Source organism: Corynebacterium sp. LaCa_70, from assembly GCF_058182015.1.
In genome coordinates this window covers 1,208,829-1,266,499 of the sequence record NZ_CP190914.1, presented here as the reverse complement: position 1 = coordinate 1,266,499, position 57,671 = coordinate 1,208,829, and the positions used below count along the sequence as shown (strand labels likewise).

Annotated in this window: 52 protein-coding genes, 1 tRNA gene and 2 pseudogenes (2 of these 55 cut by a window edge); 32 read left to right on the top strand and 23 right to left on the bottom strand. The window is 55.1% G+C overall.

Annotation, left to right across the window (positions count from 1 at the left end):
* The 15 genes from ACP8MI_RS05740 to secG all read left to right on the top strand — a co-directional run.
* Positions 1–891, top strand: the 3' portion of a protein-coding gene (locus ACP8MI_RS05740; RefSeq protein ID WP_425654125.1) for an RsmB/NOP family class I SAM-dependent RNA methyltransferase. 729 nt of this gene lie to the left of the window's left edge; 891 of the gene's 1,620 nt are visible here — the last part of the coding sequence; its start codon lies off the left edge, out of view; its stop codon occupies positions 889–891.
* 16 nt (positions 892–907) lie between these two features.
* Entirely contained in the window at positions 908–1,657 is a 750-nt protein-coding gene (gene rpe / locus ACP8MI_RS05735; RefSeq protein ID WP_018119608.1) for a ribulose-phosphate 3-epimerase, read from the top strand.
* A gap of 12 nt (positions 1,658–1,669) precedes the next feature.
* Positions 1,670–2,737 carry a bifunctional diaminohydroxyphosphoribosylaminopyrimidine deaminase/5-amino-6-(5-phosphoribosylamino)uracil reductase RibD gene (ribD, locus tag ACP8MI_RS05730; protein WP_026167706.1) on the top strand — a complete coding sequence of 356 codons (1,068 nt, stop codon included), beginning with the start codon at positions 1,670–1,672 and terminating at the stop codon, positions 2,735–2,737.
* 13 nt (positions 2,738–2,750) lie between these two features.
* Positions 2,751–3,464, top strand: a complete 714-nt coding sequence (locus tag ACP8MI_RS05725; protein ID WP_018119606.1) for a riboflavin synthase — start codon at positions 2,751–2,753, stop codon at positions 3,462–3,464.
* 11 nt (positions 3,465–3,475) lie between these two features.
* Positions 3,476–4,837, top strand: coding sequence for a bifunctional 3,4-dihydroxy-2-butanone-4-phosphate synthase/GTP cyclohydrolase II (locus ACP8MI_RS05720; RefSeq protein ID WP_018119605.1), 1,362 nt, complete (start codon positions 3,476–3,478; stop codon positions 4,835–4,837).
* A 1-nt stretch (position 4,838) separates the two neighbouring features.
* On the top strand, positions 4,839–5,345 hold the full coding sequence (gene ribH / locus ACP8MI_RS05715) for a 6,7-dimethyl-8-ribityllumazine synthase (protein ID WP_018119604.1): 507 nt from the start codon (positions 4,839–4,841) through the stop codon (positions 5,343–5,345).
* Complete coding sequence (locus ACP8MI_RS05710) at positions 5,342–5,884, top strand: PH domain-containing protein (protein WP_018119603.1); 543 nt, start codon at positions 5,342–5,344, stop codon at positions 5,882–5,884. The genes ribH and ACP8MI_RS05710 overlap by 4 nt, the downstream gene beginning before the upstream one ends.
* Positions 5,885–5,944: 60 nt before the next feature.
* On the top strand, positions 5,945–7,978 hold the full coding sequence (gene uvrC, locus ACP8MI_RS05705) for an excinuclease ABC subunit UvrC (RefSeq protein ID WP_049148308.1): 2,034 nt from the start codon (positions 5,945–5,947) through the stop codon (positions 7,976–7,978).
* Between the two features lie 58 nt (positions 7,979–8,036).
* Positions 8,037–8,909, top strand: coding sequence for an RNase adapter RapZ (gene rapZ, locus ACP8MI_RS05700; protein ID WP_018119601.1), 873 nt, complete (start codon positions 8,037–8,039; stop codon positions 8,907–8,909).
* A 180-nt stretch (positions 8,910–9,089) separates the two neighbouring features.
* Positions 9,090–10,139, top strand: a complete 1,050-nt coding sequence (locus tag ACP8MI_RS05695) for a gluconeogenesis factor YvcK family protein (protein ID WP_018119600.1) — start codon at positions 9,090–9,092, stop codon at positions 10,137–10,139.
* A gap of 88 nt (positions 10,140–10,227) precedes the next feature.
* Complete coding sequence (gene whiA / locus ACP8MI_RS05690) at positions 10,228–11,265, top strand: DNA-binding protein WhiA (RefSeq protein WP_018119599.1); 1,038 nt, start codon at positions 10,228–10,230, stop codon at positions 11,263–11,265.
* A gap of 54 nt (positions 11,266–11,319) precedes the next feature.
* Positions 11,320–12,333, top strand: a complete 1,014-nt coding sequence (gap, locus tag ACP8MI_RS05685; protein WP_018119598.1) for a type I glyceraldehyde-3-phosphate dehydrogenase — start codon at positions 11,320–11,322, stop codon at positions 12,331–12,333.
* Between the two features lie 110 nt (positions 12,334–12,443).
* A complete protein-coding gene (locus ACP8MI_RS05680; RefSeq protein WP_018119597.1) occupies positions 12,444–13,658 on the top strand; it encodes a phosphoglycerate kinase in 1,215 nt (404 codons plus the stop codon).
* A 49-nt stretch (positions 13,659–13,707) separates the two neighbouring features.
* A complete protein-coding gene (gene tpiA / locus ACP8MI_RS05675) occupies positions 13,708–14,487 on the top strand; it encodes a triose-phosphate isomerase (RefSeq protein ID WP_284589499.1) in 780 nt (259 codons plus the stop codon).
* An 85-nt stretch (positions 14,488–14,572) separates the two neighbouring features.
* Positions 14,573–14,809, top strand: a complete 237-nt coding sequence (secG, locus tag ACP8MI_RS05670; RefSeq protein WP_018119595.1) for a preprotein translocase subunit SecG — start codon at positions 14,573–14,575, stop codon at positions 14,807–14,809.
* 140 nt (positions 14,810–14,949) lie between these two features.
* Here the strand turns inward: secG and pgl are convergent, their stop codons facing one another.
* The 5 genes and pseudogenes from pgl to tkt form a co-directional block, all read right to left on the bottom strand.
* Positions 14,950–15,672, bottom strand: coding sequence for a 6-phosphogluconolactonase (gene pgl / locus ACP8MI_RS05665; RefSeq protein WP_018119594.1), 723 nt, complete (start codon positions 15,670–15,672; stop codon positions 14,950–14,952).
* Positions 15,672–16,577 (bottom strand): glucose-6-phosphate dehydrogenase assembly protein OpcA, encoded by a 906-nt coding sequence (locus ACP8MI_RS05660; RefSeq protein ID WP_018119593.1) that lies wholly within the window; start codon positions 16,575–16,577, stop codon positions 15,672–15,674. Before ACP8MI_RS05660 ends, pgl begins: the two co-directional genes overlap by 1 nt.
* 42 nt (positions 16,578–16,619) lie before the next feature.
* Entirely contained in the window at positions 16,620–18,146 is a 1,527-nt protein-coding gene (gene zwf, locus ACP8MI_RS05655) for a glucose-6-phosphate dehydrogenase (RefSeq protein WP_026167704.1), read from the bottom strand.
* An 81-nt stretch (positions 18,147–18,227) separates the two neighbouring features.
* Positions 18,228–19,292 (bottom strand): annotated as a pseudogene (gene tal / locus ACP8MI_RS05650) (transaldolase); the annotation flags it as partial.
* A gap of 114 nt (positions 19,293–19,406) precedes the next feature.
* Positions 19,407–21,500 (bottom strand): annotated as a pseudogene (tkt, locus tag ACP8MI_RS05645) (transketolase); the annotation flags it as partial.
* Positions 21,501–21,788: 288 nt separating this feature from the next.
* Between tkt and ACP8MI_RS05640 the strand changes: the two are divergent.
* Positions 21,789–22,724, top strand: a complete 936-nt coding sequence (locus tag ACP8MI_RS05640) for a heme o synthase (RefSeq protein WP_018119590.1) — start codon at positions 21,789–21,791, stop codon at positions 22,722–22,724.
* A gap of 25 nt (positions 22,725–22,749) precedes the next feature.
* Here ACP8MI_RS05640 and ACP8MI_RS05635 read toward each other — a convergent pair whose 3' ends face one another.
* The 5 genes from ACP8MI_RS05635 to mptB all read right to left on the bottom strand — a co-directional run bounded on the left by ACP8MI_RS05635 (position 22,750) and on the right by mptB (position 28,179).
* The gene (locus ACP8MI_RS05635) at positions 22,750–23,727 is read right to left on the bottom strand and encodes a quinone oxidoreductase family protein (RefSeq protein ID WP_018119589.1); all 978 of its coding nucleotides are present in this window, start codon (positions 23,725–23,727) and stop codon (positions 22,750–22,752) included.
* A gap of 36 nt (positions 23,728–23,763) precedes the next feature.
* On the bottom strand, positions 23,764–24,726 hold the full coding sequence (locus ACP8MI_RS05630; RefSeq protein ID WP_051067287.1) for a COX15/CtaA family protein: 963 nt from the start codon (positions 24,724–24,726) through the stop codon (positions 23,764–23,766).
* A 78-nt stretch (positions 24,727–24,804) separates the two neighbouring features.
* On the bottom strand, positions 24,805–25,566 hold the full coding sequence (locus ACP8MI_RS05625; protein WP_026167703.1) for an ABC transporter permease: 762 nt from the start codon (positions 25,564–25,566) through the stop codon (positions 24,805–24,807).
* On the bottom strand, positions 25,559–26,521 hold the full coding sequence (locus ACP8MI_RS05620; protein ID WP_018119586.1) for an ABC transporter ATP-binding protein: 963 nt from the start codon (positions 26,519–26,521) through the stop codon (positions 25,559–25,561). Before ACP8MI_RS05620 ends, ACP8MI_RS05625 begins: the two co-directional genes overlap by 8 nt.
* On the bottom strand, positions 26,518–28,179 hold the full coding sequence (gene mptB, locus ACP8MI_RS05615; protein WP_018119585.1) for a polyprenol phosphomannose-dependent alpha 1,6 mannosyltransferase MptB: 1,662 nt from the start codon (positions 28,177–28,179) through the stop codon (positions 26,518–26,520). Before mptB ends, ACP8MI_RS05620 begins: the two co-directional genes overlap by 4 nt.
* Positions 28,180–28,372: 193 nt before the next feature.
* Between mptB and ACP8MI_RS05610 the strand changes: the two genes are divergently transcribed.
* The 7 genes from ACP8MI_RS05610 to ACP8MI_RS05580 all read left to right on the top strand — a co-directional run bounded on the left by ACP8MI_RS05610 (position 28,373) and on the right by ACP8MI_RS05580 (position 34,787).
* A complete protein-coding gene (locus ACP8MI_RS05610; protein ID WP_081604885.1) occupies positions 28,373–29,158 on the top strand; it encodes a helix-turn-helix transcriptional regulator in 786 nt (261 codons plus the stop codon).
* Complete coding sequence (sufB, locus tag ACP8MI_RS05605) at positions 29,139–30,581, top strand: Fe-S cluster assembly protein SufB (RefSeq protein WP_018119583.1); 1,443 nt, start codon at positions 29,139–29,141, stop codon at positions 30,579–30,581. Before ACP8MI_RS05610 ends, sufB begins: the two co-directional genes overlap by 20 nt.
* A gap of 1 nt (position 30,582) precedes the next feature.
* Positions 30,583–31,749 carry a Fe-S cluster assembly protein SufD gene (sufD, locus tag ACP8MI_RS05600; protein ID WP_018119582.1) on the top strand — a complete coding sequence of 389 codons (1,167 nt, stop codon included), beginning with the start codon at positions 30,583–30,585 and terminating at the stop codon, positions 31,747–31,749.
* A 77-nt stretch (positions 31,750–31,826) separates the two neighbouring features.
* On the top strand, positions 31,827–32,582 hold the full coding sequence (gene sufC, locus ACP8MI_RS05595; RefSeq protein WP_018119581.1) for a Fe-S cluster assembly ATPase SufC: 756 nt from the start codon (positions 31,827–31,829) through the stop codon (positions 32,580–32,582).
* Between the two features lie 71 nt (positions 32,583–32,653).
* Entirely contained in the window at positions 32,654–33,895 is a 1,242-nt protein-coding gene (locus tag ACP8MI_RS05590) for a cysteine desulfurase (protein WP_018119580.1), read from the top strand.
* A 5-nt stretch (positions 33,896–33,900) separates the two neighbouring features.
* Complete coding sequence (gene sufU, locus ACP8MI_RS05585) at positions 33,901–34,353, top strand: Fe-S cluster assembly sulfur transfer protein SufU (protein WP_018119579.1); 453 nt, start codon at positions 33,901–33,903, stop codon at positions 34,351–34,353.
* A complete protein-coding gene (locus ACP8MI_RS05580; protein WP_018119578.1) occupies positions 34,353–34,787 on the top strand; it encodes a metal-sulfur cluster assembly factor in 435 nt (144 codons plus the stop codon). Before sufU ends, ACP8MI_RS05580 begins: the two co-directional genes overlap by 1 nt.
* Positions 34,788–34,907: 120 nt before the next feature.
* Here ACP8MI_RS05580 and ACP8MI_RS05575 read toward each other — a convergent pair whose 3' ends face one another.
* The 5 genes from ACP8MI_RS05575 to ACP8MI_RS05555 form a co-directional block, all read right to left on the bottom strand.
* Complete coding sequence (locus ACP8MI_RS05575; protein ID WP_018119577.1) at positions 34,908–35,516, bottom strand: response regulator transcription factor; 609 nt, start codon at positions 35,514–35,516, stop codon at positions 34,908–34,910.
* A complete protein-coding gene (locus tag ACP8MI_RS05570) occupies positions 35,513–36,640 on the bottom strand; it encodes a sensor histidine kinase (protein ID WP_018119576.1) in 1,128 nt (375 codons plus the stop codon). Before ACP8MI_RS05570 ends, ACP8MI_RS05575 begins: the two co-directional genes overlap by 4 nt.
* Entirely contained in the window at positions 36,641–37,402 is a 762-nt protein-coding gene (locus ACP8MI_RS05565) for a hypothetical protein (RefSeq protein ID WP_018119575.1), read from the bottom strand.
* A 4-nt stretch (positions 37,403–37,406) separates the two neighbouring features.
* Positions 37,407–38,324 (bottom strand): ABC transporter ATP-binding protein, encoded by a 918-nt coding sequence (locus ACP8MI_RS05560; protein ID WP_026167702.1) that lies wholly within the window; start codon positions 38,322–38,324, stop codon positions 37,407–37,409.
* Positions 38,325–38,617: 293 nt separating this feature from the next.
* A tRNA-Pro gene (locus tag ACP8MI_RS05555) sits at positions 38,618–38,691 on the bottom strand.
* A gap of 130 nt (positions 38,692–38,821) precedes the next feature.
* Between ACP8MI_RS05555 and ACP8MI_RS05550 the strand changes: the two genes are divergently transcribed.
* Positions 38,822–40,453, top strand: a complete 1,632-nt coding sequence (locus ACP8MI_RS05550; protein WP_018119566.1) for an ABC-F family ATP-binding cassette domain-containing protein — start codon at positions 38,822–38,824, stop codon at positions 40,451–40,453.
* 101 nt (positions 40,454–40,554) lie between these two features.
* Positions 40,555–41,289 (top strand): DUF7168 domain-containing protein, encoded by a 735-nt coding sequence (locus tag ACP8MI_RS05545; protein WP_284589501.1) that lies wholly within the window; start codon positions 40,555–40,557, stop codon positions 41,287–41,289.
* Between the two features lie 60 nt (positions 41,290–41,349).
* Here the strand turns inward: ACP8MI_RS05545 and ACP8MI_RS05540 are convergent, their stop codons facing one another.
* Both ACP8MI_RS05540 and ACP8MI_RS05535 read right to left on the bottom strand, forming a co-directional pair.
* Positions 41,350–42,714 carry a PFL family protein gene (locus ACP8MI_RS05540; protein ID WP_018119564.1) on the bottom strand — a complete coding sequence of 455 codons (1,365 nt, stop codon included), beginning with the start codon at positions 42,712–42,714 and terminating at the stop codon, positions 41,350–41,352.
* 28 nt (positions 42,715–42,742) lie between these two features.
* Positions 42,743–43,012 (bottom strand): ACT domain-containing protein, encoded by a 270-nt coding sequence (locus tag ACP8MI_RS05535; protein WP_018119563.1) that lies wholly within the window; start codon positions 43,010–43,012, stop codon positions 42,743–42,745.
* Between the two features lie 78 nt (positions 43,013–43,090).
* On the opposite strand from ACP8MI_RS05535, the gene ACP8MI_RS05530 reads away from it, so the two are divergent.
* Positions 43,091–43,795, top strand: coding sequence for an NAD(P)-dependent oxidoreductase (locus ACP8MI_RS05530; protein WP_018119562.1), 705 nt, complete (start codon positions 43,091–43,093; stop codon positions 43,793–43,795).
* Here ACP8MI_RS05530 and ACP8MI_RS05525 read toward each other — a convergent pair.
* The 3 genes from ACP8MI_RS05525 to can form a co-directional block, all read right to left on the bottom strand.
* Entirely contained in the window at positions 43,792–44,535 is a 744-nt protein-coding gene (locus ACP8MI_RS05525) for a glutamine amidotransferase-related protein (protein ID WP_018119561.1), read from the bottom strand. The genes ACP8MI_RS05530 and ACP8MI_RS05525 overlap by 4 nt on opposite strands.
* Before the next feature lie 25 nt (positions 44,536–44,560).
* Positions 44,561–45,130 (bottom strand): TetR/AcrR family transcriptional regulator, encoded by a 570-nt coding sequence (locus ACP8MI_RS05520; protein WP_018119560.1) that lies wholly within the window; start codon positions 45,128–45,130, stop codon positions 44,561–44,563.
* 123 nt (positions 45,131–45,253) lie between these two features.
* Positions 45,254–48,073 (bottom strand): aconitate hydratase, encoded by a 2,820-nt coding sequence (gene can / locus ACP8MI_RS05515; RefSeq protein ID WP_018119559.1) that lies wholly within the window; start codon positions 48,071–48,073, stop codon positions 45,254–45,256.
* Positions 48,074–48,319: 246 nt separating this feature from the next.
* Here can and ACP8MI_RS05510 point away from each other — a divergent pair, with 246 nt between their 5' ends.
* The 3 genes from ACP8MI_RS05510 to ACP8MI_RS05500 all read left to right on the top strand — a co-directional run bounded on the left by ACP8MI_RS05510 (position 48,320) and on the right by ACP8MI_RS05500 (position 52,193).
* Positions 48,320–48,820 (top strand): Rv1476 family membrane protein, encoded by a 501-nt coding sequence (locus ACP8MI_RS05510; protein ID WP_018119558.1) that lies wholly within the window; start codon positions 48,320–48,322, stop codon positions 48,818–48,820.
* Between the two features lie 476 nt (positions 48,821–49,296).
* Complete coding sequence (locus ACP8MI_RS05505) at positions 49,297–51,075, top strand: DIP1281 family NlpC/P60 protein (protein WP_049148290.1); 1,779 nt, start codon at positions 49,297–49,299, stop codon at positions 51,073–51,075.
* 47 nt (positions 51,076–51,122) lie between these two features.
* Positions 51,123–52,193, top strand: coding sequence for a ferrochelatase (locus tag ACP8MI_RS05500; RefSeq protein WP_018119556.1), 1,071 nt, complete (start codon positions 51,123–51,125; stop codon positions 52,191–52,193).
* A 1-nt stretch (position 52,194) separates the two neighbouring features.
* Here the strand turns inward: ACP8MI_RS05500 and ACP8MI_RS05495 are convergent, their stop codons facing one another.
* Positions 52,195–52,959, bottom strand: a complete 765-nt coding sequence (locus tag ACP8MI_RS05495; RefSeq protein ID WP_018119555.1) for an Rv1486c family protein — start codon at positions 52,957–52,959, stop codon at positions 52,195–52,197.
* Between the two features lie 33 nt (positions 52,960–52,992).
* On the opposite strand from ACP8MI_RS05495, the gene ACP8MI_RS05490 reads away from it, so the two are divergent.
* Positions 52,993–53,841 carry a DUF3097 domain-containing protein gene (locus tag ACP8MI_RS05490; RefSeq protein WP_018119554.1) on the top strand — a complete coding sequence of 283 codons (849 nt, stop codon included), beginning with the start codon at positions 52,993–52,995 and terminating at the stop codon, positions 53,839–53,841.
* Here the strand turns inward: ACP8MI_RS05490 and ACP8MI_RS05485 are convergent.
* Both ACP8MI_RS05485 and ACP8MI_RS05480 read right to left on the bottom strand, forming a co-directional pair.
* Positions 53,807–54,379: a sigma-70 RNA polymerase sigma factor region 4 domain-containing protein gene (locus ACP8MI_RS05485; protein ID WP_049167605.1), complete on the bottom strand. Its 573-nt coding sequence runs from the start codon at positions 54,377–54,379 to the stop codon at positions 53,807–53,809. The genes ACP8MI_RS05490 and ACP8MI_RS05485 overlap by 35 nt on opposite strands.
* A gap of 37 nt (positions 54,380–54,416) precedes the next feature.
* Positions 54,417–55,124 (bottom strand): TVP38/TMEM64 family protein, encoded by a 708-nt coding sequence (locus ACP8MI_RS05480; protein ID WP_249606529.1) that lies wholly within the window; start codon positions 55,122–55,124, stop codon positions 54,417–54,419.
* A 259-nt stretch (positions 55,125–55,383) separates the two neighbouring features.
* Here ACP8MI_RS05480 and ACP8MI_RS05475 point away from each other — a divergent pair, with 259 nt between their 5' ends.
* Complete coding sequence (locus ACP8MI_RS05475) at positions 55,384–56,586, top strand: ABC transporter substrate-binding protein (protein WP_249606528.1); 1,203 nt, start codon at positions 55,384–55,386, stop codon at positions 56,584–56,586.
* Between the two features lie 2 nt (positions 56,587–56,588).
* A protein-coding gene (locus ACP8MI_RS05470; protein WP_375544291.1) for a FecCD family ABC transporter permease crosses the window boundary here: on the top strand, positions 56,589–57,671 show its 5' portion. It continues 18 nt past the right edge of the window; 1,083 of the gene's 1,101 nt are visible here — the first part of the coding sequence; the start codon lies at positions 56,589–56,591; its stop codon lies off the right edge, out of view.

The following is a 57,671-nucleotide window of genomic DNA, read 5'->3' as shown; positions in this document are numbered from 1 at the left end:
GCGGATGCTGTGGATTCTGCGGCAGCGACACGGATCCATCCGGAACTCGGTGAGCTGCTCGCTGCCGATTCTGAACGCCCCGTGGTGCATTTGGTTGCACGTCCTGGCGAGATCAGCGCAGAGGAACTCGCGTTGATGATCGGAGGGGAGACGGCTCGGTACAGCCCTTATGCGGTTTATTTAGAGTCCGGCGGAAATCCGGGTGCTTTGGAGCCGGTACAGCAGTCATTGGGGGCGGTCCAGGATGAAGGTTCGCAGTTGATTGCCCGCGCAGTGGCGCAAGCCGAGGTTAGTGGAAACGATTCCGGCAGGTGGCTGGATTTGTGCGCGGGGCCTGGTGGCAAGGCGGCGTTGCTTGGCGCATTAGCGGGCATCGATGGTGCTACGGTCGATGCGGTGGAAATTTCTCCGCACCGCGCAGAGCTTATTCGCTCCACGGTTGGGGATCTGCCCGTCACGGTATATCAAGCGGATGGCCGGGATCCGGGCCTAAAGCCTGGCTATGATCGGGTGCTTGTCGACGCCCCCTGTTCCGGATTGGGCGCTTTACGACGCCGCCCTGAAGCACGGTGGAAAAAGGACGACGCTGATATCGAAGAGCTGAATGTTGTGCAGGTGGAATTGTTGCGTTCGGCACTGCGGTTGGTCCGCCCGGGCGGTGTGGTGGTTTATTCCACGTGTTCACCGGACTTGCGGGAAACCCGGGAAATCGTTGATGCGGTTATGTCCGACGCCGATAGTCCGGATCTCGAAGAGTTGTCGGCGGCTTCGGTGCTGCCGCCGATGCCAGGTATTGGAGGAGACGGCGCATTCCGCTCTGCACAGATGTGGCCGCATCGACATGGTACTGATGCCATGTTTTTCGCGGTGCTGCGCCGTAAGCCGGAGTAGTCGTAGAATGGGCGGTATGTCTGTTCGCGATTCCGCCCACCTCGAAAATGATACCCACGCAGCGGGAAACCGCGCCCGCCAGGACGGCCTAAACGTCAAGCAAAGAGCCTTGATTAATCCGTCAATCTTGGCGGCCGATTTTTCACAGCTGGGTGATCAAGTACGTGCCGTTGACAATGCTGACTGGATTCACGTGGACATCATGGATGGTCACTTTGTTCCGAACCTGTCTTTCGGCCCAGACATCACGGCGACCGTTGACAAAATCACCGAACAGCAGCTCGACGTGCATCTCATGATTGAAAAGCCTGAGGAGTGGGTAGACGCCTATGTCGCGGCGGGGGCTGATTGCATAATCTTCCATGTCGAAGCCACCGAGGATCACATCGGGTTGGCGAAAAAGATTCGTGAGAAAGGTGTGCGCGCAGGATTTTCCTTGAAACCTGGGACACCGATTGAGCCGTATCTCGATGATTTGGAACACTTCGACTTAGCATTGGTAATGAGCGTGGAACCCGGATTCGGCGGGCAATCGTTCATGCCGGACCAATTAGATAAAGTCCGTGCATTGCGCCAAAGGATCGATGAGAAGCACCTGGATTGTGTTATCGAAATTGATGGTGGAATCTCTGAGAACACCATTGAGAAATCCGCGGAAGCAGGCTGTGACGCATTCGTGGCAGGTTCTGCCGTATTCAAAAAGGATAACCCCGCCGCGGCGGTCGATAACCTCCGCGAACTCGCTGTTGGAGCGACGCACCACTAAATGGCACCGGCAATGGACGAGAGCCCCCTTGCGGCTCACATACTTAACGCGGCGCTAGCTGCCGCACACAAAGCTGGCGATACGGTTCGCGGCAGCACCAGTCCCAACCCGCCGGTAGGGGCAGTGCTGGTAACCGCCACCGGCGAGATTTGCGGAATAGGTGCAACAGAACCTCCAGGTGGGCGGCATGCGGAAATCGTTGCCTTAGAGCACGCCGGTGCGGCTGCGCGTGGAGCGCATGCGGTAGTCACACTTGAGCCTTGTAATCATTTCGGCAGGACTGGCCCGTGTGCGCAGGCACTTATTGATGCAGGTGTAGCCTCGGTGCATTACGTGCATGCGGATCCCAACGCGATTGCTGCCGGTGGGGCCGAAAAACTGCGTGCCGCAGGAATTCCCGTTTTTCACCTCGAAGCTGCAGGCCCTGACGAGGGCGAGATGCACAATGATGAGCTTCGTCCATGGCTGCACGCAACAGCCATGGGCCGAGTGCATGTCACGCTGAAGTTTGCACAGTCTGTCGATGGCTTCAGCGCCGCAATCGATGGGTCGAGCCAGTGGATTACAGGTACCGCAGCCCGCGAGCGGGTGCACCTGGATCGTAGTAAGCGTGATGCGATCATTATCGGTACTGGTACCGCATTGGCGGATAATCCGTCGCTGACTGCTCGTTATACTACCGAAGCAGGAGAAACTGCCTGGTACCAGCAGCAACCACAGCGTGTGGTCATTGGTGCTTCGGATCTGACAGAATGCAGCAACTTGCAACGGTTGGGTTACGCACAATATCCGGATATTCCGACTGCATTGACTGCTTTATGGGAGCAGGGCTGCCGTGACGTGCTGGTGGAAGGCGGTCCAAAGCTGTTGAGTGCATTCGTTGCTCAGGGCTATGTGGACGCAGTGCAAGCATATATCGCCCCTTTGCTGTTAGGACAGGGCCGTAGTGTGCTCGAATCTGCTGTTGGGCAGAGTTTGGCGGAAGGGATGCGCCTGCAGATAAGCGACGTGGAAATACTCGGCGGCGATGTGTTGTTGACAATGGTGCCAGGGCGCACGCCCGAAAACCGGCAGCAGTGAAAGGTGGCGAATAATGTTTAGTGGATTGGTGGAAACTACAGGGGAAGTTACGGCGGTGGACAACGTCGGTGACGCGGTCCGGATAAGCATTTCCGGTCGGCACATCCTTACGGATGCGCGTCTTGGTGATTCCATTGCAGTCAATGGTGTCTGCTTGACTGTTTCTGAATTAGACGTTGCTTCCGGTGTCTTTGTTGCGGATGTCATGCAGGAATCGCTTAACCGTTCGTCGTTAGGAGACCTCCGGCCCGGCAGTGCTGTGAATTTGGAGCGCGCATTACGGGCGGATTCCAGGCTTGGTGGCCATATTATGCAAGGCCACGTCGACGGTACGGCTACTTTAGTCTCGCGTACTGCTTCCGAGCACTGGGACGTATTACGGTTCCAGCTACCAGAGCCCCTGGTGAAATACGTCGTGGAAAAGGGCTCAATCGCCGTCAGCGGGGTTTCTTTGACGGTGTCTGCGATTTCTGACGCAGCAGTTTCTGACACAGCTACTGCGGACGCCACGAATTCACAAGATACAGCGAGTTCAACTGCCCAGCATCAGGCTGAGCACTGGTTTGAAGTTTCCTTGATTCCCACGACTTTGGCCGTAACCACCTTGGGGCAATTGGCGGTGGGCGAAACGGTGAACCTGGAGGTCGATATCATCGGCAAATACGTCGAAAAGCTGTTGGCTGCAGGTACGCCGACCAGTTATAATTTTCCGTCGGACACGCACTAAGGTGGAGGCATATGAGCACCGAGGTCACCCAGGATGGCAGTGAGATTAAACTTGATAGCGTCGAGCGTGCGATAGCCGATATTCGCGCAGGCAAGGCGGTCGTTGTTGTTGACGACGAAGATCGGGAGAACGAAGGCGATCTCATCTTTGCCGCCGAAAAAGCCACCCCGGAACTGGTGGCGTTCATGGTTCGCTATACCTCCGGCTATATTTGCGCGCCGATGTTGCCGCATGACCTCAACCGTCTGGGTCTGCCACCCATGACCGCTATTAATGAGGACGTGCGCGGAACTGCTTATACGGTCACGGTAGATTTCAATGATGGGACGACCGGCATCTCTGCGACGACCCGCGCGAAAACTTTGCGTGCATTAGCAGCTGATGATGCTGATCGCGAACAATTTACCCGGCCTGGACATGTCGTGCCGCTGAGCGCGCGTCCAAACGGAGTATTGGAGCGCAACGGGCATACTGAAGCATCGGTTGATCTCGCTCGATTAGCGGGTCTGCGCCCAGCTGGTGCTATTTGTGAGATCGTCTCCGAAAAAGATCCGACTGACATGGCGCGTTTGCCGGAGCTGCGTGAATTCGCCGATGAGCACGGGCTGGCATTGATCTCGATTGAGCAAATGATCCAGTGGCGCCGTCGTAATGAAATGCAAGTAATTCGGGAAGTCGAAACCAGCTTGCCGACGGATGCTGGTCCGATGACCGCGTTGGGTTATCGCCACCAGGTGGATGGCACAGAACATGTGGCGTTGATTGCGGGGTCAGTAGAGGATTTACGTGATGCCACCGATGTTCCGGTGCGCGTGCATTCGGAATGCCTGACCGGAGATGTATTTCATTCGCGACGCTGCGATTGCGGACAACAGCTCGATCAAGCGATTGACTATATTCAAGAAGCTGGTCGCGGGGTAGTGATTTATATCCGTGGCCATGAAGGCCGTGGGATCGGATTGCTGGCCAAGCTCAAGGCCTATCGCTTGCAGGAAAACGGTTCCGATACTGTCGATGCGAATCTAGAGCAAGGACTGCCAGCGGATGCTCGCGAGTTTTCTGTGGCTGGCCAAATCCTTGCTGATCTTGGTATCGCCACGGCGAATTTGTTGACTAATAATCCCTTTAAAGCAGAAGGGCTCGAGGGCTTTGGGGTGGAAGTCTCTCAGCGCACCGCGCTGGTGACGGAAGCTAACGAGGACAATATTTCTTATCTGCGCACCAAGCGTGATCGCATGGGGCATGATTTGCCGACGGTCGCGGAATGGGATGCGCGGCATGCAGAAGCTAAACCCAACGAAACCACTGGCGATAGGCCAGGTGCAACAACACCGGCACCAACAACACCGACACCAACAGGAGCGAGGAACTGACATGGCACACGGAGGAGCACCAGCGAGCAATATCAGCAGCGGTAGTGCTGCAGGCGCTCGCGTGTGCGTAGTGACAACCCGCTGGAATGAGGAAGTGTGTGAACAGATGCGTTCGCGCGCGGTCGCGGTAGCAACCGAAGCAGGGGCAGAAGTTGTCGAAGCCCACGTCATGGGCGCTATCGAATTGCCCGTAGTGGTGCAACAGGCAGCCCGGCAGTTCGACGCTGTCGTTGCACTGGGATGCGTGATTCGCGGTGGCACCCCACATTTTGACTATGTCTGTGATTCAGTGACCCAAGGGCTCACTAGGGTCAGCCTGGATGAAGCTACCCCGGTCGCGAACGGGGTGCTGACGGTCAATTCCCAGGAACAAGCGCTTGCTCGGGCAGGATTTCCTGATTCCATTGAAGACAAAGGCGGCGAAGCCATGACCGCAGCGCTCGATACTTTGGCGACACTGCGTATTTTGCGCGAACAGCAGCTATCTAATGAGCAGGAGCAAGCATGACATCCCAGTCGCATGAGGGGAGTTCCCGCAAGCAGCTCGATGAGAAAAAGTTAGCGGCGTATACCGCACTAGACCCGTTTTCTGTGACCAGCGATAAGCCTTGGCAACTGACTATCACTTCCCGACGCCTGCGGGTTTATGCCGGGATCTTGATCCCGATCATCTTGGCCGTGCACATTTTCATGGCGTGGCAATTAAGCCTGGAATTTACGGGCGCTGCAGTTACCGGGATTGACTTCATCGCGTTTCCCGGCGTCGGGCTGATTATCTCCGTGTTGGTCTGGCTTGCGTTGTCTCGTCCGCGTGTGCGCGTGAACAGTGATGGCGTGGAAGTCCGCAATATTATTGGCACCAGATTTTATTATTGGCAGCTGATCTACGGTTTGTCTTTCCCAGAAGGCGCGCGGATGGCACGCTTAGAGCTGCCAGAGTTTGAATATATGCCGCTGTGGGCGATCCAAGCCTCGGATGGCAAAGATACGATTGAAGCAGTCCGGAAATTCCGTGCACTTGAAGCACAGTACATGCCAGAAGAATAACCAGCTCTACAGAGCGTCCTAACACCTTTAGCGATCTAGCACCCTAAGTGATCCAGTAGAATGAGCGACCCAGCAACCTACCGCCCGGCGCCGGGGACGATTCCCACGGAACCGGGAGTGTACAAATTTCGCGACGAAAACCGGCGCGTCGTCTACGTCGGCAAGGCGAAAAACCTCCGGGCGCGTCTGTCGAACTACTTTCAAGACATCACACAACTGCACCCACGAACCAGGCAAATGGTGCAGACGGCCAGCTCGGTGGAATGGACAGTGGTTGCCAGTGAGGTCGAAGCACTGCAGCTCGAGTACACCTGGATTAAAAAGTTCGATCCACGGTTTAACGTCATGTACCGCGACGATAAGACTTATCCAATGCTCGCGGTCTCAGTGGGTGAACAAGTCCCGCGCGTGTTTTTTTACCGCGGGCCGCGTAAGCGTGGGGTTCGGTATTTCGGCCCGTACTCGCATGCCTGGGCGGTGCGCGAAACCATGGATTTGTTGCTGCGCGTATTTCCGATGCGCAGTTGCTCTGCTGGGGTGTATCGACGGCATGAACGCTTGGGTAGGCCTTGTCTACTGGGATATATTGGCAAATGCGATGCTCCGTGCATCGGGCGGGTCAGCGTCGCCGAGCACCGGGACACGGTCGATGGTTTGGTGTCGTTCATGCGTGGACGGACAAATGATGTTGTCAAGCGTCTGACCGCAGAGATGGAGCAAGCTTCCGAAGAGCTTGAATTTGAACGCGCGGCCCGCTTGCGGGATGACCTCGGGGCGATTGACAAGTTGATGGAACAACAGACAGTAGTTTTGGGGGACGGGACCGCTGCAGATCTCATAGCTTTTGCCGACGACGAGCTGGAAGCCGCAGTGCAAATTTTCCACGTGCGTGATGGTCGTATTCGGGGCCAGCGTGGTTGGGTCGTCGAAAAGCTCACGGAGCTTCCTGAGCTCATTGAGAATTTCTTGGTGCAGTTTTATTCCGATGCCGCCGAACGCGAAGAACTAGAAGCTGCTGAAGACGCGAAGCTCATTGATCGACGCGGGGTCGATCAACAATCACGCGCAGATAGCCGAGAGCATGTCGGGGCTACGGGACAGACCACCCGGGCTGTTATTCCGCGCCAGATCATGGTGCACACCGAACCCCAGGACAGCAAGCAAGTCTCCACGGTGCTTTCTGATTTACGCGGCGGGCCGGTAGAGCTACGCGTACCGCAGCGCGGCGACAAAAAGGCGCTGATGGACACCGTCTACCGCAACGCCAAGGATGCACTGAAACAACACAAACTCAAACGCGTCGGGGATCTAACCGCACGATCGGCCGCGCTCCAGGATCTGCAATCGGCGTTGTTCTTGGACACCGCCCCGTTGCGCATCGAGTGCATCGATATCTCGCATATTCAAGGTACTGATGTCGTGGCATCATTGGTGGTTTTTGAGGATGGCCTGCCGCGCAAATCCAGCTATCGGCGGTACCGCATCAAAGAAGCAGCAGGCGAGGGACATTCGGACGACGTCGCGTCCATCGCGGAGGTCACCAGAAGGCGGTTCAAACGGCACCAAGACGATAAATTGCACGTCCCAGATGAGGAACTGGAAGCAACGACGTTTTCCGATGAAGACGTCACCGAGGAATCCGCTGATGGCAAGAAATTTGCGTACCCGCCGCAGTTATTCGTCGTCGATGGCGGATTGCCGCAGGTGAATGCCGCGCAAAAAGTCTTCGATGAGCTCGGCGTAGTGGATGTGGCGTTGATTGGTTTGGCAAAACGCCTCGAAGAGATTTGGGTTCCGGGTGATGACGAACCGATAATTCTCCCGCGTGGTAGTGAAGCACTGTACTTGTTGCAGCATATCCGTGATGAAGCACACCGTTTTGCCATCAGTTACCACCGGCAGCAACGCTCAAAACGTCTGCGCAGTTCGGCATTGGATGCGGTGCCTGGGCTGGGCCCGGCCCGGCGCGCAGATTTGGTGAAGCATTTTGGATCCGTGAAAAAGCTGAAGCAGGCGAGTGTTGAGGAGATCACTGAGGTCAAGGGGTTCGGTCCGGCATTAGCGGAAAATATTTATACTGCGCTCCACAAGTAGGTTTACCGGCGTTTTCGGTAAATCGCACCGATGTGATGCACCGACTATGCTGTAAGCCATGACCACATTCGCCACGTCGCCAATTTTACTCACCGGAATGTCCGGTGCCGGGCTGTCTTCGGCTGCTCGCGTGCTGGAAGACAAAGGCTTTTATGTTGCGCATAATCTGCCACCGGAATTGATGGTGCAGCTGTTAGATTTGTGCGCGGATGAGAATTCACCGGTTGACAAAGTTGCCGTCGTGGCGGATGTGCGTTCTCGCATGTTTGGGGGGTCGATTCTGTCCGCCAAAGATGAATTAGAACGCCGCGATATGCCAGTCACGGTGTTGTTTATGGATGCTCGTGACGACGTTTTGATTCGCCGGTTTGATTCCGTGCGCCGGACGCACCCGCTGCAGGAGGACGATACCCTTCAGGTGGGTATTCAGCGGGAGCGGGAAGCGATTTCTGCGTTGAAGGCACGCGCTGATGTGATTATCGATTCCTCAAATCTCTCTGTGCATGATCTGCGTCGTGCGATGGAGGCGAGTTTTGGTTCGATGGGCCTTGATAAGCAACATGTGGTCATTGAATCGTTCGGGTTTAAGCATGGTGCTCCGCGCGATGCGGATCTGATGTTGGACGTGCGTTTTCTGCCTAACCCGTATTGGATCCCGGAGCTGCGGGAATATCGCGGTACCGATGGGCCGGTGGCTGATTATGTACTGGAAAGCCCCGCGGCAGAGAACTTTATCGGAAACTTCGAGAAGATGTTTGATTCGATGCTTTCTGGGTATCGGCATGAAGGAAAAAACTTCATCACCGTCGCTATCGGGTGTACTGGCGGGCATCATCGCTCGGTAGCAATTTCTGAAGAAGTAGCGCGCAGGCTGCGCCAACGCGAGGACCTGGAAATTAACGTTATGCACCGCGATTTCGACAGGTCTTAGGGACCACGATCTAAGCGCCTTTGTGGTTTCCAGGACTCAGTGACTAACAGCGACTAGCAGTGACTAACAACTACTAGCAGTGACCAACAGTCCGAGGTCATAAATCTGCGTATACCCGTAACCGGGCTCGGTTACTCATAATTCACTCATCGATTTACGAGAAGGAATACTAGCTGCAACATGGTTTCGACACCGCCACCTGTACCCGAGACGCCTGCCAATGAACAATTCCACTCTGATAGGCAGCTGCCAGAGCGCATCGCTTCGCTTGGCGGTGGCCACGGTTTGTTCCAAACCCTCAAGGCGGCCCGACGGTTAGGGGCTGAGCACATTTCAGCGATTGTCACGGTGGCGGATGACGGCGGTAGTTCCGGACGGTTGCGTAAAGAATTTGACATGATCCCGCCAGGTGATTTACGCATGGCTCTGGTTGCGTTGTCGGTCAGCGACAGCGAGGAAGCTAAATTCTGGGAACAAACTCTCCAGCACCGATTTGGCGGCAGCGGTGCGTTGGCTGGTCATGCCCTTGGCAATCTGTTGATCACTGCATTAAAAGAGATTCTGGGGCAAGAACAGGCGGCGCTGGATGCGGTGACGCGCTTAACCGGGGCGCAAGGTCGGGTATTGCCGGTGTGTACAGAACCATTAGATATCCAGGCCGATGTTTCAGGTTTGGACGAGGACCCACGCGTGATGCGTTCAGTGCGTGGACAGGTTGCGGTGGCTTCCACGCCTGGCCAAGTACGACGAGTCAGTGTGATTCCTAGTAATCCGCAGATTAATCCTGCGGCGCTTAAAGCAATCGCTGATGCGGAACTTGTGACGATCGGGCCAGGTTCCTGGTTTTCTAGTGTGATACCGCACTTAGTCTTGCCCGAAATCGTGCGCGCGATTAACGAGTGTTCGGGTCTGCGTGTACTGGTGTTGAATTTGAATGGAGAACCCGGGGAGACACAGGGTTTTTCATATGAGCGGCACATCCACGTTCTTGCTCAGCATGCGCCAGGGTTACACGTAGATGTGGTGATTTGTGACTCTGCATCAGTAACCTCGGAAGCAGAACGAGAATATTTGCGCAAAGCCGCGCGAATATTGCAAGCTGAGATGGTTTTTGCCGATGTTCGTGAAATAGACGAAGCAGGCAGGGAAAGTTCCCGGCACGAGGAAGCGAAACTCGCGGATACTTTGCGCGAAGTTTATGCCAAGTTCCTGGTAAACCGGGCAACGTAATATTGGGCTGTGCATTTCCGCGGTTCCGGGAAAATTTAACACCCGGCTAGAAACTATCGACTCATCAGACGAAAGGCAGAGTGCTGCTGTGGGGCTCACAGACCAAGTCAAAGAGGAACTCACTCGGGTGGTTCCTGCTAAGCAATCCGCTCGGAGTGCAGAAGTCGCCGCAATTTTGCGATTAGCGGGAACGATGGAAATCGTCGGCGATATTTTGACGATCGAGGTGGAACTAAGTTCACTATCGGTGGCGCAGCGATTGGCAAACGACTTGGAAGAATTGTTTAATATCACGATTCGTCCCACCGCAGCTGGTCCTGCCAGTGCGCAAAAGAATCCGCGCTACCAACTGAGTATCACCCGGAATGCGAAGATGATTGCCCGTCGGCTTGGGCTGGTGACGAAATCTGGGCATGCGGTAGTGGGCCTTCCCCCGCAGGTAATTTCTGGAACGATTGCTGACAATGAGGCCGCCTGGAGGGGAGCGTTTTTAGCCCAGGGAGTTCTCACGGAGCCGGGTCGTTCCTCGTCGTTGGAAGTTTCTTGCCCGTGTCAAGAAGCAGCTCTTGCCTTGGTGGGCTGTGCGCGCAGGCTGGGAATCGCGGCGAAAACCAAAGAATCCCGCGGCACGGACCGAGTGGTCATACGCGATGGGGAAGCGATTGGTGCGTTACTGAGTCGTATGGGAGCGCAGGTTACGCGCCTGGAATGGGACGAGAAACGCTTGCGGCGAGAAGCCCGGGCTTCGCAGAATCGCTTGGCCAATTTCGATGATGCGAACTTACGTCGATCAGCACGTGCTGCGGTGACAGCCGCTGCCCGGGTGCACCGGGCGATGGAAATTCTTGGCGACGAGGTACCGGAGCATCTAGCGGATGCGGGCAATCTCCGCGTGAAATACCGTCAGGCGTCGTTGGAGGAACTGGGTAAGCTCGGTGATCCGCAGATGACCAAAGACGCGGTTGCTGGACGTATCCGCAGACTGTTATCGATGGCGGATAAGCGTGCGGAAGAACTCGGCATTCCGGATACCTCCGAGGGCATCGACGAGGACCTTTTCGACGACGATTTTGCGGCTACTGAGCACAACAATCACTCCAATGACTCCGAGAGTGCAGAAAACTAAGGGGAAACTCAGAAACGAACAGCGGTTGCTGCCGTCACGCGGTAATATGGCGCTATGACTCGTGTAGCAATTAACGGCTTCGGCCGAATTGGGCGCAGCTTTTTGCGCGCCGTCCTGGAATCGCCGGGAGATATTGAGATTGTTGCCATTAACGACGTGGCGCCGCCGGAAACTTTGGCACATCTGTTGAAGTTCGACACCGTGTCAGGTCCGCTCGCGGCCACCGTTTCTGTCGAATCTGGTGAGGCAAATTCCCTGGTTGTCGATGGGCAGCGTATTGCGTTAACCAGCATCAACGAACCGTCGCAATTGCTGTGGGAAACCCACGACGTCGATATCGTGGTTGAAGCTACCGGCAAATTCCGCTCCAGCGAGCAAGCCCACCCACACTTGGAATCGGGCGCAAAAAAGGTGATTTTGTCGGCACCTGGCAAGGATGTCGATGCGACTTTTGTGTATGGAATCAATTCGGATTCTTACGATTCAACCCAACACGACGTCATTTCCGCAGCCTCGTGCACCACAAACTGCCTGGCGCCAATCGCGTCGATCCTGCATCAGGAATTCGGGATCGCTAGCGGGTTGATGACGACCGTGCATGCCTATACCGGTGACCAGCAGCTTGTCGACGGCCCGCACAAGGACCTTCGGCGGGCGCGTGCGGCTGCACAAAACATTGTTCCGACCTCGACGGGGGCAGCCAAAGCGGTGGGCATTGTGATTCCGGAGCTTGCTGGCAAGCTCGATGGTTATGCATTACGGGTTCCTACACTCACTGGTTCGGCAATGGAGCTGACGTTCCAGGCCGAGCGCGGCGTTACCGTCGACGAGGTTAACTCAGCCATCCAGAAAGCGGCGGAGGGCCATTTGGCAGGAATTGTGCAGTATTCCGAAGACCCATTGGTCTCTAGCGACATTGTTGGCAACGGCCACGGCGCAATTTTTGATGCACCGTTGACGAAGGTTATCGGCGACTCCTTGGTCAAAGTAGTGGCCTGGTACGACAACGAATGGGGCTACAGTAGCCAGTTGCTGCGACTATGCAAACACGTAGGGGCGCAGCTGTAACCTCGGACTGATTGAAGCGTGCCAGAGCTTGTCCGTCGCAAGTAATTGTTCGCTGCAAAATTGTTCGCTGTAGAATCGCACACGAATCTGATCGCGTAAAGGAAGAGACATTGGCATTTCGCAAGCTAGCGCAGTTGTTGGAGCAAGACCTGGATTCCCGCCACGTATTGGTGCGGGCGGATCTCAATGTTCCGCTTACCGACGATGGTGCCATCGCTGATCCCGGCCGTATTACGGCGGCGTTGCCAACTATTCAGGCGCTTGTCGACGCCGGTGCCAAGGTGATTATCGCTTCTCACCTGGGCCGCCCGAAAGGCGAGTTCAACGAGAAGTATTCTTTGGCGCCGGTTGCGGAAGCTTTGTCTGATGCTTTGGGCCAGTGGGTTGCTTTGGCGCAGGATGTGACGGGGGAAGATGCCCATGAACGTGCTAATGGGCTTAACGACGGTGACGTCATGTTGCTGGAAAACGTGCGTTTCGATGCTCGGGAAACGTCGAAGGACGCAGCCGAGCGGGAAGAGTTCGCAGCGGAACTGGCCGCGTTAGCTGCTGATGACGGAGTGTTTGTCTCGGATGGGTTTGGCGTGGTTCATCGCGCGCAGGCTTCGGTCTTCGAGGTTGCTGGCAAATTGGATGCCTATGCCGGGTACCTGGTTGAGGCAGAGCTAGAAAAGCTTTCGGCGGTTGCGGATGATCCGCAGCAGGATTACACCGTGGTGTTGGGCGGTTCAAAAGTCTCCGATAAATTGGGCGTTATTGAAGCGCTGGCAGGCAAGGCGCGCAACATCATCATCGGTGGCGGTATGTGCTACACATTCCTTGCTGCCCAGGGCTATAACGTGCAGAATTCGCTGCTGCAGGAAGACATGATTCCGACGTGCCAACAGTTGCTGGAACGTTTCGGCGACAAGATTTGTCTGCCGGTTGATCTGCTAGCCGCCGATGAATTTTCCGCCGACGCGAATACTCAGGTTGTCGGGCTCGCAGACATCCCAGAAGGCTGGCTGTCCCCGGATATCGGACCGAAATCAGTGGAGAAGTTCGCAGAACTCATTACCGGCTCAAAGACGGTGTTTTGGAATGGTCCCATGGGCGTATTCGAGAAGCAGCCATTTGCACGGGGTACCGAAGGCGTCGCCAAGGCCATTATTGCGGCCACAGATAATGGAGCATTCACCGTTGTCGGTGGAGGGGACTCTGCCTCTGCGGTGCGCGCACTAGGCCTGGATGAAGCTGGATTTAGCCATATTTCCACTGGTGGCGGAGCCTCCTTGGAATTCCTGGAAGGAAAAGAACTTCCAGGCGTCGCTGTCCTGACCCGCTAGAAACTGCCTGAAAAACCCGAACGTTTAGCACCATCACAAGGAGAACCACATGGCACGAACTCCGCTCATTGCCGGTAACTGGAAGATGAACCTCGACCACCTCGAGGCCATCAAGAATATCCAGAAGCTGACGTTTGCTTTGCCGAAAGAGTACTACGAACAGGTCGATATTGCGGTGCTGGCACCATTTACTGATCTACGTTCGATTCAAACCGTGGTCAGTGGCGAGAAAATGAAGATCAGCTACGGCGCACAGAATCTGGCTTCCCAAGAAAAGGGAGCGTATACCGGCGATGTTTCAGCACCAATGCTTGCCAAATTGGGCTGCGAGTGGGTCATTGTCGGCCATTCGGAGCGGCGCCACTATCATCACGAGACCTCTGATCTGGTCTCACAGAAAGCCCAGGTGGCGCATCGACATGGTATCAAGCCGATCGTGTGTGTCGGTGAGTCGCTAGACATCCGGGAATCGGGTAGCTACCTCGACTATATTGTGGAGCAGGCCCGCAATTCCTTGGACGGTTTGGATCCTCAGCAGCTGAAGAGCACCGTCGTGGCCTATGAGCCAATCTGGGCAATCGGCACAGGCAAAGCAGCGTCACCAAAGGATGCGCAAGAGGTGTGCAAGGCACTCCGCGGCTTGATCGCTAGGCTTGCAGACGAGGAAACAGCAGAAGCAATACGCATTTTGTATGGAGGTTCAGTGCGCACGGATTCCATCGGGGATATCGTTGCGCAGCCAGACGTCGACGGCGGCCTGGTGGGCGGCGCGTCACTGGATGGCGAAGAATTTGCTAAGTTAGCAGCAGCATCCGTCTCGCAGGTTTAGCAAATCACCCATTCGCTGCCCATTAAGGGTATACTCGACCGTCGGTATACCTATAAACTCGCACTCATTGTGAAGGAACACCTGAATGCAACTAGCGCTGCAGATCATCCTGCTGGTTACAGCAGTATTGATGACTATTTTCATCTTGCTCCATAAGGGCAAAGGTGGCGGTTTGTCGAGCCTGTTCGGTGGTGGCGTGCAGTCTAATTTGTCTGGTTCTACCGTGGTGGAAAAGAACCTGACCCGCTACACAATCGTCCTGGCGTTGATTTGGATTGCAGCGATCGTCGCGTTGAACTTGCTACAGGCTTATAACTTGTAGTTCGCTTAACTTGCACATCGTCATCGCACTAACGACGAACCCACCGGTTGGAATCATTTCCAGCCGGTGGGTTTTTCGCGTGTCGGTGCTTTCCCAGGATTCTAGTGCTTGTGCAGCGATGGGTAGTGCACAAGCATAAATTAGTGCGCGGGGATCACGTCACTAAACAAGAGAGTTTCGATACGTCCATGCACGAGTGTGGCTGGACATGACTTGTCCGGTTCCGCGGTGGAGAGCACCTGCGCGACTGCATCGGATTTATTTTCTCCCGCAGCCAGAAACCAAATCCGGTCAGAATGCGTCACCGCGCGAATACCCAAACTCAGCCGCTCTGCTGGGGGCTTAGGTGAGTCCGTCACCGCTATGACGGTTGCTTCGTTGTCGAGCCCCGCGTGGTGGGGAAACAACGAATTGATATGCCCATCGTCACCGATGCCTACGAGGTGGAGGTCAAAACCCGCGGGCGCAAAATCCGCTAGCACCGCGGCGTAGTCTCGGGCACGATCTGTAAGGTCATCGTTGCCAGCCAGGCCATAACCGTGAATATTGTCTTCGGGAATATTCAGCTGGTCAAGCAAGACACGGCGTGCCAGCCCTTCGTTGGATTCTGGATCGTCGACGGCCAGGTTGCGTTCATCCCCGAAAAAGATCCTGATACGGGACCAATCCAGCTCCGTACCTTTGCTAGCTAGAGCTTCGAGCACCGCGGCTCCTGAAGAGCCACCGGTCAACACCACGCGCACAGTGCCGTCGTCGTGTGCCCCACCTCCGGTTGCGTGAATTTCGGTGACTAAATCAACGAATCGCTGTGCCACCTTGTGCGCCATGTCCTGTTTGTCGGTTGCAGGAAAGACTGTGGTCATTATTGTCCTTTCACGTCGTTGGCTGCACGAAGGGCACGTGCGTATGTATCGTCTGGTTCCAGATGCCGCAATTCTTCAGATAGTCGTTCTGCCCAGCTACGGACGTTGAGCGCGACGAGGCTACGCGCAGCCCCTGGGACGTGGACGCTGACAGTGTGGTTATCAGCGCGGGAGATGCTCAGAGTTTCACCATCATCCATCGTTAAGTGCAGTGCATCGATAGCATGCGGTGAATCCTCATGGCTCACGGCCGTACGGGTTACAGGGATTCCTAAAGCGTCGGCAAGCCAGCCTGCTGCAATGGCGTGCTCGGGACCTTGATTCCCGATGATGGTCACTGAGTGCACGTCGTGGTGTGGGTAACGATCCAGAGCTGAGGCAACGATGCCACGCCACGCGGTGATCGCCGACCACGCGGTATCCGAGTCACCGGGCGCATAGTTGCGGGCTAGTTGCGAAAAGTCCTGGGCGCTTGTGATGCGACGTTGCGCGATCTTTCCTATTGGGTCCGCAGCTGGGTTATCAGGATGCACATTAGGCCACCACGCGACGATAGGTGTATCCGGCAGCAACAACGGGGTGACGATCGACGACGGGTGGTGTGCCATCGCGCCGTTGAGCGTCATGACGACGATCTCAGATGCCCCGGCTTCACCACCAACGCGCAGCTCAGCATCGAGGTAGGTGTCATCGTTAGAGTCAGCCGTCAACAAAATCAGTACCCGGGCCGGGTGCTCGTGCGATGCATCGCGGTTGGCGCGCAAGATGGCCTCAACGTCGTCACTCGCTGAAGCGATGATGATGAGCGTCAACACTCGGCCAGTGGTCAGCGTGTAATGCTCTTGCGCCAGATTAAGCTCGCGGGCAATATCGGTGGTGGTCGTATCCGTGAGGAAATGAATCATGGTTGCTAATTACTCCTTGTGCAGGTCAGTCACGGACACGGTCTACGGGCGCCGCCAGGCATGGCCGCGTCGTGCCAACATCGCATCAGCGCTGGCAGGCCCCCAGCTACCCGCGGGATAGCTTTCTGGTTGGTCTGCATGCTGCCAGTATTCCAGCATCGGGTCTAAAATCGCCCAGCTTAGTTCCACTTCTTTGTTCGTCGGGAACAAACTTGACTCGTCTAGCAGCGCATCGAGGATCAGGCGCTCGTAGGCGGCGGGGGATTCCTCGGTAAATGCCTCTGCGTAGGAGAAATCCATATTCACGTCGCGAACTTCCATACCAGAGCCGGGAACCTTGGATCCGAAGCGCATCAGCACGCCTTCATCCGGCTGCACACGGATAACCACGGTATTTTGTCCATGCTGGGCACCGTTTTTCGCAAAGGGTTGGTGGGGAGCGTGCTTGAAAACCAGCGCGATCTCGGTCACGCGGCGCCCCAAGCGTTTGCCAGTGCGCAGGTAGAACGGCACCCCAGCCCATCGACGTGAATTAATTTCCAGCGTGCAGGCTGCATAGGTTTCGGTGGTCGATTCGGGATCGAAGCCTTCTTCTTCACGCAGGCCTTGGACTTGTTGAGAGCCCTGCCAGCCCGCGGAATATTGCCCACGCGCGGTAGTATGCTCCAGCGGGGTGGCCAGCGAGGTTGCTTGCAGAATTTTCACCTTCTCAGCGCGCAGCGCATCGGGGGTGAACGAAATGGGTTCTTCCATCGCGACCAACGCCAAAAGCTGCAAGAGGTGGTTTTGCATGACATCGCGTGCAGCCCCAATACCATCGTAGTACCCGGCGCGCCCTCCGAGCCCGATGTCTTCGGCCATGGTGATTTGGACGTGGTCGATGTGGCGGGCATTCCAGATCGGCTCAAAAATCGAGTTGGCAAAACGCAGCGCCAGGATGTTTTGAACGGTCTCTTTGCCAAGGTAATGATCAATGCGATAGACCGAATCCTCAGGGAATACCTGGTTGACGATCTCGTTGAGCTCGCGAGCTGAGCTTTCGTCGTGGCCAAACGGTTTCTCAATGATCACCCGACGCCAAGCACCGGGCTCGGTGCTGACCATATTGGTGCGCTCGAGCTGGTGGCATACTTCGGAGAAAAAGCTGGGGGGAATGGACAGATAGTAAGCCCAGTTGCCAGCGGTACCGCGGTGTTGATCTACCTCAGCGATTCGTGCGGCGAGCTGGTCGAAACCGTCGTTATCAAAGCCCCCGGTGACAAATTCCATGCCGGCAGCCAGCTGGCGCCAGACATTTTCCCGGAACGGAGTGCGCGCTCCGTCTTGTACGGCGGCTTTGACGTAATCCACGAAATCGTCGTTGGACCACTCCCTGCGGCCAAAGCCAACCAGAACGAATGCTGAGGATAACAGGCCGCGGTTGGCCAAATCATAAATAGCTGGCAGGAGCTTCTTATAGGCCAAATCACCTGTGACTCCGAAAATCACCATGCCCGAAGGGCCGGCGATCCTCGGCAGTCGGGAATCGTGCGGATTGCGCAGGGGATTATGCCAAGGATTCGACGTCACAGGCGAATGGTCCTTTCTCAGCCCATAACCATGGGCGGTGTCATGCTATGGAAAGTTAGATGGGGAACTGGCAGGGGTACTTTAGCGCAAACGCTGCGACATAGATTCCAGCAGTTCTTCCCATGCCTTAACAAACTTGTCAATGCCTTCAAGCTCGAGTTTGGCATAGACCTCGGCGAAATCGATGCCTACGGATTCCAGCTGACTAAAGATTGCGCCAGCTTTGTCACCAGCACCAGTCAACGTGTCACCCTTGATAATACCGCTTTCGAGTACGGCCTCCAGCGTTGCTTCCGGCATAGTGTTTACGGTGTCCGGACCAGCCAGTTCCGTTACGTACATGTCGGCAGGATAGTGTGGGTTTTTGACACCAGTCGACGCCCACAGCGGCCGCTGTTTGTTGGCGCCTGGAATGTCAAAGTCCTGGAACTCATCAATAAACAGAGCGTATGCACGTCGAGCGTTAGCGATACCAGCCTGTCCGCGCAGGCTGCGTGCTTCATCCGTGCCAATCTCGTCGAGACGGTTATCGACTTCGGTATCGATCCGGGAAACGAAGAAAGACGCAACCGAGTGAATCTTGGACAGGTCATGGCCGTTGTCGCGGGCTTGTTTGATGCCTTCCTTATAGGCTTGGATGACCTCGCGGTAGCGCTCTACGGAGAAAATCAAGGTGACGTTGACAGAGATTCCTTCTGCTAGGGTCGCGGTGATCGCCGACAAGCCTTCTGGGGTGGCCGGAATCTTGATCATTGCGTTTTCGCGGCCGACTTTCTGCCACAGGCTGCGAGCTTGCTCCAAGGTCTTGTCAGTATCGGCAGAAATTCGCGGGTCAACCTCGATGGAGACGCGACCGTCGGCACCACCAGTGCGTTCATACACCGACGACAAAACGTCGCACGCATCTTGCACGTCGGCAATTGCTAATTCATAGACTGCTTCGTCGGCAGCTGGGTTCTTCTGTGCTAGCTCCGCGATATCAGCGTCGTAAGAATCACCTTTACTCATCGCAGCAGAAAAAATTGATGGGTTCGTGGTCACACCCAAAACCGATTTGGTTTCAATGAGTTCCTTGAGGTTGCCGGAAGTAATGCGCTCGCGGGAGAGATCATCCAGCCAAGTAGCGGTGCCGACCGCGGCTAGTTCCGCGAGTGCAGAATCGGCGTCTGCAGAATCCACGGCATGTGCTGGGGCCAGCGATTCAGAAGCGGTGCCGGAGGTGGTTTTTTCACCCCACCCAGAAACCTTCGAGGCGGCCGGTGCTTGATCCAGAGCCTTCTTCGCCTCAGCGACCACATTGTCGACGCTAAAGCCGAATTTTTCGAAGAGTTCTTCCGCCGGGGCAGAAGCTCCGTAGTGCTCCAAAGAAACTTGGCGTCCATAAGGTGCGGTGTATTTGTGCCATGGCATCGCCAGACCAGCTTCGATGGAGACGCGTGCAGGAACTTCGCGTGGCAATACCGATTCCCGGTAAGCCTCATCCTGTTGCTCAAACCATTCCAGACACGGAGCCGATACCACTCGCGTTGGGGTTCCTTCGGCTTCCAAGCGCTGTGCTGCAGCTACTGCCAGGTGCACCTCGGAGCCGGTCGCAATCAGGATCAATTCTGGCGAGGCGGAGGCTTCCACCAAGACATAAGCGCCCTTGGCGACGCCCTCTGCGGCTTTTTCGGCGGTGCCGTCCAATACTGGAACATTCTGTCGGGTTAACGCCAGCCCCTTGGGGCCTTTCTCCTTCCGCATTGCGGCAACCCACGCTTGGGTAGTTTCGTTGGCATCGGCAGGGCGGATTACCGACAAGTTCGGGATCGCACGCAACGCAGCCAGGGTTTCCACGGGTTGGTGGGTTGGGCCATCTTCGCCCAGGCCGATGGAGTCGTGTGTCCATACGTAATAGGTGTCAGTGCCCATCAACGCGCCCAGACGTACAGCTGGGTACATGTATTCCGAGAAAATCAAGAACGTGCCGCCGTACACGCGAGTGTGTCCGTGCAACGCGATGCCGTTCATGATTGCGGCCATTCCGTGTTCACGGATACCGAAGTGCAAGTTACGTCCCTGCAAGGGATCGGCCTGCCACATATCCGTCGAAATCGACTGTGGACCGAACGACGGTGCGCCCTTGATTACCGTGTTGTTAGAGCCGGCAAGGTCTGCCGATCCGCCCCATAGTTCCGGCAGCTGGGCAGCTAATACCTGGATGGCTTCCGCCGACGCCTTTCGGGTGGCAATGCCTTTGGCATCAGGTTCCCAGACTGGCATATTCTCGCCGAAGTTCTCCGGTAGCTCGTAGGCCGTCATGCGGTCGAATAGCTGTTTGCGCTCAGGGTTTTTTTCTGCCCACGCATCGAAACGCCTCTGCCATGCCTGTTGTGCTTCGGTGCCGCGGTTGACCAGCTCACGCGTGTGTGACAACACCTTGTCATCGACATGGAAATGTTGATCCGGATCAAAACCGAGGAACTTCTTTGTCGCACGGATTTCTTCTTCTCCGAGTGCGGCACCGTGCGATGCGCCCGTGTTCATAGCGTTGGGTGCGGGGTAAGCGATAACAGTTTGTACGCGAATAAAGGTCGGCCGTGACGTGTCTTGTTTCGCAAGCTTGATTGCTTGTTCCAAGGCGGCGACGTCTTCGCCGGAACCTACTTCGAGAACTTGCCAACCGTAAGCTTCGTAGCGCTTAGCGACGGACTCCGAGAATGCAATATCGGTGTCATCTTCAATGGAGATGTTGTTGTCGTCCCAGAAGACAATCAAGTTTCCGAGCTGTTGCGTACCCGCCAGTGAGCACGCTTCGGCGGTTACACCCTCCTGTACGTCGCCATCCGAGCAAATGGTGTAGACGTAATGATCGAATGGGGATTCACCGGCAGGTGCGTCCGGGTCAAATAGACCACGTTCTTTGCGGGCAGCCATAGCCATGCCCACCGATGACGCCAAGCCTTGTCCCAATGGGCCAGTCGTGATTTCGACGCCAGCAGTGTGGCCGTATTCTGGGTGCCCTGGAGTCAATGAACCCCAGGTGCGCAGCTTCTGCAAATCCTCGAGTTCCAAGCCGAAACCACCAAGGAAAAGCTGAATATATTGCGTCAGGGATGAGTGGCCCACGGAAAGTACAAAACGGTCACGCCCAGCCCACTGTGGATCGGCAGGGTTGTGGTTGAGCACACGCTGGTAGAGCGTATAAGCCAAAGGCGCGAGAGACATGGCGGTGCCAGGGTGGCCAGAACCGCAGTTCTGCACGGCATCGGCGGCTAATAAACGCACGGTATCTACTGCGCGGGTATCGGTCTCGCTCCAGTCACTTGGGTAGCGACGTACGGTCTTAGCTTTTAATTTGGGGGACAGTGACACAGCAGGTTCCTCGCATCAATCTGTTTACAACGGTGATGGCTTATCACGGTGACGTTCTATCACTGTGACGACGATGGTCTGCCCATAGTCTAAAGGTAGCTGTCTAAGTTTGCGTACTTGCATGCGATTATGAGCGACACCCGAGGATGCGTGTAGGCTATGGTGGTTCGAGACAGTGAGTTCTTATCCGCCGAAAGTAGGTGGGAACTTTCCGCCCTTTGTAAACGACTATCTCTTAAGGCGCCCGATTGCTAGCAATAATGGGCGTGGAGAGAATTAATTGGCACGTTGTTGGAGGATTTTTCCTTGGGGAAGATCAAGGCATATTTCGCATTAACCAAGCCGCGGATCATTGAACTGCTCTTGGTGGCCGCGCTTCCTGCCATATTGCAAGCAGAACGCGGCACGGAAGCGATAGCCAATAACTTCGGCTTGATCATCCTCACATTATTGGGTGGCTGGATGGGTGCTTCTGCCGCGCACACCTTCAACATGGTCGCTGACTATGAACTCGACCAAAAAATGAAGCGCACCCGCGGCAGGCCGTTGGTGAACGACGCCGTGTCGAAACGCGAAGCCGCGGTATTTGGCTCAGTGTTGCTGATTATCTCTGTGCTGTGGTTGGGCCTACTCGCACATTCCTGGCTTGCCGCGCTGTTCGTGATTCTGACCAACGTGCATTACATCCTGGTCTATACCAAGTTTCTTAAGCGTCGTACTTCGCAAAACATCGTGTGGGGTGGCCTTGCTGGATGTATGCCAGTCATGGTTGGTTGGGCTGTCATCACCGATAATGCGCCTGCGGGCGAGCCTGCACAGTGGTGGCAAGCAATCGCGTTGTTTTTGATTATCTTCTTCTGGACGCCACCACACACATGGGCTCTGGCCATGAAGTACAAGGATGATTACAAGCGAGCGGGTATTCCAATGTTGCCCGTCGTCGCCAAGGAATCCGAAGTTACCCGCCAGATTCTGCTGTACTCAGTCGCCATGGTTATTACCTCTTTTGTGCTGATCCCAGCTGCGTCGTGGATCTATCTCGTCGGTGCTGTCAGCACGGCGGCGGTGTTCTTATACATGGCCAATCGTTTACACCAAGGCGTGAAAAAAGGCGCCAAGGTGCAACCCATGGCGCTGTTCATCTGGTCAAATAATTATTTGGCGATTTTATTCCTCACCTTGTCCGTCGATGCTGTTATCGGCTGGACACCGTTCATGGCTTAAGGCCTAGCACCACTAGCAACGCTGCTTAGGCGTATTCGTCTTCCTGCACGCGCAAGACGATGGAGCCGGTAGTTTTGCGGTCTTGTAGGTCACGGTGGGCTTGGGCAGCGTCTTCCAGGGCATAGGAGTTGCTGACCCGAAACCGCAAGTCTCCGTCGACGACAGCCTGTACGACGGCTTGGGCGCGCATTTGGAATTCACCTTCGCGGCTCGTCCAACCGGCCACGGATGGTCGCGTAAGAAAGATGGAGCCCTTTTGGTTGAGGACTTGCGGGTCAATGGGATCCACCGGGCCAGACGCAGCACCGAACAAGCAGACGACACCGCGCTCGCGGACCATATCGAGCGATTGCGCAAAAGTATCCTTGCCGACGCCGTCATACACCACATCAACACCACGACCGTCTGTGAGGTCGCGAACCTGTTCAACTAGGTCCGGCCCATAGCGGAGAACACGGGTTGCCCCGGCGTCATACGATAGCTGTTCTTTTTCTGCGGATGAGACCACTGTGTAGACAGTGGCACCAGCTGCCGCTGCGAGCTGGGTGGCTACCAAGCCAACCCCGCCTGCACCAGCGGTGATGACACAGCTATCGCCTTCACCAAGTTCGTAGACTCCGTGGGTTAAATAATGCGCGGTGATGCCCTGCAGCAGCATGGAAGCGGCAGTTGGTAGGTCAAAATCATTAGGTACTGCCACCACCTTGTCACGATCTACACAGACTTGTTCTGCGTAGGATCCGAATGCGGTGTTCCAGGCGACCATGGTGCCCTGAGCGATTTCGCCTTGTGGATCATGGCGGACCCGCCCGACGCCTTCAAATCCGGGAGTAAACGGTGGTTCGGCGTCGTAAATGCCCTCGCGATAATAGGTATCGATGTAGTTCACACCAGCGACGAGGACATCGACGAGGATTTGTCCGTCGGATGGTTCAGGTGCTGCAACCTCAGCGAGCTGAAGGACTTCCGGCCCGCCGGTTTGTTCAATCTGTATTGCCTTCATGGTTACCGAGGTTACAGACTGCGGCAGCGTCGTGAGTTAGTTGGTCTGGAGTTGCCGATCCTCTGACCGCTGAATGTCATAGTGCGGTCGGGCGTAGCCCCGAGCCCAGAGAACAGCGGTAAACGCCACGACCACTGAGCTCATCGCAATGTGGAACGGCACGGTCCACCGGGGGACGCCGAGGTAAAACTGTGCGACGCCAATTGCCCACTGGATGATGATGACTACGACTAGCACCCACGCGGTGCGTTTGGCTCGCTGTGGAGCTTTTTGTTTGTACAACTGCCACAGCACCAGCAGAGTAAGCAGCAAGTAGGCGTACATGCATACCGCGTGCACGACTGCTAGAACTTCGGTATCGAGCTCTAAACGGCCTTCCATTCCAGCATCTGCATCACCAGAATGTGGTCCGGAACCGGTAACCATCGTGCCGGTCATCAACACGACTGCCAAGGCGATGGCGCCCGCGAGTGCGAATCGACGCGTATGCGCACCAAAGACCCGGTGTGGTGCTTGCTGGTCGTCTTCTGGGATCCGCGCGTACAGCAGTGCGGCGATCCACACGAGTGCCATCGAAGGCAAGAAGTGCAATGCGACGAACCACCAGTGCAGGTCCATATGCACAGAGATGCCGCCGATCACAGCTTGCACGCCGATGCCGATGATTGAGAGTGTGCCGTAGACGACGAGTTCGCGGCGTCGGCCAGCTTTCATGACGACTACGAGTACGGCGATGGCGGCTGCGGCAACGACGAAGGTCAGTAGGCGATTACCGAATTCGATGAGTTGATGCACCCACGGCTGTGCGCCAGCGACGGGCACGAGGGAGCCTTCGTGGCAATTCGGCCAAGTATCACAGCCTAGCCCGGAGCCTGTGACCCGAACGATCGAGCCAGATACCGTAATTCCGGCTTGCGAAATAAGCAGGATTAGGGCGAGCCGTCGCTGCCATTTCAGGCTTTGGTGTGTCTGCTGATTTACGCTACTCACATCGCTCATCCTACTCTGCACAAACTCGGGTTCCGAACGCTTACGCGGCGAGTAGCCTGAGGGATTGCCCACAGCAGGTTCGAAGTTTTAGGAGAACCTGAATTTCTTACTTGCTAACCCTGCTGCACCTAATCCCCAGGCTAAGATCACGGCCAATTCGGTGATGGGGATGGTGCCGCGCAAACTTTCCGTTAGCCCCGAGGCCACAGCGACCGACGGCACTATCGTCCATGCTCCGTTACTGGACAGGCCTTGCGAATACAGCACCCAGCCGACAACGCCGAGCAACACAAGCCAGAAGAAATTCCCCAAGCCCAGAACTTTTTCGGCCGCGAGAGTACCGCCCAATAAGAGCCCAAAAGCAGTAAAGCTGGCAGCGGATAGCAGCAGTACTACGGCCGACAGGAGGTATGCGACGATACCGGTACTAAAACCGAGCGCTGCTGCTGCAATAGCCAGCAGGATCGCTTGCAACAAGGTGACGATGGCGATCGCGGCGATCTTGCCGACGATTATTGCCCGACGGGGGACACCGGAAGCTCCCAAGCGCTTTAAGGCACCATAGCGGCGGTCAAAGGCTACCGCGATGGCTTGTCCGGTAAAACCAGAACCCATGGCAGCCACGGCTAGGACCATAGGAAAAATTTCATCAATGCCGCGGTCTTCGCCTAATACCGGTACCACAGAAGCCCCGATTAAAATGGCGAGTGGAACAACAATATTCAAAAGTAACTGTTCGCCGTGGCGCATAATCAGCGCAGTTTCCATTCGCGTTTGTGCGGCGGCGATTCTGGCGAATGAGGCCGGGTTCGGCGCTGGACGGAAAGTGTCGGTACTAAAACTATGCACTGTGATCAACGTTTTCGGTTACTGCTAGGAAGACATCTTCTAGGCTACGGGCAGTGACATTACATTCGCGCAATAAGATATTGTGCTCGGCCAAGGTGGCGGTCAGCTGAGCGAGCAGCTTTGGGGTAGGGGCTGAGTGTAAGCGATAGCGGTGGTGTCCGACTGCAGTCACCGTCCACTCGGCGGGGAAGAGATCGTCGGCAAGCTCAACGTCGGTAGCAAACGTCAGACTTTCCCCCGCGGTTTGTGTGAGTAGCTCGTGCGGCGTGCCCGCAACCTGCAACTTCCCGTGGTTGATGATGTAGACATAGTCGGACAATTTTTCGGCTTCATCAAGCAAATGGGTGGTGAGTACCACGGTCACGCCGTCACGACGCAGGGCCTCGATGAGCTCCCAGGTTAACCTACGCGCTTGGGCATCCATTCCAGCAGTTGGTTCATCGAGAAAGATTAATTCTGGTCGGGGTAGCAGCGCCAGGGCAAGCGAAAGACGCTGCTGTTGGCCGCCGGATAAACGCCGATACGTCGTAGAGCGGTGCTGGGAAAGTCCGACGATATCGATGAGCCATTCCGGATCATGTGGGTTTTTATAGTATTTAGCGGCAAGGGTGAGTTGTTCGGCCACGGTGGCGCCAGAATATCCGCCGCCGCCTTGCAGCATCATGCCGATGCGTTGGCGCACCTTATCCGGTTGCGTTGCGGGATCCATTCCCAACACGGAGATCTGGCCGGAAGTGGGTTGCGTGAAGCCTTCGCACATTTCGATGGTGGTGGTTTTTCCCGCTCCATTGGGGCCAAGCAAAGAAACAATGCACCCGCGTGGAACTGTCAGACTTAGTTCATCGACTGCGATTGTGTCACCGAATTTCTTGCTGACGTTGTCGATTACCACGGCGGGCGCGTTGTTCGCGTCGGATCCATCGGAGCCATCGAAAGTTGTATGCACGGTCTTCATTCTAGGGCAGATGCTTTGCGATGCCGAAGCAGGTAATGAATAACCCAGAAAACAGCACAAAGCACCAGGGCAGTAAGCAATGCTTGGAGGTAAATGCCGGTGACAACCTCCGGTGGCAACGCCATTCCTCGGGGTAGAGTCAGAAAACTGACGATCACACAGTAGATGGTGACCAACAGGTGGAATACGGCACGATTTGCCCATGCAGCCAGTGGCACGATCGCCCACAGTAGGTACCAGGGGTGTACCACCGGGAAAAAGATCACCAACACTAACGTCGCCATGCCCAGACCACCTACTGGGTGGATAGCACCGCGAAATGTGGCAAACAGCATGCGGAGCAGGAATACTCCAGAAACCACCACACCTAAAGTTCGAGTGAGTACCAGGATGGATTCTGTGTGATCTCCTAGGCCCAAAAGCGTGCCGACGAAACCGCTAATGACCCCTAATGCCGTTGTCAGAGACAGCCAACTGCGGATTGTGGCCGCACCGCCTTGTGCACTGATCCAACCAAGATCGATGCCAGTAAGAAGCGTGACGACGATGATGCTGGCGGTAAGAATAAGAAAGTAGAAAGAAGCTGCAACCACGACAGCCAATCCGCGCCGCATTCCGAAACCGACCAGCCACCGTGCTAGAGCCATACCCACAAAACCTAAGGCAATAAAGCCAGTAACCTTGACCATCCCGGCGCATGAGATGAAAAATCCGCTGGCGCACAGTAATCCCCAGCGTTGAAACGCGTGCGGATGGTCCATTCCACGTAACGCTAATTCAATTCCGACAAGCAAAAACCCTAATAAAATTGCTTCATTGTGGATGCCGCCCAAAAGATGCAGCATCACCACTGGGTTGAGCACGCCAAGCCACAGTGCGCTTTCCGGCGCGAGTCCGCAGCGTCGCGAAAGTTTGGCTAATCCCCAGGCCATTGCGGTAATTCCAAGAAGTGAGATGATGCGGTGCGCCAGCACGCCGAATACAATGCCGTCTCCGGTGAGCTGACTAATAGCACCGGCAATACCCAATGCGACTGGGCCATATGGCGACGGTGATTGTGCCCAGATGAAAGGAACCGAGCGAGCCAAAGGGTGTTCTGTGCCAAGAAGTTCGACCGGCCCAGCCTCGTACGGACTCATGCCTTGCGCAACAATCGAGCCATTTGCCAGATAAGAGTAGATATCTTGCGTAAATAGCGGTGCAGTAAACAGCAACGGCAACGACCACGCAACGAGCGTGAGTTTTAATTCGCGAGTCGTGATGGTCAGCCGCTGCTGGTGACCAAACCTGAGGCTGATTCCAACGAACCGCGCCATGCCGAGCCAGGCAACGACGAGTATGCCGATGCCGAGCATGACTAATGCCGAGGAGGTTTGCAGCATACGGGCCATGATCGAACCCAAGGGGAAATCCGAATATGGGTTATTGACGACTGGTAGCGCTCCTGCCCCCAAGCCGCCGAGGCCAATAAGCAGCGTGGCAACGGTGCCTAGCCACTGCCAGGAATGAAAAATGCGGGATTCGCGGATGGTCGGCGTATCGCGTTCGGGTGGCGCTACGTTGTCATCGTGCAATTGCGCAGAGCGTGAACCAGCAGTGCCTACCCGCGGGGCAACCGCGCGAATAGAAGGCCATGGGTTGAGCGTGCGCAAATTCACGAAGATTCATTTTAGTCATACTGGTGTGCCTTCTGGTGAGCACCGGTGGGACCGAATGAATACATCTCACTCGTTGTGTGTGCGTTTTTGATGTTCGGATGGCCCACTGTGGCCCCAGCTGGACACTGCACGTCATTTAAGGAACACTAGTGTTGTCAAATGATTTACCGCCGATGAAGGGTAAAGGAGGTGCATGAGGGTGACTCAGTCCAATAAACACACCGAAGGTGGAAGTGGCTCCAGCACGGCTGCTGGGGTTTCCGGAAAAGAAACACGAACCACTGAAGGCGAGACTCGTCGCCAAGTAATGCACTTGTTACTCACGCTTGGGCCTGTGACGGCCAGTACGCTCGGTGATCATCTCGGCCTCTCGGCCGCGGGTGTGCGCAGGCACCTGGACATTTTGGTAGAAGATGGGCTGACTGAAACCGTGCAGCGTCGTCCGCAGGGACAATCGCGCGGTCGACCAGCGAAGCATTTCCGCCTGACAGATCGGGGACGTGCGTATTTCGGACACTCCTACGATTGTCTGGCATCCGATGCTCTCGATGCACTGCGTGAAGCAGGGGGCTCCGATGCCGTTCGTGCGTTCGCGCGACAGCGTGTTCGAAAACTTCTCGATACAATAACACCGGCGTCATCTCTTGCCGACGCCGACGAGGAGGTTGATGAACAAGCAGTTGAACACACTGCCCAGCAACTGGCAGACGTGTTGAATGCACACGGCTACGTGTCGACGGTGCGCCCGTCAGAATCCGGCATTCAGGTGTGCCAACACCATTGCCCGATCGCACACGTGGCAGCAGAGCATCCCGAATTATGCGAAGCCGAGCATGAGGTCATTACCTCGCTTCTCAGCCAACATGTGCAACCTTTGGCTACCATCGCGGAAGGCCACGGGATCTGCACCACAAATATTCCCTTGACGCAAGCACATACCATCACGAAAGGAGCTGGTCATGACTCAGGCACAATCTAAGCCAGAGACACCGCAGATGACCGATGATGAGATTATCGATTCGATCGGTGCTTATGAATACGGCTGGCATGACTCTGACACCGCGGGCGCCTCTGCGCAACGCGGAATTAGCGAAGACGTTGTCCGCGATATCTCCCGCCGGAAAAACGAGCCAGAGTGGATGCTCGAAGCTCGTTTGAAGGCTTATCGCATTTTCGATAAGAAGCCGATGCCAACTTGGGGTGCTGACCTCTCTGACATCGACTTCGATCAGATTAAGTACTACGTTTCTTCCACTGAAGGCCAGGCTGCTTCCTGGGAGGACTTGCCGGAAGATATTAAGTCCACCTATGACAAGTTGGGCATTCCAGAGGCAGAGAAACAGCGCCTTGTTGCTGGCGTCGCAGCCCAGTACGAATCTGAGGTTGTCTACCACCAGATCCGTGAGGACCTGGAGGAAAAGGGCGTTATCTTCGTGGACACTGATACTGGCCTGCGTGAGTACGAAGATATCTTTAAAGAGTACTTTGGCTCGGTTATCCCAGCCGGTGACAATAAGTTCTCTGCGTTGAACACTTCCGTGTGGTCAGGTGGCTCCTTTATTTACGTACCAAAGGGTGTCCACGTCGATATTCCGCTGCAGGCATATTTTCGTATCAACACGGAAAACATGGGCCAGTTTGAGCGCACCCTGATCATCGTTGACGAAGGCGCGTACGTCCACTATGTCGAAGGTTGCACCGCACCGATTTACAAGTCGGATTCGCTGCACTCGGCTGTCGTCGAAATCGTCGTGAAGAAGAACGCCCGTTGCCGTTACACGACCATCCAGAACTGGTCGCAAAACGTCTACAACCTGGTGACCAAGCGTGCGAAGGCCGAAGAAGGCGCCACCATGGAATGGGTCGATGGCAATATCGGATCCAAGGTCACCATGAAATACCCCGCAGTGTGGATGACCGGTGAAGGCGCCAAGGGCGAAGTGCTGTCCGTAGCATTCGCTGGCGAGAACCAGTTCCAGGACACCGGCGCCAAGATGGTGCACATGGCACCACGTACCTCGTCCAACGTCGTTTCGAAGTCCGTTGCCCGTGCTGGCGGTCGTGCTTCGTACCGCGGTTTGGTGCAGGTCAACAAGAATGCCAAGCACTCGACGTCGAATATTGAGTGCGACGCGTTGCTGGTTGATTCGATCTCGCGCACGGACACTTACCCGTACAACGACATTCGAAACGAGTACGTGACTCTCGGCCATGAAGCTACGGTGTCGCAGGTTTCTGAAGAGCAGTTGTTCTACCTGATGTCGCGCGGTATCGCGGAAGAAGAAGCGATGGCAATGATCGTGCGTGGCTTCGTTGAGCCGATTGCCAAGGAACTGCCGATGGAATACGCACTCGAATTGAACCGTCTGATCGAACTACAAATGGAAGGATCCGTGGGCTAAATTGGTTAATTCCAACGAATTCAACACCACGAAAGCAGCAACGAAGGGCGACCAGTTCACGTCGTTCAACGTGGATGACTTCCAGGTGCCTAGCGGGCGCGATGAGGTATGGCGTTATATTTCGTTGCGTAGCCTCCGTGGCCTGCATGATGGCACTTTTTCGGATGTGGTGGAACAGAAGATTTCTGTTAGTGAGCAGCCGGGTGTTTCCAGCGAAAAGGTAAACCCAGACGATTCCCGCCTGGGGCGCGCTGGCGCACCTGCCGACCGTGTCGCTGCGCAGGCTTGGACATCGATGCCTTCCGGTCAAGTTGTCACCATTGACGGTGATAAACAGTATGAGGACGCGGTAGTCATCACCATTACCGGTGCCGGCGAAGACGTCACCTCATTCGGTGCCACGTCCGTCGAAGTAGGTAAGCACGCAGAAGTCACCATTGTGCTGAACTACCAGGGCTCCGGCACCCACGCTGACAACGTCGAGTTCGTCATCGGCGATGGGGCCAACGTCAACGTTGTTGTGGATGCCGACTGGGAAGACGACGCTGTACATCTGTCGCACCAGATTGCTTCGCTCGGCCGCGATGCCACACTGCGCCACAATGCAGCTATTTTTGGTGGAGAAATTGTCCGCATGGTTCCTCGCGTAAGCTTCACTGCGCCAGGAGGCGACGCTGAGCTGCTGGGTGTCTATTACGCGTCGGAAGGGCAGTACTTCGAAAACCGTTTGTTGATGGATCACTCGCAGCCGTCCTGCCGTTCCAACGTCATGTACAAGGGCGCTATCCAAGGCGCACCGGGCTCTTCCAAGCCGGATGCCCGCTCTTGCTGGGTTGGCGATATTCTGATCCGATCCAACGCCGAGAACACCGACACCTACGAAGTCAACCGCAACCTGCTGTTGACCGACGGTGCTCGTGCTGACGCAATTCCTAACTTGGAAATCGAAACTGGTGAAATCGCCGGGGCTGGCCACGCTGCTACTGTGGGCCGTTTTGATGACGAGCAGGTGTACTACTTGATGTCGCGCGGTATCCCAGAAGGCGAAGCCCGCCGTTTGATCATCCGTGGCTTCTTCCTGGAGATCATCAACCGCATCCCTGTGCAGAGCCTGCGTGAAGATTTGGCGAAGCGAGTCGACGACGAACTCGCGACCATTTCGGCATAACAGACGAATCGACATTGCTAGGTGTGGGCAGACCACGCGCTAGCTACGCACGACCACAACCACGGAAAGAGTGAGCTATGTCTACCTTGGAAATTAAGAACCTGCACGCTCAGGTATTGCCTTCAGACGAGACCGCAGAACCAAAACCAATCCTCAAAGGTGTGAATCTGACCATTAAGTCTGGTGAGACCCACGCCATCATGGGCCCAAACGGCTCGGGTAAGTCCACGTTGGCTTATGCATTGTCTGGCCACCCACGCTACGAAATCACCGAGGGTGAGGTTTTGCTCGATGGTGAGAACATTCTAGAAATGGAAGTAGACGAGCGCGCTCAGGCCGGTTTGTTCCTGGCCATGCAGTACCCAACTGAGGTTCCTGGCGTTTCTTCCTCCAACTTCATGCGTTCGGCTGTGTCTGCTGTTCGTGGCGAGGCTCCAAAGCTGCGTGAATGGGTTAAGGAAGTTAACGAGGCGCGTGAAGCTTTGTCCATCGACAAGTCTTTCGGTGAGCGTTCCGTCAACGAGGGATTCTCCGGCGGTGAGAAAAAGCGCCACGAGGTTTTGCAGTTGGGGCTGCTGAAACCAAAGTTTGCCATCATGGACGAGACCGACTCTGGCCTGGACGTCGACGCCCTGCGCATTGTCTCTGACGGCATCAACCGTTACCAGGAAGAGACCAACGGTGGCATCATGATGATCACCCACTACAAGCGCATTTTGAACTACGTCAACCCTGACTACGTCCACGTGTTTGCCAAGGGACGGATCGTCGAAACTGGCGGTGCTGACTTGGCTGACACGCTCGAGGCCAGCGGCTACGACCAGTTCATGTAAAGCACACGCTGCACGTAATCTACGGCTGGCCACCTACGAGCTGATACGAAGAAACTAGGTTTTAACACACGATGTCTACTCTGGATACCACCGCTATCCGCGCACAATTTCCCATTTTGTCGCGCACGGTTCGTGGCGATAACCCACTGATTTACTTGGACTCTGGGGCCACCTCCCAGCGCCCTGAATCGGTGTGGGAAGCAGAAAAGGAATTCGTGCTGAATTCTTTTGCGCCGGTGCACCGGGGAGCGTACCAATTGGCGGAGGAAGCCACCGATGCCTACGAGGATGCTCGTGAGGCCATCGCCAATTTCGTCGGTGTAGACGGTGCTGACATCGCGTTCACGAAGAACGCGACAGAGGCATTGAACCTGGTTGCATTCACATTGGCTGATCCCCGCTCCGAGGACCTGTACGTCGGCGAAGGCGATACCGTGGTAATCAGCGAGCTGGAACACCACGCTAACTTGGTTCCGTGGCAGGAGTTGTGTGAGAAAACTGGTGCCACTCTCAAGTGGTATCGGACCACGGACGACGGCCGTATTGACTTGGATTCTCTTGAGCTCGATGAATCCGTGAAAGTCGTTGCGGTCACCCACCAGTCCAACGTCACTGGTGCGGTTGTCGACGTTCACGAAGTTGTCCGGCGCGCCCGTGCGGTCGGAGCATTGGTGGTCTTGGACGCCTGCCAGTCAGTGCCGCACATGCCCGTGGATTTCCGTGCTTTGGATGTAGATTTTGCCGCGTTCTCGGGCCACAAAATGTGCGGCCCTTCTGGGGTTGGCGTCTTGTACGGTAAACCAGACCTGTTGGCAAAGTTACCCCCATTTTTGACCGGTGGTTCCATGATTGAAGTGGTCAAGATGGAAAAGACCACATTCGCGGAGCCACCACAGCGGTTTGAGGCCGGAACCCAGATGACCAGCCAAGTCGTTGGTTTAGGGGCAGCCGTCAAGTTCTTACAAGAAATCGGGATGGACGAAATCCACGCGCACGAGCAAGAACTGACTAAATACTGCTTGGAAAAACTCTCTGCCATTCCCGGAGTTCACATTGCAGGCCCGCTGGATACAGAAAACCGGGGCGGGGCAGTATCGTTTGTGGTGGACGGCGTACACCCGCATGATTTAGGTCAGGTACTGGATGATCGCGGGGTGTGCGTGCGAGTAGGTCATCATTGCGCGTGGCCGGCGCACCGCAGCTTGGGAATGCAGTCCACTGCGCGTGCAAGTTTTTACTTGTATAACACCACCGAAGAAATCGATGCGCTTGCCGACGGCATCGTGCATGCTCAAGAATTTTTTGGAGTCTGATCTAGATGAATCTCGAATCGATGTATCAGGAAGTGATTCTAGATCACTATAAAAACCCGCAACACCGGGGATTACGTGAGCCGTATCAGGCTGAAGTCCACCACGTGAACCCATCGTGTGGCGATGAACTCACGCTGCGGGTGCAGTTGTCCGATGACGGGCAGACCGTCGAGGACGTGTCGTACGACGCTGTCGGATGCTCAATCTCGCAAGCGTCGACCTCCGTGATGGCGGAAGAGATCATCGGTATGTCTCGTGATCGCGCGATGGAAAAGCTCGCTGAGTTTGAGCGGATGATCACCTCGCGAGGCAAAGCCGAAGGAGACGAAGACATCATCGGAGATGGAGTCGCGTTTTCTGGTGTCTCGAAGTACCCAGCCCGCGTGAAGTGCGCTCTGTTGGGTTGGAAAGCGTTCCAATCCGCGACCGCGGATGCGCTGAATGAATTGGAGAAATAATGTCTGAGAATACTCAAACACAATCTTCTGATCAGCCGGTTGATCCGTACCAGAATGAGAATTCCTCATTTGATGGTGCACGCGAAAAACCAGAACAGACAGAAGAACAACTGAGCTTGGCGTATGACTGCGAAGAATTTCTTCGCGACGTCATTGACCCGGAGCTGGGCATCAACGTTGTTGATCTGGGCTTGGTATATGACCTTTGGATTGAAGAAAAGGACGAAAAGACACGTTGCGTCATTAACATGACGCTGACGTCGCCAGCCTGCCCATTGACCGATGTCATCGCTGAACAGGCTGAGCAAGCCGTAGTAGCTAACACCAAGTGTGATGAGCTCGAGCTTAACTGGGTATGGATGCCGCCATGGGGCCCACAGATGATCACAGACGAAGGTCGTGAACAATTGCGTGCTCTTGGCTTCGCAGTATAGCCGCCGCGCTCAGCTACTGGTCTGATCAGCAGAAGCATTCGACGCCCCGTTGCTAGTTCTACTAGTGGCGGGGTGTCGAACTGTATACCCCATTATGTCGGGCACTGATCAATCCAATTTTTAGATCCAGCCGTTCTTCTTCGCCAGGTATGCCGCTTCGTAACGGTTACCCGCTCCCGTTTTCGCCATGATGCTGGAAATATGGTTACGCACGGTTCCCGGTGAGAGGAACAGTTTTTTACCTATAGCGGCCGAACTTTTGCCCTCGAATAGCTGTTGGCATACCTCAATTTCGCGCTTGCTCAGGGGATTATCGGGCGTCAATAAACTTTCTTGTGCAAGCGTTGGGTCTATCACGCGCATGCCGGCCTGGACCCGGCGGATAGCGTCGGCAAGCTGTTCTGGTGGGGTGTCCTTGACGACGAACCCACCCACCCCGACTTCCATTGCACGTTTGACGTACCCGGCTCTGCCGAAAGTTGTGACGATTATGCAACGGCAGGACTCGCCAGAAAGCTCCGCTGCTGCATCCAACCCGTTGAGCCCAGGCATTTCGATATCTAACAGGGCTACATCAATCGATTTTTCCCGCACGAGGCGCACAGCCTCTGTGCCAGTGGAGCATTCGGCCACAACCTCGATATCTGATTCCGCGTTTACCAGCGCGACCAGCGCGCCGCGTACCAGCGATTGGTCTTCGGCGATTAGTACTCGGATCGGTGGGGTCATGGGGTAGATTCCTCTGTCACAGCGCCGTTATCGATCAGTGTGTTGTCATCGCTCATGGAAACTAGCACGGTGCTAAGTCCCTCTTTGCGTTGTATGATCAGCCGTCCGCCGGCGGCTTCAATTCTGTCGCGTAAGCCTGACAGCCCGCCCTTCGTATGCGTCCACTGGCATTGAAAACCACAGCCGTTATCTTTTACCTGCAGCTTAGTGTTTGTGATACTTATCCAGCACTCAGTCGCTCCCGAATGTCGTAGCACGTTCGTCGTGAGCTCTCGTAGAGCCCAGGAAAACACCGAATCGTGAGCGCTCGGTGTCGTTAACGGCTCGGGTAGGTGCGCAGTAATTTCTTTAGTTTCCAAAGCCCGGCGTGCTGCTTGCAGTTCGCCAGCGAAGGTGGGGGTGCGCATGCGGGTCACGGTGGAGCGAACTTCGGCTAGCCCCGTGCGCGATAGCTCGCTGATCTCGTTCAGTTCCTGCCGTGCCTGCTCAGGATTAGAATCGATAGCTCGTCGTGCGACCTCGGATTTCAAGTTGATAACCGTCAGGGAGTGCCCTAACAGGTCGTGGACGTCGGTGGCGATATCTTCGCGTTGCTGCGCTAGATCTAGCTTGTGTCGAAGTTCGTCGCGAGATTCTTCGTATTGGATAAATGCGCCCAACACCACCAGCACCAACGGTATGCCGAAAAGGAATACGGCGGGCCAGATCGGGTTTTGCGGTGCCCAGAGCCACACTGCCGAGGCACCGATTACTCCGGTCGCGACTACGATGGGCAGGGATTTCTTCAGCGGCAAGGTGAAACCCAACATCGCGGCCAGAAATGGGGCGAAATTCGCTACTCCTATGCTGATCACCGGTGCGGTGGTCAGGGCAATTGCAAGCAGAACGCTCCATCGGAGAAGCACTCGCGGCTGCCGATCCCAACCTCGCGGAAAATAATCCAGCGAGCCAAAGGCGAAGCTATAGAAGGCAGCAAAAGACCCCACGCAGACGGTGACCCATGCCTTGTCCCCGGTACTGAGCTGTGGAGCGGTATACACCCACACCATGAGTGGTGCCAAAAATAGGAGCGATACCGAAGCAGAGATGAAGTCAGTTCGTCGAAAACTGTCACTACGGTTCATTTAGTTGCGCTCCTTGTCGCGGTTGCGCATCAACAGGCAGAAAGTCACGAATACGGCCGTCCATATCGTGATGTTAGCCCAGGAGTACCACATAGGATCAAAGATCACGCCCGTTGCCTGTAGCTGTGCACCTTCGGCCAGAGGCCAGCGCACCAGTGTGACTGCACCGTACATTGGGGTAAATCGAGCGATTTGCAGCAGGGTGCCGCTGAGGCCGATGAACACGTTTCCCGCGAAGGCAAGGATCACGATGGAGGCCGTGGCGATCGCCACTGTGTTTTCTTTCGGAACCACCAAGACCCAAGCTAAGCCGTAAAATCCGAAGGGAATGGCACAGATAACACAAGCGAAGAAACTTATTGCCCACTGAATTGCTTGCAAGTGTGCGTTGGTGAAAGCGCCGGCGATGAATACCGCTGCGATAGGAAGCACCGCACGCACCGTGATGCTGAGTGTATTAGCGAAAGCGAGTTGCCAACTACGCAGTGGAGTAAGAGCCAATTGCCGCCCCCAGCCACTGCGATCATCAGTGAGCGCCGAACCAGCCGCACCGACCGCTCCAACGACGCCCGCGTACAAAGCCATGGCCAGCATGACAAAGGCGGAGACGTTTCCGCCATTCATTTCCTGAGCGCCGTAGGACTGAGATGCGCCAAAAACGAGATAAAAGAAGACCGGCAAAACAACGCTGAAAAACAAGGTGGTCATGTCCCGGCGCAGTCGCAGCAATTCCTGGCCGGTGAATTTTAGTGTAGTGCTCATGGGGTTAGATTTCCTGGTTTTGGTTTGTCAGCTCAAGGAACATGTTTTCTAGGCTGGGATTGGTGATGCTGAGATTGCGGGCATCAGTTTCCGATAACAGGTAGCGGGCCAGAGCATCAGAGTCCTGACTCACCAGACGCAGATGATGGCCATGAATTTCATTAGCAGTCACGCCCGGTATGTCCGCGAGTTCCGGGATTTCGCCTGGGAACTCAGCGGTGACGATGCGCTCAGAGCTCATATTCTGCAGCTCATAGGTGGTGCCGTCGGCGATGATTTCGCCTTCGTGCATCAGTACGATGCGCTCGGCGAACTCCTCAGCTTCTTTCAGGTAATGGGTGGCGAAGATGATCGTGCGGCCCTGTTCAGACTGGCGCCTCATCGATTGCCAAAACTGGCTGCGCGCGCCTGCGTCCATTCCCGCGGTGGGCTCGTCCAGGATGAGGATGTCCGGGTTACCCAGAATGGCCAATGCGAAGCGTATGCGTTGTTGCTCACCGCCGGAGCATTTGCCGACGCGGCGGGTGTAGATTGGCTCCAGGTTGGCTTGCTTGACAACGTCGTCCAGCGGTAGGTGACGGGGGAAGGTAGCGGCGATCATCTTTACAGTGTCCTGCACCGTCATTTCGTGCAGTAACCCACCGGTTTGCATTAGCGCACCGATGTTCTGCCTATAAATTGCGAGTTTGGGGGAGTTGTTCAGGACTTCGACGGTTCCGGCCGTCGGTCTGCTAAGCCCTAAGATGAGGTCCACTAAGGTAGTCTTGCCTGCTCCGTTAGTTCCGAGCAACGCGATGATCTCACCACGTTGGACGGAAAGGTCCACGTTCTTTAATGCGTGCACCGGTGAACGAGAGTGTGCGTTGAAGGTTTTACTCACTCCCGAAACTTCAATGGCTTGTGTTTGCTGCATTGCTTTCATACGGACAACGCTAATGAACTGGGGATTCGTGACCGTATGGAAATCGTCATGAAATCACCCATGATATTTGTCATGGGGGTACAAAACGTCCGCACTTCCAAGTCTCTATTTATTACGAACCAATGAGCAGCTGGACACTAGCGTGCCTTATCAAACCAGAATCACACCTATCGGCAGAGAGCTTTGGTGGATTCCGGAAGGGGTGCCGGGAATGGAATAGTGAGTATGTCTCGCCCAGAACAGGGAAGAAGCGATTAAGGCTAACCTGAAACATTGCCCTGCCAGGGCTTTTGTCGGACTGACAGGATTTGAACCTGCGACCCCCACACCCCCAGTGTGGTGCGCTACCAAACTGCGCTACAGCCCGTTGCTGCCCAGGAATTCAATCAGGGCTCTGCAGTAACGTTTTCACTATAGCGTTTACTCGATATATCGCGCCAAACTTCCAGCTCACTACGGTTATTAATAAACCGTGGCGACTGCTAAACTGGCTGGTCGTGATTGTTAGCCAAGACCTCGAAGTCCGCGCCGGTGCCCGTACCTTATTGCATGCTCCTGGCCAGCATCTTCGGGTGCAGCCGGGGGATCGCATCGGATTGATCGGCCGCAATGGTGCGGGAAAAACCACCACTATGCGCATTCTTTCTGGCGAAACCCAACCCTATGCTGGTGAAGTACGCATTTCCGGTGATATCGGCTACCTTCCGCAGGATTCTCGTGAGGGAAACATAGAACAAACTGCTCGCGACCGCGTCCTGTCAGCGCGTGGTCTCGATGAGCTGCGTAAGTCCTTGGATAAGCAACAGCAGATCATGGAAACCACCTTGGATGATGACAAGCGAGACAAAGCCATCACCAAGTTCTCCAAATTGGAGGAGCGATACCACAGCCTTGGTGGTTATGAAGCGGATTCGGAAGCAGCCACGATCTGCGACAACTTAGGGCTCGAACAACGAATTTTGGATCAGCCACTCAAGACTTTGTCGGGTGGTCAGCGTCGTCGTGTAGAGCTGGCACAGATTTTGTTTGCTGCCACCAGCGGGGCAGGAAAGTCACAAACCACGTTGTTGCTCGATGAGCCAACCAACCACTTGGATGCTGACTCCATTTCCTGGTTGCGTTCGTTTTTGGCGAAGCACGAAGGCGGCTTGGTTATGATTAGTCACGACGTTGAGCTGCTTCGCGACGTCTGCAACAAAGTGTGGTTTTTGGATGCCGTGCGCGCGGAAGCCGATGTGTACAACATGGGCTATGAGAAATACCTCGACGCGCGTGCCACCGATGAAGCACGTCGTCGACGCGAGCGGGCGAATGCCGAAAAGAAAGCGTCGGCGCTGCAAAAGCAGGCGGCGAAATTGGGTGCCAAAGCCACGAAAGCGGCTGCTGCGAAACAAATGCTTGCTCGTGCAGAGCGAATGATGGGCAATCTGGATGAGGTCCGTCAAGATGATAAGGTCGCATCCATTAAGTTCCCGGAGCCGGCTCCGTGCGGCAAGACCCCAATGCATGCGACGGGACTGACCAAAATGTATGGTTCGTTGGAAGTTTTCGCTGGTGTCGATCTGGCTATCGATAAAGGCTCCCGCGTCGTCGTTCTTGGGTACAACGGCGCCGGTAAAACTACATTATTGAAATTGCTTGCTGGCGAGGAACGCACCGACGGCGAAGGCGGAATCGTCACCGGCCATGGCTTGCGCATTGGCTATTTCGCCCAAGAACATGACACCATCGATCCTGATCGGACAGTCTGGGAAAACACAATTTCTGCCTGCCCTGACGCCCATGAACAGGAGCTTCGCAGTCTGCTTGGTGCGTTCATGTTCTCGGGTGACAAACTGGAACAACCCGCAGGTACACTTTCCGGCGGTGAGAAAACGCGTTTATCGCTTGCTACCTTAGTTTCTTCCCGGGCGAATGTTTTGTTGTTGGATGAGCCCACCAACAACCTAGATCCGATATCGCGGGAACAGGTATTGGATGCTTTGGCGACTTATACTGGTGCCGTCGTCTTGGTTACCCACGACCCTGGCGCGGTGAAAGCACTGGAACCGGAGCGGGTCATCATCATGCCAGACGGTGATGAAGATATGTGGAGTGATGAGTATATGGAGATCGTGGAATTGGCTTAAGCTTGCACAACCGCGCGGGATATGTGCGTGATTTTGTGGTCATGGAACCACAGCCTGCTGCGCACAGTCTATTGGGATAGGACACGAGAAAGGACTATCCATTGAGCCTCGATAAATATCGGAACCGCATTAAGAACTTGCTCGACCGTGCTGCTGCCTGCGAAGGCACACCGGAAGGCGATTTGTGCCGGGTGAAAGCTTTTGAGCTGGCGGCAAAATACGCCTTAGATCCCGATGATGTGCGCAAGCAAGCAGATGCGGACTCGGCAGGACAGACCGCGTGGGAATGGGAATTAACCGGTAGCTATAAGCCGCAGCAGCGAGAACTGCTTGCACATATCGCTAATGCCCTGCATTGCCGGGTCCTTTATGAGCGTAGCGGCACCGGGCGGCACAACTCTTTCGGGTTAGTTTTTGGTGTGCCCCGGCATCTCGAGAGGGTAAAAATGCTCTTTCCAATGCTTAACTTGCATATGGCTGCGGGGTCAACAAAATACGCTGCGCATCACGGTGCGCGCGATGCCGCGCATACGAAACGCTTGAAAACGTCCTGGATGATGGGGTTTTCAAGCAGCGTCTTTGATTTGCTTGAGCAGGCTGACCAGGACACCGCGTCCCAAGTCGGCCAGGGAGCAGAGGTCGCCTTGCTTGATGACGCCAGCGCTGCAGAAAAACTCATGCAAGACTATGTCCACGAGGCGGGTTTGGTACTGCGAAACGGCCGACAGAATTCGCGGACAATAGACCCAGAAGCAATGCACGCCGGTAGTGAAGAAGGTCGCCGCGTCGACCTCGGCAACTCCCGGCTTCCACAACGCAAGGAACTGTCTGCATAGTTGGCTAGTTCTGCGGTGACGCAAGGGCCTGCCAATCTGACAGGCCCGATAAACCAGCTTCTAGTTGCGGAATCCGTGTACCGGGGCCGGGATGAACCCACCGCGGTGGATGAATTCACGATTGCCGACGGTGTTGACCGGAATGATCGGTGCGTAGCCGAGTAGACCACCAAAATCGACTTCGTCGCCTACCGCGGCACCAGGCACAGGAATAACACGCACCGCCGTGGTCTTATGATTCATCACGCCAATTGCGGCCTCATCTGCGATCATGCCTGCGATAGTTTCTGCAGATGTGGCACCAGGAAGTGCAATCATGTCGAAACCGACCGAACAAATTGCAGTCATTGCTTCCAATTTGTCCATGCTGATGCTGCCAGCACGCACAGCATCAATCATTCCTTTGTCCTCAGAGACAGGAATGAACGAACCTGACAAGCCGCCGACACGCGAGCACGCCATCATGCCGCCTTTCTTCACCGCGTCGTTCAGCAATGCCAGAGCAGCGGTTGTGCCGTGGGTCCCAACTTGTTCCAGGCCCATGTGTTCCAGAATGTGAGCGACGCTGTCACCAAGCTCAGCCGTCGGCGCCAATGACAGGTCAACGATGCCAAACGGAACGCCTAAACGTTGCGAAGCCAAATTGCCGACTAGTTGGCCGGCGCGGGTAATTTTGAAGGCAGCTTTTTTGATTTCTTCTGCTACCTGGTCCAAGCTGGCGCCTTCAAGGTTGCCCAGAGCACGATCGACGACACCTGGTCCGGAAACGCCAACAGAGACCACACAATCTGGTTCTTCGACACCGTGAAAAGCACCGGCCATAAACGGGTTATCGCCGACCGCGTTGGCGAACACCACCAATTTGGCGCAGGCAATCGCAGAATCGTCCTTGCTTAATTCGGCGGCGGATTTAATGACCTGACCCATGTGTCGGGCAGCATCCATATTGATGCCGGCGCGGGAGGATGCGATGTTCACTGAGCCGCATACCACTTCCGATTGCGACAGAGCTTCCGGAATGGATTCGATGAGTCGGCGGTCAGCTTCGGTGGTTCCTTTTTCGACAAGCGCGGAGTAACCACCGATAAAGTTCACGCCGACTTCATTGGCAGCTTTGTTGAGTGCGTGGGCTATATCGGCGGGATTGCCTTCAACACCGGCGGCTATCAACGAAATCGGAGTAACCGAAATGCGCTTATTGACGATCGGAATTCCCAGCTCGGCTTCGATACCTTCGCACACTTCGACCAAGCGTGATGCGCGAGTAACGATTCGGTCATACACAGCATCACAGGTGGCGGACATCGACGGGCGAGTGCAACCGAGTAGGGAAATGCCCATGGTCACGGTACGAATATCGAGACGATATTTTTCGATCATCTCGATCGTGTCGACGATCTGGGCGTTCTTAAAAGAAAAAGGCATAGTGGAATTTTCCCTGCGCTAGGTGGTGCTAAATTTCGTTGATTGCGGTAAACAGCGACTCGGCCTGGATGCGAATAACCTGGTGGGTCTCTTTTTCGACGGCTTCCATGCGCTGTTGAATTTCAGGGATTGATAGGGCTTCATCATCGAATTCCACGCGCAGAATCATCGTGAAATAACCAGACATAAGGGTTTGTGAAACGTCGACAATATTAACGTTTAACTCCGCGAGAGCAGTACTGACAGAGGCGATAATTCCGGTGTTGTCCGCGCCGGTCACGGTCATGATGGCATACATGCTACTCATCTTAACTGCCTATCCAGCATTCTCTTTAGCCGGGGCACAAAGCTCACGACGAAGCGTAGGATTGTGTACATGACAGCAAATCAGTCGCAAGAGAACGTAACTACCACAAACACACGAGTATTGGTCATCGGAGGATCTGGCAAAGTTGCCAGCATTGCCATTCCCCAATACTCGAACGATTACGAGATCACCGCGATGCTGCGTCGGGAAGAAAAAGCAGAAGAAGCGCGGGATAACGGCGCAACGCCGTTGGTCCAAGACGTGACTACTCTGTCTGCGGATCAGTGGGCAGCGTTGGTCCGTGATTTTGATGTTGTGGTGTGGACCGCAGGTAACGGCGGGCGTGCCGGTGCCGACGTCACCTATGCCGTAGACCGCGATGCTGCCTTGGAATGCATTAAAGGCTTGGAGCAACTCCAGAATGAGGTTGGTAAAGATCGCGCGCCTCGGCTCATCATGGTGTCCTACATGGGGTCGCTGGACAACGAAACCGACGATCAAGGCGCATGGCTGGCATACGTGGAATCGAAAAAGACCGTCGACAAACGCCTGTTAGATTCTGATTTAAACTACATCATCCTGGCGCCGACGTTGCTGACCCTGGATCCGGCGCAGGGCATTACCGTCACCGAAAACACACCAGAAAAAGCCGGGGAAAAAACGTCCCGTGAGCTGGTCGGTCAGGTCATCTTCGAGCTGGCTGGGCGGGCCGAGCTACCAAATCAGGATTTCATTGCCTTCCACGATGGCAACGATCCAGTGAGCTCTATTTAACTGGTAGCTGCGCGTGTTGCGCAGTACCGCACGAAGATAGCGAGCAACTCATTGCTCCATTTCGTGTCAATTGACGGCAAGCTGTTGACAATATCCAGGTAATCTTCGGGGGAGAAATAGCCGTAGTCGTAGAAAAAATCCATTCGGTTTTTCATGGCTACCGCATCCATTTCAGCGTGGAATTGGCTTGCCCAGGTCGAATCACCGACGCGAATTAACTGCACCGGGCACGTCGGGCCGTCAGCAAGAATCGTAATATTATCCGCCGCAGGCAGGTTTTCGACGGCTTCGGTATGACCGGTCAGAGAGGTAAAACTCTGCGGTAGGTGTCGTGCGAGAACGTCTCTGGCAGCGTCATGTGTAAGCTGCACGACGGTCTTTCCAGACGTTTCAGCGTGCGAATGTCCCACGGTTCCGCCGACGTGGTGCGCTAGCCAGGAAGCACCAAAGCAAATCAAAAAGACCGGAATGTCTGCTTCTGTAAGAATCTCTAGTTGTCGGTGAATATGCAGTTGCCACTCGTCCCAGGTTTCGTTGGTGATATTGAGCGAACTGCCACCAACGATAACTCCATCGAAATTAGCTAAGTCGGGGAGTTCCACGTTTGTGGAATCAATAACCAGGTGCGAGGTTTGTTCTTGACTAAGCCCAGTGGATTCACAGATGTCACGATATTCAGCAGCGGCAACCGCCGGGGCGGTCTCTCCATAACGTAATGAGACCAAGAGAAGATTAACCATAGTGGCTACTGTTATACCTTATGGCTTAATGCTCGTTAGCATCGCGTCGGATAGCCTGTTCTGCGATGTCTAAAACAGCTTCATCGGTGGACATTCCCATCGCGTTGCGGGTGATCAACCCGTCCATGACCATTTCTAGAAAATATTTCAACGTATCAATGGGGACGTCGATACGCATACGTCCCTCAGCTGCATTTTTCGCCAAACGATCATGCACGGCTTGGTCGAGGACTGCCTGATGTTCTTGCCAGCGCGTGCGAAACGATGCATCGGTCCGCAGCATCTTAGAAATCTCTAGACGCGTAGCCAGCCAGTCATATTTTTCTGGGTGCCGCACGATATCGCGCATAACTTCCACGAGTCCTTCCCGGGCAACGACTTCGGCTTGTCGTGCAGCGTCTTCTCTGGCTAGGGCAAGAAACAAATTTTCTTTATCAGAAAAGTGGTGGAAGATTGCGCCCCGGGATTTCCCGGTCGCTTGTTCTAGACGGCGCACAGTTGCTCCCTCGTAGCCGTATTCGGCAAAACACTTACGCGCACCCACGAGGATTTCTTGGCGACGACGATTAAGCTCATTTTCACTCATGACTGGCATAGAGGAAGCAACCTTTCTGACCGGGAATGCAAAAACGGGGCTGCAGGGCCTGGCTGCGAGTGCCTCCGAAAAGGGGTGTACTACTCGCAGCGAGACTTCATGCAGCCCCGCGAAGCGTGATGATTAGGATTTAACCATCTGACGGAGTACGTACTGCAGGATTCCTCCGTGGCGGTAGTACTCGGCCTCACCTGGGGTGTCGATGCGTACATTGGCATCGAACTCGACGGTCTCACCGTCTTCCTTGTGAGCGGTAACCTTGACGGTCTTCGGAATCGAGCCGCTGTTGAACTCGGTCAAGCCTTCGATGTCGAAGGTCTCGTGACCGGTTAGACCCAGCGACTCGTGGGATTCACCATCTGGGAACTGCAGTGGCGCAACACCCATACCGATCAGGTTCGAGCGGTGGATACGCTCGAAGGATTCGGTAATGACGGCGCGCACGCCCAGCAGCAAGGTACCCTTCGCTGCCCAGTCACGGGAAGAACCGGTGCCGTATTCCTTACCACCCAGAACGACCAGAGGGGTGTCCTCTTCCTTATAGTTCTGAGCTGCATCGTAGATGAAGGCTTGTGGCTTGTCTTCCTTGGTGAAGTCCAAGGTGTAGCCACCGGATTCTTCAACCAGCTGGTTGCGCATACGGATATTTGCGAAGGTACCGCGAACCATAACCTCGTGGTTACCACGACGGGAACCGAGCGAGTTAAAGTCCTGGCGCGCAACACCATTTTCTTCCAGGTATTGCGCGGCAGGGGTGCCTGGCTTGATGGCAGAAGCAGGGGAGATGTGGTCAGTGGTGACCGAATCGCCGAGCTTGACCAACACGCGGGCGCCCTTAATGTCTTCGACATCGGCAGGCTCGGTCGGCATATCGTCGAAGTATGGAGCCTTGCGGATATAAGTCGAAGCATCATCCCACTCGAAGGTCTCGCCCTTCGGGATGTCCAGGTTCTGCCACTGTTCGTCGCCCTTGAAGACGTCAGCGTAGTCAGCCTCGTACATTTCGCGAGAGATGGAGGCCTCGATGGTCTCTTCGATTTCTTCTGGAGAAGGCCAGATGTCCTTCAGGAAGACATCGTTGCCTTCTTTATCTTGGCCCAGTGGCTGCTCGTCGAAGTCGAAGTCCATGGTGCCGGCGATGGCGTATGCGATGACCATCATTGGCGAAGCCAGGTAGTTCATCTTGACGTCTGGCGAGATACGGCCTTCGAAGTTGCGGTTACCGGACAGGACTGCGGTGGCAGCCAGGTCTTCGGAGTTAATGGCATCGGAGATTTCTTCTGGCAATGGGCCGGAGTTACCAATACACGAGGTGCAACCGAATCCAGACAGGTAGAAACCGAGAGCTTCCAAGTCCTTCCAGAGGTCTGCGCGCTTGTAATAGCCATCAACAACCTGGGAACCAGGAGCACAAATGGTCTTCACCCATGGCTTGGAGGTCAGACCCAGTTCGTTGGCCTTGCGGGCGATCAAACCAGCACCGATCATGACCGATGGGTTGGAAGTGTTGGTACACGAGGTAATGGAAGCGATGGCGACCATACCGTGGTCCAGGGTGTATTCACCGCCAGCTGGCGAGGTGACAACCGTTGGGTGGGACGGACGGCCTTCGCCTCCAGCAGATGCGTCTTCACCCTGACCCTTACGGGAAACATTGTGACCGTCGGTGATGTCGGCATCGACATAGCTTTGCACGCCGCCTTCGGCGACCATGCGACGAACCTCAGGCTTCTTGCCTTCTTCCAAGACTTCGTCGTCAGTGTAGTTGACCAGATCCTTGCGGAACTGCTCTTTTGCCTTGTCCAACTCGATGCGATCCTGTGGACGCTTCGGCCCGGCAATGGAAGGCTTAACAGTAGACAGATCCAGCTCGATGTACTCGGAGTACTCGGCTTCTTCGTCGTCTTCTTCCAACCACATGCCCTGGGCCTTGGCATAAGCTTCAACGCGGTCGATCTGCTCCTGCGGGCGACCGGTCAGCTCCATGTACTTGGTGGTCTCTTCGTCGATCGGGAAGATCGCAGCGGTGGAGCCGAATTCTGGCGACATGTTACCGATGGTTGCGCGGTTAGCCAGTGGGATGGATTTCACGCCATTGCCGTAGAATTCGACGATCTTCTGGACGACGCCGTGCTCACGCAACATGTCGGTGATGGTAAGAACAACGTCGGTAGCGGTAACGCCGACTGGAATTTCGCCGGTCAGCTTGAAACCAACGACCTTTGGAATCAGCATCGATACTGGCTGTCCCAGCATTGCAGCCTCGGCCTCGATACCGCCTACGCCCCAACCCAAGATGCCCAGGCCGTTTTCCATGGTGGTGTGGGAGTCAGTACCGATACAGGTATCTGGGTATGCCAGTCCGTCATTGTCGAAGACTACGCGACCCAGGTACTCGATGTTGACCTGGTGGACAATACCGGTTCCTGGAGGAACAACGCGGAAGTTCGAGAAGTTCTCTGCACCCCAGCGTAGGAACTGGTAGCGCTCTTCGTTGCGCTCATACTCGATGGCAACGTTTTTGGTCAGTGCATCCGCATCACCGAATGCTTCGGTAATAACGGAGTGGTCAATAACCATTTCAGCTGGGTTCAGTGGGTTAACTTGGTCTGCGCTGCCGCCCAAGTTCGATACGGCCTCACGCATGGTAGCCAAGTCAACGACACACGGAACACCAGTAAAGTCCTGCATCAGCACGCGAGCAGGGGTGAACTGGATTTCTGTGTCTGGTTCCGACTTTGGATCCCAGTTGGCGATAGCCTTGATGTGATCTTTATTGACGTTCTTACCGTCTTCGGTACGAAGAAGGTTTTCTGCCAGCACCTTGAGTGCGTATGGCAACTTTTTCAGTCCGTCTACTGCGTCGAGTGAGAAATAGTCATAAGACTTATCTCCGACCTCGAGCTTCTTCTTAGCGTCGAAGGAGTTCAAGCTTTCAGTCACGGGGAGCTCCATTTCCTTGTTGTGCAAATCTGTCAGACCTCAAAGGTCCAGAACTCAGGGTTCATTGACCCAGTGTAGGTTGACGATCCCTCGTCCTGCCAAAAGTATAACAGTACAGCTGTTCTGTTTTTAGTCTGTTGTACTGCGCCATGGCAATATGACAGTTAGTGAGGGAAAATTCGTCATCACTGCCTGCCCGAAGCACCCCTTATTACCCCCAGAAAGATTAAGTAGAAAGTATTCATCATGATCCCTGCCGGCGTTGACATAGCTGACCTCTCTGCACAGTTGCGCGAAGATCAGTTAGCTATTGGTCCGAATGCTGAATTTGGGCGGATGCAGGAATCGGAATTACTGGATGTCCTGAGCGTGAGTAATCAAGAAAGCGGCTCAGGTGTTTATGGTGGAGCGGATTTTGGGCTTGCTCTTATCGACGTTCCGGTTGGCAAGGCTGCGGACTTGCGCGACGTAGCTCAGGAACTGCAGTTAAATACTGAAATTGAGACGATAGTGGTGCGCACTCCGACCGTTGGTGCAGCAGTGAGCGATCTTCATTCGCGTGCTGAATTGGAAGCAGCGGAATCAGCTTTTGCTCATGTGCAGACCAGTACTGGGTTCCAAAACTTTGTCGATGAGCTTTCGGGCACTCCAATCCCATGGGGCATCATCGCAATTGTGCTCGCGGTAGTCATAGCTACAGCCTTGACTACATCGTGGTTGTTAGTAACCAAATCGTTACGCAATTGAGTTCATTTCGTGCGTGTCGCTGATATTGCGATGAAAGACACATGAAAAAAATTGCTGTGCCTTTCTGCAGGCTATGAGGTTAGTCCGGCCTCAAAACTTGACGTAACGCGCGGGAGAATTGTGAATACATGTGCCCCTGTTGCGTCGTGTGGCATATGGTTTGGCTATTGGCTCACGAGCCATAGCATCAAGCTTTGAACTCATGGTGGAGACACACCGGAAATTCTGAATACAGTCTTGATCCTTTACTGATCGTCAGCACGGGCATGTGGGGAAGCACGCCAGGAGCAACGATGGCCAGAGGGATGGGGCTGATTCAGTCTTTCATGCACCGTTGTTTGCAACGGTGAGTTTTTGCCAGCGGTGAGTTTCTGCCGGATTCTCGCTTCGCTATGTCCGTGTGTCGGTACCCACTGTCGTAGATTTCCACGCAGAGTCAGGTTTCAAAACTTGACTATGCCTGTCAGGAGTGTGTCGTGCCTTCATCGTCTCACCGGCGTGCCTTTCGCGTACGCAGTTTTAGTGCAGCTATCGCATGCACCGCATCGCTTTCCTTGTTCGGGTCCTCAGCTTTTGCTCAGGCAACGCCGAAAGATCAGTTGCAGCCTGCGGTCTCTGAACTGATTTCCACAATCACTGAGGCCGAAGCAGACCTCAACAACTTGGATCTTAGAATTGGTGCTTTGGGCGAATCCGTCAATGAAGCACTCGCTATTTTGCAAGATTCTCGATCCGAAGCCGCTCAAGCACAGCGGGGGGTCTCAGCTGCGCAAGAAGAGCTTGCCGACGCCCAGTCTGAGATTGCAAGTGCACAGGAAGATTTAGATGAGCTTTCACGCGCCAAATATCGGCGCGCGGCTGGTTCTGCCGGGTTGCACGAGATCAGCGGGAGCGATCGTCGCGATAATGAGCTTTACCGCAAATCGATGCTACGCGCACAGAGCGAAGAAAAGCTTACGACTATCGATGAGCTTGACCGGGTACGTACTGAGAAAGCCAATAAGGAATCCCAGCTGCGGAAAACGCATGAGCTAGCCGAAGCCCGTGCAGAACAAGCTACTACTGCAGAATCACAAGCGCGAGAACTGTTGGAGCAAACCAGGGCCAAAATCGAGCAAGCGCAACAAGAGCGCGAACAGGTCGCGCAAGAACGAGAGCAAGCCCGGGAAGAACTCGCATCAGCGCGAGGTGCCAGCAACAGCCACGCACGTGGGAACACGGGTGCAGAAGACGCATCTTCAGAGGATGCTTCTGCTAGCACAGCTTCTCGTTCTGCTGCGGACAGTGCACTTGATCTCACCGTAGACGCAAGCGACAACGGTAACGACGAATCACCTGCTGAAACACGGCAAGCCGGACAATCAGAGCAGAATGATGACGTTTCAGCTGAATTGCATGAACTAATCAACCAAGCTGCCGAGACTGTCAGTGAATATCTACCGGAGCACACAGCTTTAGATTCAGTCCCGCAGGACAACACCAGAATTGCAGACAACATACAGGATCCACCGTCGCCGATACCTGCATTGCAAACGGTAGGTGGCTCCGAGAGACAATCACCACCAACAACTCAAGAGACATCAACAGCGGAGACGACCACCGGCGCTGACGCTGAAACGGAAGGGGAAGCCGTTTCAGCTGAGAGCCCAGAACAGCAAGCCGCTGGGGAACAAAGCTCGCAGCACACCGCTGATTCTGCGACCGGTACCACAACACACTCAGCAGATAGCGGTACCGATGTCGCTGAAGAACTCAGTGGCGTACTAGAAGAACTCAGCACCAATGAGTCCGTGACAGAGGATGCTTCTGCAGGTTTTGCGGAGGTAGCTCCATCACAGCAGGCACAAGCGATATTGTCCCGCGCACGCTCCCAGCTGGGAGTAGATTACGCCTGGGGCGGTGGCAATGCGCAAGGACCAACTGCAGGTATCCGCGATGGCGGACATGCAGACGTCAATGGTGATTACGGCAAAGTAGGCTTCGATTGTTCCGGATTGGTGCAGTACGCCTTCGCAGGTGCGGGTATTTCGCTGCCGCACTATAGCGGTGGTCAGTACCGCCACGGTACTCACGTATCTACATCGAATCTGCAACCAGGTGACCTGATCTTCTATGGACCAGGCGGTTCACAGCATGTCGCGATTTATTCCGGCAACGGCATGATGATCGAGGCTCCACATTCCGGCTCACACGTTCGCGAAGTTCCGGTGCGCCACACCGGTATGACCGAAAACGCGGTGCGGTTGTTGGGCTAGTCGTGCAAGACGACCACCACCAAAATCTGCCTTGCTAGTCTAAAGGTATGACTGATTTGCACCCTTTGACTGACTATGATGCACTCCTCGTCCTTTCCTTTGGCGGCCCTGAAGGAAACGACGAGGTTGTGCCATTTCTAGAGAACGTGACTCGGGGACGCGGAATTCCACGTGAGCGTCTAGAAGAAGTCGGCGAACACTACTTTAATTTCGATGGAATTAGTCCCATCAATGCGCAAAATCGTGAGCTCATCGCAAACCTCGAAAACGTTCTTTCCCGGCGCGAAATTAACTTGCCGGTATACTTCGGCAACCGTAACTGGCACCCATTTGGCGAGGACACCGCTGAGCAGATCGCTCGTGACGGTCACCGAAAAGTGTTGGTGTTAGCCACCTCCGCATGGGGCGGGTACTCTGCCTGTCGACAATACAACGAAGATATTAAACGTATTCGCGAACACTTAGCGGAACAGAATCTACCTGCGGTTCACTTCACTAAGATTCGTCAATTCTTCTCCCACCCAGCCTTCATTTCTGAAACCGCAGCTGCGATCACAGAAGCCTATGCCAATATCCCAGCCGAGCGCCGTGAACACACCCGCATGCTGTTTACTGCGCACTCAGTTCCCAACCGTCATGACGACGTTGGTGGTGCTGACGGCGATAAAAACCTGTACTCACGACAAGTAGCAGAAGCTGCTCGGTTGGCGGCTGCCGAAGCCGGTATTGCGGATTACGATCTGGTGTGGCAATCGCGCTCTGGTGATCCGCGCGTGCCATGGCTAGAACCAGATATTGTCGACCACACCGAGTATCTGGCAGATAACCGGGGCATCAAAGCTGTCGTGGTGTGCGCGATTGGCTTTATTACCGACCACATGGAGGTCATGTGGGATCTCGATACCGAGCTTGTCGAAGCGGCGCGAGACAAAGACGTGCACGTTGAGCGTGCACGCACCGCAGGACTGACGCAGCAATTTGCCGAAATGGTTGTCGACATTGCTGCAGAGTCTGCAGCTGGAGAAATCGTCGAAAAGCTCGGCAACGTCACGGTACAGGGCAACACGAATAATGGCGCGCCATGCGCTCCTGGTTGTTGCGATATTTGGAGCAAATAAGCTAGCCGCGCGCGAATTCCGCGCATGCACGTTCCACCCCAGCCATGCGGGCTTGCCGTAGATGGCGGAAAAGCCCGAAGAGGTAGGGATCGAGGCTGTGATCGCCTAGTTTGTCTGTCAGCATTTCGATAGTTGCGGCAACCGTATCGGCACGCGCAAATAACTTCGCGACCCGGGGCGGTACAGACCCGGGTAAACCCGGGATATCGTAGAAATCTGCAAGAGTTCCCACGGTCATGCGGGCATTCGGCAGGTCTGCCGGGATATGTCCCGATTGCTCAATCAATTCAGCCGCTGCATTGGTTGCCTGGCTGAGATAATAATCCGCATCACCAGCAAGTAACCCTGAACTGGCCGGAAGCGGTTGGGTTTCTCGAACCCAGGTCCAGTCAGTGCGCCCGTTGACATACCGTGGAATAAGTACATGGTGCAACGCTGGGTCATTGTCTTTGACCACAATCGCTCCGGGGGCAGGATCTTGCGTGAAATTCTGGGCCGATTCTCCAGCGATGGGGAGTGCCGGTGGTTCACCAGGGCCTGCTAGCACGAGCTTGAGTACAGGTTCGGGGTTTGTCAGTATGTCCGTGGTTGCTGCACGCAGCCCGGACAATAACTCGATAATGGCGGTACCTTCTACAGTGTTCTTGCCGCCAAGTTCCTGCAATGCATCAATGGTTGCATCGCTTGATTCGTAGCCATATAACCAGGCTGCGAGCCACACTGCAGCGTTTTGTACGGGGGAATAGACTTCGGCGCGGATAGACATCGTCGGCCATAGTAATAGATACACTGGCAAACTATGAGCAGTAAGCGTTATAGCGGCGATATCTTGCAAGGTCACAAGCGCAGGCAGACACCCACTTTTCCGGACCTGCCAGCACAACAGGGGATGGTTCTTGAGGTTGTTGGAGAAGATTTTGTGGGCGCGCTTATTGATATCGACAAAACATTTTCCGGGCACCTCGCGCGACTCGAAGATCGCCACGGAAACCGACGAGTGTTTCCCATTATTCCAGGGGGATTCATGTTTGACGGTCGGCGGGTAAACCTATCGAAAGCCATGCATCAACCTGCCGTCCAGACACCAACTCATTCGAATTCTGGGTCTCGCCGGGTACAGAATGTCAGTGCAAAAATCGCAGCTCCATCTCGTATCTGGGTAGAGGGCGTCCACGACGCAGCGCTCGTCGAAAAGATTTGGGGGCATGATTTACGCGTCGAAGGCGTCGTGGTGGAATACCTAGAAGGGCTCGATAACCTTGCAGAACGGCTTGCGGAATTTCAACCGTCCGCGCAGCGCCGTATCGGCGTGCTAGCCGACCACTTAATCGCCGGCACGAAGGAGGCGCGGTTAACAGAGGACGTCGGTCCGCACGTTTTGGTTACCGGCCACCCCTATGTCGATATTTGGGAAGCGGTCAAGCCTGAGCGCGTGGGATTGCAGAAGTGGCCGCAGGTTCCCCGAGGGCAAGACTGGAAAACTGGCGTGTGCAAGGCCGTGGGTTGGTCTGACCCGAAAGAAGCGTGGCACCGGATCTATAACTCTGTACATTCGTTTCGCGATATCGACATCTCACTGATCGGTGCCGTTGAACGGTTGGTGGACTTCGTGACTAACCCTGATCTGCAGAAATCTGATTTGCTGTAGATAATAAGTTGACCGCCAAGCGCCAACCGGCGGATTCCGCAGCCCAGCCGGCTGCTTGCAGGCGCTGCGAAATGGCCTGCTTGGAAATTCCGAGTTGTTCAGCGGCCTCATTCTGGCTCAATCCGCTCCGGACCAGTGCGGTGGCTTCTCTACCTTCGTACGTGCGCTTGTTCAACACTTGTCCCAGTAAGGCGAAGCAGGCCGCGATGTCTTCGGAGGTCGCAGGTGGTGCCGAAACAACGTCAGCGCGCACGATTCCGGCGCGAGTACTTCTCGGCAGCGCGCGCCGTGCAGCAGACAGTGCCTCATCGCCACCGTGCGCAATCCCAATTCCCACGGCCCATTCGCCGTCGGCAAGCAAAGCCATCGTGATATCGCACACGGTAGAAGGCTCTGCCATGGTGGAAGCGATGTCTTCTACGCCAATGACTTCGAATCCGTCGACCCCGTCCAGGCTCGATAATGCTGCGGCAGAGCGCTGGACTAAATCAGCGCGTCGGGGTGCGCTGCCACGGTAACGGGCATGGACGGCGAGCATGAATCCTCCTGAAAAGTCGATGAATCCCGGGGCCAGTCTATACCTCAGACTTGATTACTGTGTGAGTCTGTACGGGCATACGAGCATCGAGAATCAAACCGCCAATGCCAACCACCGCGATAGCAGCCAATAGAACGATGACGAGTGGGTTGGTTCCGGCAATCAAGGTGTCCCCGAACAACACTCCGACGACGGTTCCTGGTGCGGACCCAACGAGTGTGGCCACCACAAAGGGGAAAAAGGGGATCGACGTTAGTGCTGCAGTGTAATTGACTAGCGAAAAAGGTACGCCTGCAATAAGACGTAAGGAAGCGACCGCCAGCCAGCCACGTTTGCGCAACCGATAATTGATCCCGGCAACAGCGGGGTGTTTGAGTCGGGGAGCCATCCAGTCGCCGAGCAGCCAACGGACGAGCAGCAGTGAAATTGCCGCCGAAGCAGTCAACGCGGTAAGCGCAATGATGAGTCCAACCCACGGACCATACAAAATTCCTGACGCTACCGTCCATACCGTCCGGGGTAGGGGGAATTGTGTGAAAAAGACATAACCCAGCCAGAACAGAATCATGAAGCCGCTACCTGCGGATTCGGCTGACTCACGCAAGGAGCTCAACGTGGGAAAGTCAATGACGACGAACAACACAACCAACCCGATGGCAACCACACCGACGGTCAGCATGCGTGCGAGTGACCAACGGCGAATTGAATCCCAGGCATCACGACGAATGGTGGCGCAGAAATGCATAAAACTTCTAAGCCATGGGGTGCGCCGTCGAGAGCCTGTGGCTCTATTTGTTCGCGGCTGCTGTGCTGAGTGGGTTCGTTCTGAATCCATGGGTATTCAGTCTAGTTGCTGTCCGTGATCGTCGAAGCAATACCGGTCTCGTGATCTAGCTCATGTGTGCAAAAACAAGCTTCAAAGAATTGTTCACCCTTGCCTAAATGGTTAATATTTGCCTGTCCTTATATAACTTCTGGTTGATGAGCCATTCCCAAGGAGAATTATGTCCCTGAAAACAAAAAGAATCTTGACGACGCTGGCGGCTGGTGTTGTTTCTGCAGCCGTTCTTGTAGCCTGCAGTACCGAGCAAGCTAGCCAAGCAAATGACGATTCCGCCAACGGTAATGGCAACGATGACGCCAACAAAGGTGCTCTGACGCTGACAGATATCGCCGGCCGTGAAGTGACCCTGGAAGAAGAACCAGAGCGCATCATCCTGGGCGAAGGCCGCTCGCTGTTCGCAACCGGCATTGTCAACACCGAAAACCCATTGGACAAGATCGTCGGCATTGGCACCGACCTGAAGCAAAATGTTCCGGACTACTATGACCGCCTGGAAGAAAAGCTTCCAGAAGTCAGTGAGATCCCAGAAATCGGTGGATTGGCCAAAGGGGATGTCACCGTAGAAAACCTGTTGAGCATGGCACCAGATTTGGTCATTTTATCAATGGACACGTATGAGGCCTCCGAAAAAGCCGGTTTGACCACAAAAATGGATGAAGCGGGAATCGAGTACGTCGTCACAGACTTCCGTGCAAAACCATTGCAGAACACCACGAAATCGATGGAATTGTTCGGCCAAATCTTTAACCAAGAAGAGCGCGCGGCTGAATTCAATAAGGACTGGCAAGAAACCGTCGATTTGGTACAGGAACGCGCGGAAAAAGTTGAAGAAAAGCCAAAGACCTTTGTATGGCGCGCAGCCGGCGTGCTGGATTGCTGTGGCTCATGGAATGATTCGAATATCTCGCAACTGGTTAACACCGCTGGCGGAGACAACGTCGGAGATCACGTCATCGAGGGTGAATCCGGTGCACTGACACCTGAAAAAGTCCTGGAATCCGATCCAGACATGATTATCGCCACCGGTGGTGACTGGTCCGAAAAGAAAGATGATGAAGGCAATCCCGTAGGCTATGCGGCCGTCGGCTACGGTATCGAAGAATCTGAGGCACAGGCCAGCATCGCAAAATTGCCGGAAGTACAGCCTGGCTTTGACAACCTGCGCGCCGTCCAAGACAACCAATTGCACGCTTTGTGGCACCAGTTCTATAACTCTCCGTTCAACTATCTGGCACTATTGCAGATCGCACAGTGGATCAATCCAGACGCCTACGAAGACATCGATGTTGAGCAGGAATGGCTGGAATCGCAAAAGAAATACTCGCCAATTTCTGGCGAAGGCACCCTGTTTATCACTAATTAATGATGATAAACGCGAAAAAACCAGCCGCGGAGAACGATACTTCAGCAACGACGGACCGCGCGGTTGTAGAGCTGGGCAGGCAACATAAGAAGCTGACCTGGCAACGCATCGGTATTGTGTCTGCTTTGTGCTTCATCGCGCTCGCTGCCTTTGTGACGAGTAATTTTGTCGGTGCGATCAATATCAGCCCCGGCGAAGTGATCACGGGAATCATCAACCCGTCGAGTTTGGATGAGCAAACGCATACCGTCCTGTGGCGGTTACGACTGCCAATGGCAGTGATGGCGTTGTTGATCGGGGTGAGCCTGTCTTTGGCAGGTGCTGAAATGCAGACGATCCTTAACAACCCACTCGCAGAGCCATTTACGCTAGGTATTTCCGCTGCCGCAGCGTTCGGTGGTGCTAGCGCGATCGTGTTGCAGTGGCAGATTATCGCGCAGCCACAGCTAAATCTCGCGCTGGTTGCATGGTTGTCGTCTGTGATCGCTACCGGCATCATCGTCATAGCCGCAGTTTTGCGGGGTGTACGTGCAGAAACAATGGTGCTGCTCGGGATCGGCTTGGTGTTCTTCTTCCAAGCTATGTTGGCGTTGATTCAATACCGCTCATCAGCAGAAGCTTTACAACAGATCGTGTTTTGGTCGATGGGATCATTGACCCGCGCAAGTTGGACTGGAAATGCAGTGTTAGCCGGGGTATTGGTGGTCGCGCTTCCCATTCTTTGGGCGTTGTCCTGGCAATTGACGGCGCTCCGATTGGGGGATGCCCGTGCAGCGGCAATGGGCGTGAACACCTCTGCCTTGCGCGTGATTGTGTTGGTCGTCGTCTCCCTAGTGGCAGCAACCACGGTCGCCTTTGCCGGCATCATCGGCTTTATTGGTCTAGTGGGGCCCCATATAGCACGCATGCTGGTGGGGGAAGATCAACGGTATTTTCTGCCTGCATCTATGGCCGCTGGAGCAGCGGTGATGTGTACTGCGCACGCGTTGAGCCTGATCGTGAAGCCAGGGCTGGCGATTCCGATCGGGATCGTAACCTCGCTGCTTGGTGTGCCATTCTTTATCGCGATCGTCATGGCTCGAAGG

What these genes read in the sequence shown, in the direction of transcription:
- rpe (WP_018119608.1), top strand. Translation starts at nt 908, where the DNA reads ATGTCTGTTCGCGATTCCGCCCACCTCGAAAATGATACCCACGCAGCG.
- ribD (WP_026167706.1), top strand. Translation starts at nt 1,670, where the DNA reads ATGGACGAGAGCCCCCTTGCGGCTCACATACTTAACGCGGCGCTAGCT.
- ACP8MI_RS05725 (WP_018119606.1), top strand. Translation starts at nt 2,751, where the DNA reads ATGTTTAGTGGATTGGTGGAAACTACAGGGGAAGTTACGGCGGTGGAC.
- ACP8MI_RS05720 (WP_018119605.1), top strand. Translation starts at nt 3,476, where the DNA reads ATGAGCACCGAGGTCACCCAGGATGGCAGTGAGATTAAACTTGATAGC.
- ribH (WP_018119604.1), top strand. Translation starts at nt 4,839, where the DNA reads ATGGCACACGGAGGAGCACCAGCGAGCAATATCAGCAGCGGTAGTGCT.
- ACP8MI_RS05710 (WP_018119603.1), top strand. Translation starts at nt 5,342, where the DNA reads ATGACATCCCAGTCGCATGAGGGGAGTTCCCGCAAGCAGCTCGATGAG.
- uvrC (WP_049148308.1), top strand. Translation starts at nt 5,945, where the DNA reads ATGAGCGACCCAGCAACCTACCGCCCGGCGCCGGGGACGATTCCCACG.
- rapZ (WP_018119601.1), top strand. Translation starts at nt 8,037, where the DNA reads ATGACCACATTCGCCACGTCGCCAATTTTACTCACCGGAATGTCCGGT.
- ACP8MI_RS05695 (WP_018119600.1), top strand. Translation starts at nt 9,090, where the DNA reads ATGGTTTCGACACCGCCACCTGTACCCGAGACGCCTGCCAATGAACAA.
- gap (WP_018119598.1), top strand. Translation starts at nt 11,320, where the DNA reads ATGACTCGTGTAGCAATTAACGGCTTCGGCCGAATTGGGCGCAGCTTT.
- tpiA (WP_284589499.1), top strand. Translation starts at nt 13,708, where the DNA reads ATGGCACGAACTCCGCTCATTGCCGGTAACTGGAAGATGAACCTCGAC.
- secG (WP_018119595.1), top strand. Translation starts at nt 14,573, where the DNA reads ATGCAACTAGCGCTGCAGATCATCCTGCTGGTTACAGCAGTATTGATG.
- pgl (WP_018119594.1), bottom strand. Translation starts at nt 15,672, where the DNA reads ATGACCACAGTCTTTCCTGCAACCGACAAACAGGACATGGCGCACAAG.
- ACP8MI_RS05660 (WP_018119593.1), bottom strand. Translation starts at nt 16,577, where the DNA reads ATGATTCATTTCCTCACGGATACGACCACCACCGATATTGCCCGCGAG.
- ACP8MI_RS05635 (WP_018119589.1), bottom strand. Translation starts at nt 23,727, where the DNA reads ATGAAGGCAATACAGATTGAACAAACCGGCGGGCCGGAAGTCCTTCAG.
- ACP8MI_RS05630 (WP_051067287.1), bottom strand. Translation starts at nt 24,726, where the DNA reads ATGAGCGATGTGAGTAGCGTAAATCAGCAGACACACCAAAGCCTGAAA.
- ACP8MI_RS05620 (WP_018119586.1), bottom strand. Translation starts at nt 26,521, where the DNA reads ATGAAGACCGTGCATACAACTTTCGATGGCTCCGATGGATCCGACGCG.
- ACP8MI_RS05610 (WP_081604885.1), top strand. Translation starts at nt 28,373, where the DNA reads ATGAGGGTGACTCAGTCCAATAAACACACCGAAGGTGGAAGTGGCTCC.
- sufB (WP_018119583.1), top strand. Translation starts at nt 29,139, where the DNA reads ATGACTCAGGCACAATCTAAGCCAGAGACACCGCAGATGACCGATGAT.
- sufC (WP_018119581.1), top strand. Translation starts at nt 31,827, where the DNA reads ATGTCTACCTTGGAAATTAAGAACCTGCACGCTCAGGTATTGCCTTCA.
- ACP8MI_RS05590 (WP_018119580.1), top strand. Translation starts at nt 32,654, where the DNA reads ATGTCTACTCTGGATACCACCGCTATCCGCGCACAATTTCCCATTTTG.
- sufU (WP_018119579.1), top strand. Translation starts at nt 33,901, where the DNA reads ATGAATCTCGAATCGATGTATCAGGAAGTGATTCTAGATCACTATAAA.
- ACP8MI_RS05580 (WP_018119578.1), top strand. Translation starts at nt 34,353, where the DNA reads ATGTCTGAGAATACTCAAACACAATCTTCTGATCAGCCGGTTGATCCG.
- ACP8MI_RS05575 (WP_018119577.1), bottom strand. Translation starts at nt 35,516, where the DNA reads ATGACCCCACCGATCCGAGTACTAATCGCCGAAGACCAATCGCTGGTA.
- ACP8MI_RS05570 (WP_018119576.1), bottom strand. Translation starts at nt 36,640, where the DNA reads ATGAACCGTAGTGACAGTTTTCGACGAACTGACTTCATCTCTGCTTCG.
- ACP8MI_RS05565 (WP_018119575.1), bottom strand. Translation starts at nt 37,402, where the DNA reads ATGAGCACTACACTAAAATTCACCGGCCAGGAATTGCTGCGACTGCGC.
- ACP8MI_RS05560 (WP_026167702.1), bottom strand. Translation starts at nt 38,324, where the DNA reads ATGAAAGCAATGCAGCAAACACAAGCCATTGAAGTTTCGGGAGTGAGT.
- ACP8MI_RS05540 (WP_018119564.1), bottom strand. Translation starts at nt 42,714, where the DNA reads ATGCCTTTTTCTTTTAAGAACGCCCAGATCGTCGACACGATCGAGATG.
- ACP8MI_RS05535 (WP_018119563.1), bottom strand. Translation starts at nt 43,012, where the DNA reads ATGTATGCCATCATGACCGTGACCGGCGCGGACAACACCGGAATTATC.
- ACP8MI_RS05530 (WP_018119562.1), top strand. Translation starts at nt 43,091, where the DNA reads ATGACAGCAAATCAGTCGCAAGAGAACGTAACTACCACAAACACACGA.
- ACP8MI_RS05525 (WP_018119561.1), bottom strand. Translation starts at nt 44,535, where the DNA reads ATGGTTAATCTTCTCTTGGTCTCATTACGTTATGGAGAGACCGCCCCG.
- ACP8MI_RS05520 (WP_018119560.1), bottom strand. Translation starts at nt 45,130, where the DNA reads ATGCCAGTCATGAGTGAAAATGAGCTTAATCGTCGTCGCCAAGAAATC.
- ACP8MI_RS05510 (WP_018119558.1), top strand. Translation starts at nt 48,320, where the DNA reads ATGATCCCTGCCGGCGTTGACATAGCTGACCTCTCTGCACAGTTGCGC.
- ACP8MI_RS05500 (WP_018119556.1), top strand. Translation starts at nt 51,123, where the DNA reads ATGACTGATTTGCACCCTTTGACTGACTATGATGCACTCCTCGTCCTT.
- ACP8MI_RS05495 (WP_018119555.1), bottom strand. Translation starts at nt 52,959, where the DNA reads ATGTCTATCCGCGCCGAAGTCTATTCCCCCGTACAAAACGCTGCAGTG.
- ACP8MI_RS05490 (WP_018119554.1), top strand. Translation starts at nt 52,993, where the DNA reads ATGAGCAGTAAGCGTTATAGCGGCGATATCTTGCAAGGTCACAAGCGC.
- ACP8MI_RS05485 (WP_049167605.1), bottom strand. Translation starts at nt 54,379, where the DNA reads ATGCTCGCCGTCCATGCCCGTTACCGTGGCAGCGCACCCCGACGCGCT.
- ACP8MI_RS05480 (WP_249606529.1), bottom strand. Translation starts at nt 55,124, where the DNA reads ATGCATTTCTGCGCCACCATTCGTCGTGATGCCTGGGATTCAATTCGC.
- ACP8MI_RS05475 (WP_249606528.1), top strand. Translation starts at nt 55,384, where the DNA reads ATGTCCCTGAAAACAAAAAGAATCTTGACGACGCTGGCGGCTGGTGTT.